Annotated in this window: 41 protein-coding genes and 1 pseudogene; 22 read left to right on the top strand and 20 right to left on the bottom strand. The window is 68.7% G+C overall.

Features of this window, described 5'->3' with window-relative positions; translation table 11 throughout:
* Window positions 1-25: 25 nt before the first annotated feature.
* Window positions 26-3,037 (bottom strand): alpha-mannosidase, encoded by a 3,012-nt coding sequence (locus VG502_RS02480; RefSeq protein ID WP_325548364.1) that lies wholly within the window; start codon window positions 3,035-3,037, stop codon window positions 26-28.
* 277 nt (window positions 3,038-3,314) lie between these two features.
* Between VG502_RS02480 and pyrH the strand changes: the two genes are divergently transcribed.
* From pyrH to VG502_RS02455, 5 genes are all read left to right on the top strand, one after another.
* Entirely contained in the window at window positions 3,315-4,046 is a 732-nt protein-coding gene (gene pyrH, locus VG502_RS02475; protein ID WP_325548362.1) for a UMP kinase, read from the top strand.
* A gap of 79 nt (window positions 4,047-4,125) precedes the next feature.
* Window positions 4,126-4,692, top strand: coding sequence for a ribosome recycling factor (gene frr / locus VG502_RS02470; protein ID WP_325548361.1), 567 nt, complete (start codon window positions 4,126-4,128; stop codon window positions 4,690-4,692).
* Window positions 4,693-4,714: 22 nt separating this feature from the next.
* A complete protein-coding gene (locus VG502_RS02465; protein ID WP_325548359.1) occupies window positions 4,715-5,611 on the top strand; it encodes a phosphatidate cytidylyltransferase in 897 nt (298 codons plus the stop codon).
* A gap of 1 nt (window position 5,612) precedes the next feature.
* Window positions 5,613-6,776, top strand: a complete 1,164-nt coding sequence (gene rlmN, locus VG502_RS02460; RefSeq protein WP_325548357.1) for a dual-specificity RNA methyltransferase RlmN — start codon at window positions 5,613-5,615, stop codon at window positions 6,774-6,776.
* A gap of 18 nt (window positions 6,777-6,794) precedes the next feature.
* The gene (locus VG502_RS02455; protein ID WP_325548355.1) at window positions 6,795-7,628 is read left to right on the top strand and encodes a phosphatase PAP2 family protein; all 834 of its coding nucleotides are present in this window, start codon (window positions 6,795-6,797) and stop codon (window positions 7,626-7,628) included.
* On the opposite strand, the gene VG502_RS02450 is transcribed toward VG502_RS02455, so the two are convergent.
* Complete coding sequence (locus tag VG502_RS02450) at window positions 7,615-8,622, bottom strand: helix-turn-helix transcriptional regulator (protein ID WP_325548353.1); 1,008 nt, start codon at window positions 8,620-8,622, stop codon at window positions 7,615-7,617. The genes VG502_RS02455 and VG502_RS02450 overlap by 14 nt on opposite strands.
* Window positions 8,619-9,764 carry an LOG family protein gene (locus tag VG502_RS02445; RefSeq protein ID WP_325548351.1) on the bottom strand — a complete coding sequence of 382 codons (1,146 nt, stop codon included), beginning with the start codon at window positions 9,762-9,764 and terminating at the stop codon, window positions 8,619-8,621. Before VG502_RS02445 ends, VG502_RS02450 begins: the two co-directional genes overlap by 4 nt.
* Window positions 9,765-9,932: 168 nt before the next feature.
* On the opposite strand from VG502_RS02445, the gene VG502_RS02440 reads away from it, so the two are divergent.
* The 4 genes from VG502_RS02440 (at window position 9,933) to VG502_RS02425 (ending at window position 14,428) form a co-directional block, all read left to right on the top strand.
* A complete protein-coding gene (locus VG502_RS02440; RefSeq protein WP_325548349.1) occupies window positions 9,933-10,379 on the top strand; it encodes a hypothetical protein in 447 nt (148 codons plus the stop codon).
* A gap of 558 nt (window positions 10,380-10,937) precedes the next feature.
* Window positions 10,938-12,275 (top strand): PIG-L family deacetylase, encoded by a 1,338-nt coding sequence (locus tag VG502_RS02435; protein ID WP_325548347.1) that lies wholly within the window; start codon window positions 10,938-10,940, stop codon window positions 12,273-12,275.
* Window positions 12,272-13,909 (top strand): aminotransferase class V-fold PLP-dependent enzyme, encoded by a 1,638-nt coding sequence (locus VG502_RS02430; protein ID WP_325548345.1) that lies wholly within the window; start codon window positions 12,272-12,274, stop codon window positions 13,907-13,909. The genes VG502_RS02435 and VG502_RS02430 overlap by 4 nt, the downstream gene beginning before the upstream one ends.
* Before the next feature lie 54 nt (window positions 13,910-13,963).
* Entirely contained in the window at window positions 13,964-14,428 is a 465-nt protein-coding gene (locus tag VG502_RS02425) for a carboxymuconolactone decarboxylase family protein (RefSeq protein ID WP_325548343.1), read from the top strand.
* Between the two features lie 28 nt (window positions 14,429-14,456).
* Here the strand turns inward: VG502_RS02425 and VG502_RS02420 are convergent, their stop codons facing one another.
* Window positions 14,457-16,199, bottom strand: a complete 1,743-nt coding sequence (locus VG502_RS02420; protein WP_325548341.1) for a sensor histidine kinase — start codon at window positions 16,197-16,199, stop codon at window positions 14,457-14,459.
* Window positions 16,200-16,443: 244 nt separating this feature from the next.
* On the opposite strand from VG502_RS02420, the gene VG502_RS02415 reads away from it, so the two are divergent.
* A complete protein-coding gene (locus VG502_RS02415; protein WP_325548339.1) occupies window positions 16,444-17,931 on the top strand; it encodes an FAD-binding oxidoreductase in 1,488 nt (495 codons plus the stop codon).
* Here the strand turns inward: VG502_RS02415 and VG502_RS02410 are convergent.
* Window positions 17,916-18,608, bottom strand: coding sequence for a response regulator transcription factor (locus tag VG502_RS02410; protein ID WP_325548337.1), 693 nt, complete (start codon window positions 18,606-18,608; stop codon window positions 17,916-17,918). The genes VG502_RS02415 and VG502_RS02410 overlap by 16 nt on opposite strands.
* Window positions 18,609-18,987: 379 nt before the next feature.
* Between VG502_RS02410 and VG502_RS02405 the strand changes: the two genes are divergently transcribed.
* Both VG502_RS02405 and VG502_RS02400 read left to right on the top strand, forming a co-directional pair.
* A complete protein-coding gene (locus tag VG502_RS02405; protein ID WP_325548335.1) occupies window positions 18,988-20,160 on the top strand; it encodes an AAA family ATPase in 1,173 nt (390 codons plus the stop codon).
* Between the two features lie 48 nt (window positions 20,161-20,208).
* Window positions 20,209-20,841 (top strand): SIMPL domain-containing protein, encoded by a 633-nt coding sequence (locus VG502_RS02400; protein ID WP_325548333.1) that lies wholly within the window; start codon window positions 20,209-20,211, stop codon window positions 20,839-20,841.
* Between the two features lie 13 nt (window positions 20,842-20,854).
* Here the strand turns inward: VG502_RS02400 and VG502_RS02395 are convergent, their stop codons facing one another.
* The 5 genes from VG502_RS02395 to VG502_RS02375 form a co-directional block, all read right to left on the bottom strand.
* Window positions 20,855-21,946, bottom strand: coding sequence for a winged helix DNA-binding domain-containing protein (locus tag VG502_RS02395; RefSeq protein WP_325548331.1), 1,092 nt, complete (start codon window positions 21,944-21,946; stop codon window positions 20,855-20,857).
* A gap of 39 nt (window positions 21,947-21,985) precedes the next feature.
* Window positions 21,986-23,224 carry a saccharopine dehydrogenase family protein gene (locus VG502_RS02390; protein ID WP_325548329.1) on the bottom strand — a complete coding sequence of 413 codons (1,239 nt, stop codon included), beginning with the start codon at window positions 23,222-23,224 and terminating at the stop codon, window positions 21,986-21,988.
* A gap of 30 nt (window positions 23,225-23,254) precedes the next feature.
* On the bottom strand, window positions 23,255-24,094 hold the full coding sequence (locus VG502_RS02385) for a hypothetical protein (protein ID WP_325548328.1): 840 nt from the start codon (window positions 24,092-24,094) through the stop codon (window positions 23,255-23,257).
* A gap of 132 nt (window positions 24,095-24,226) precedes the next feature.
* A complete protein-coding gene (locus VG502_RS02380; RefSeq protein WP_325548326.1) occupies window positions 24,227-25,651 on the bottom strand; it encodes an aspartate aminotransferase family protein in 1,425 nt (474 codons plus the stop codon).
* Complete coding sequence (locus VG502_RS02375) at window positions 25,648-26,124, bottom strand: Lrp/AsnC family transcriptional regulator (RefSeq protein ID WP_325548324.1); 477 nt, start codon at window positions 26,122-26,124, stop codon at window positions 25,648-25,650. Before VG502_RS02375 ends, VG502_RS02380 begins: the two co-directional genes overlap by 4 nt.
* 88 nt (window positions 26,125-26,212) lie before the next feature.
* Between VG502_RS02375 and VG502_RS02370 the strand changes: the two genes are divergently transcribed.
* Window positions 26,213-27,586: an L-serine ammonia-lyase gene (locus tag VG502_RS02370; protein ID WP_325548323.1), complete on the top strand. Its 1,374-nt coding sequence runs from the start codon at window positions 26,213-26,215 to the stop codon at window positions 27,584-27,586.
* Between the two features lie 111 nt (window positions 27,587-27,697).
* Window positions 27,698-29,146 carry a gamma-aminobutyraldehyde dehydrogenase gene (locus tag VG502_RS02365; protein ID WP_325548321.1) on the top strand — a complete coding sequence of 483 codons (1,449 nt, stop codon included), beginning with the start codon at window positions 27,698-27,700 and terminating at the stop codon, window positions 29,144-29,146.
* Between the two features lie 145 nt (window positions 29,147-29,291).
* Here the strand turns inward: VG502_RS02365 and crcB are convergent, their stop codons facing one another.
* From crcB to VG502_RS02350, 3 genes are read right to left on the bottom strand one after another with little or no spacing between them, the layout of a single operon-like run.
* Window positions 29,292-29,669: a fluoride efflux transporter CrcB gene (gene crcB, locus VG502_RS02360; protein WP_325548319.1), complete on the bottom strand. Its 378-nt coding sequence runs from the start codon at window positions 29,667-29,669 to the stop codon at window positions 29,292-29,294.
* A complete protein-coding gene (locus VG502_RS02355; RefSeq protein ID WP_325548318.1) occupies window positions 29,666-30,109 on the bottom strand; it encodes a FluC/FEX family fluoride channel in 444 nt (147 codons plus the stop codon). The genes crcB and VG502_RS02355 overlap by 4 nt, the downstream gene beginning before the upstream one ends.
* Window positions 30,100-30,636, bottom strand: a complete 537-nt coding sequence (locus tag VG502_RS02350; protein WP_325548316.1) for a universal stress protein — start codon at window positions 30,634-30,636, stop codon at window positions 30,100-30,102. The genes VG502_RS02355 and VG502_RS02350 overlap by 10 nt, the downstream gene beginning before the upstream one ends.
* Window positions 30,637-30,764: 128 nt before the next feature.
* Here VG502_RS02350 and lipB point away from each other — a divergent pair, with 128 nt between their 5' ends.
* Window positions 30,765-31,394 (top strand): lipoyl(octanoyl) transferase LipB, encoded by a 630-nt coding sequence (lipB, locus tag VG502_RS02345; protein WP_325548314.1) that lies wholly within the window; start codon window positions 30,765-30,767, stop codon window positions 31,392-31,394.
* A 47-nt stretch (window positions 31,395-31,441) separates the two neighbouring features.
* Here lipB and VG502_RS02340 read toward each other — a convergent pair whose 3' ends face one another.
* On the bottom strand, window positions 31,442-32,536 hold the full coding sequence (locus tag VG502_RS02340) for an NAD(P)/FAD-dependent oxidoreductase (protein ID WP_325548312.1): 1,095 nt from the start codon (window positions 32,534-32,536) through the stop codon (window positions 31,442-31,444).
* Window positions 32,537-32,706: 170 nt separating this feature from the next.
* Here VG502_RS02340 and VG502_RS02335 point away from each other — a divergent pair, with 170 nt between their 5' ends.
* On the top strand, window positions 32,707-35,076 hold the full coding sequence (locus tag VG502_RS02335; RefSeq protein WP_325548310.1) for a GNAT family N-acetyltransferase: 2,370 nt from the start codon (window positions 32,707-32,709) through the stop codon (window positions 35,074-35,076).
* Window positions 35,077-35,150: 74 nt separating this feature from the next.
* Here VG502_RS02335 and VG502_RS02330 read toward each other — a convergent pair whose 3' ends face one another.
* Entirely contained in the window at window positions 35,151-36,335 is a 1,185-nt protein-coding gene (locus VG502_RS02330; protein WP_325548309.1) for a DDE-type integrase/transposase/recombinase, read from the bottom strand.
* A 233-nt stretch (window positions 36,336-36,568) separates the two neighbouring features.
* Window positions 36,569-39,433, bottom strand: a complete 2,865-nt coding sequence (locus tag VG502_RS02325) for an FAD-binding and (Fe-S)-binding domain-containing protein (protein ID WP_325548307.1) — start codon at window positions 39,431-39,433, stop codon at window positions 36,569-36,571.
* Window positions 39,434-39,449: 16 nt separating this feature from the next.
* On the opposite strand from VG502_RS02325, the gene VG502_RS02320 reads away from it, so the two are divergent.
* Window positions 39,450-40,142 carry a GntR family transcriptional regulator gene (locus tag VG502_RS02320; protein WP_325548305.1) on the top strand — a complete coding sequence of 231 codons (693 nt, stop codon included), beginning with the start codon at window positions 39,450-39,452 and terminating at the stop codon, window positions 40,140-40,142.
* Between the two features lie 16 nt (window positions 40,143-40,158).
* Here the strand turns inward: VG502_RS02320 and VG502_RS02315 are convergent, their stop codons facing one another.
* The gene (locus tag VG502_RS02315; protein ID WP_325548304.1) at window positions 40,159-40,950 is read right to left on the bottom strand and encodes an IclR family transcriptional regulator; all 792 of its coding nucleotides are present in this window, start codon (window positions 40,948-40,950) and stop codon (window positions 40,159-40,161) included.
* 155 nt (window positions 40,951-41,105) lie between these two features.
* Between VG502_RS02315 and VG502_RS02310 the strand changes: the two genes are divergently transcribed.
* Together VG502_RS02310 and VG502_RS02305 are read left to right on the top strand one after the other, a co-directional pair.
* Window positions 41,106-42,371 carry a hydroxyacid-oxoacid transhydrogenase gene (locus tag VG502_RS02310; RefSeq protein ID WP_325548302.1) on the top strand — a complete coding sequence of 422 codons (1,266 nt, stop codon included), beginning with the start codon at window positions 41,106-41,108 and terminating at the stop codon, window positions 42,369-42,371.
* 31 nt (window positions 42,372-42,402) lie between these two features.
* A complete protein-coding gene (locus tag VG502_RS02305; RefSeq protein ID WP_325548300.1) occupies window positions 42,403-43,767 on the top strand; it encodes an MFS transporter in 1,365 nt (454 codons plus the stop codon).
* Between the two features lie 13 nt (window positions 43,768-43,780).
* Here the strand turns inward: VG502_RS02305 and pdxR are convergent, their stop codons facing one another.
* Complete coding sequence (gene pdxR, locus VG502_RS02300; RefSeq protein WP_325548299.1) at window positions 43,781-45,280, bottom strand: MocR-like pyridoxine biosynthesis transcription factor PdxR; 1,500 nt, start codon at window positions 45,278-45,280, stop codon at window positions 43,781-43,783.
* 157 nt (window positions 45,281-45,437) lie between these two features.
* Between pdxR and VG502_RS02295 the strand changes: the two genes are divergently transcribed.
* From VG502_RS02295 to VG502_RS02285, 3 genes are read left to right on the top strand one after another with little or no spacing between them, the layout of a single operon-like run.
* Window positions 45,438-46,802: an aspartate aminotransferase family protein gene (locus tag VG502_RS02295; RefSeq protein WP_325548298.1), complete on the top strand. Its 1,365-nt coding sequence runs from the start codon at window positions 45,438-45,440 to the stop codon at window positions 46,800-46,802.
* 25 nt (window positions 46,803-46,827) lie between these two features.
* Window positions 46,828-47,946 (top strand): alanine dehydrogenase, encoded by a 1,119-nt coding sequence (gene ald, locus VG502_RS02290; protein ID WP_325548296.1) that lies wholly within the window; start codon window positions 46,828-46,830, stop codon window positions 47,944-47,946.
* Complete coding sequence (locus VG502_RS02285) at window positions 47,943-48,929, top strand: phosphotransacetylase (RefSeq protein WP_325548294.1); 987 nt, start codon at window positions 47,943-47,945, stop codon at window positions 48,927-48,929. The genes ald and VG502_RS02285 overlap by 4 nt, the downstream gene beginning before the upstream one ends.
* Window positions 48,930-49,091: 162 nt before the next feature.
* On the opposite strand, the gene VG502_RS02280 is transcribed toward VG502_RS02285, so the two are convergent.
* Complete coding sequence (locus tag VG502_RS02280) at window positions 49,092-49,403, bottom strand: EthD family reductase (protein ID WP_325548292.1); 312 nt, start codon at window positions 49,401-49,403, stop codon at window positions 49,092-49,094.
* A 144-nt stretch (window positions 49,404-49,547) separates the two neighbouring features.
* Window positions 49,548-49,902: pseudogene (locus VG502_RS02275) on the bottom strand (HNH endonuclease signature motif containing protein); the annotation flags it as partial.

Here is a 49,902-nt window from a genome sequence, read left to right as displayed (position 1 = left end):
CGATATCGCCGGCCACCCGCTTCTCCTACCTGCGCAAGCGCAGGGTTGCCAGCTGGAAGGGCCTGAGCCGCAGGGTGATCGAGCCGTCCGCGGCCTCCAGTCCGTCCGGCTCCATCGGGTCCTCGAGGAGGTCCACCTGCGTCACCTCGCGGACCGGGAAGGTCGGCTCCAGTGTCACGCGGGTCCGCGCGCCGGCCGGCTCGTAGAGTCGCACGATCACGTCACCGGAGCCGTCCTCGGCGAGCTTGACGGCCTCGATCACAGCGCCACCGCCGCTGACCTGCAGCAGCGGCTCGATCGGCGCCCCGGTCAGCCGCCGGTGCGGCAGGTTGATCCGGTATCCGGCGCGCACCGCGTCCGTGACCTCGGGTGCGACGACCAGCGCATAACGCCGGTGATGCCGACCCTGGTCGGTCTCCGGGTCCGGGAAGCGCGGCGCTCGCAGCAGCGACAACCGCACCGTCGAGAACGTGCCGCCCCGGGACGCCTCGTGGCGTGTCACCTCATGCCCGTAGGTGGCCGAATTGGCCACGGCGACACCGAATCCCGGCTCCGCGACGTGCACGAACCGGTGCGCGCAGACCTCGAAGCGTGCGGCATCCCAGCTGGTGTTGGTGTGGGTCGGCCGGCGCAGGTGACCGAACTGGGTCTCGTATGCCGCGTCGGTCGCATGCACGTCGATCGGCAGCGCCACCTTCAGGACCGTCTCCCGCTCGTGCCAGTCGACGTCGACCGCGCAGTCCAGCTGCCGCGCACCCGGCCGTAGCGTCATCGTCTGTATGGCGCTCGACCCGCCGAAGCCGCGCGTGACGGTGACGACCGCGGCGCCGTCGTCACGGACGTCGACCTGCAGGTCCGCCACGTCGTCGAGGTCGCGAACCGTGTTGCGGTAGAACTCATCCAGGTCCCAGGCGTCCCACTTGTTCGGGAAGTCCTGGTGCAGTTGCAGCAGATTCGCCCGCTCACCGGTTGGTATGACGTCCCGACCGCTGGACAGGTCGACCATCGAGACGACCAGACCGTGCCCATCCAGCGTCACCTGCAACACCTCGCTCGTGAGCAGGACACCACCGTTGCGCCGCTCGACGACGACTGCCGGTCCAGCCGGAGCCACCGGCCCAGCACCCAGGGAAGGCAGCGAGTCGTCATCGAAAGGCGTTGCGTTCACGGCAATCTCGGCATCGCCCGACCCGGCCAGCAGACGCAGCCGCGCCGTGATCAGCTCCTCCAGCTCCGCTTCCACTGCCGCGTAGTTCTCGGCCGCCTCGCGGTGCACCCAGGCGATGGAGCTGCCGGGCAGGATGTCGTGGAACTGTTGCAGCAGAACGACTTTCCACAATCGGGTCAGTTGGTCCGCGGGGTAGTCCGCGAGCCCGCGAACCGCAGCTGTCGTCGCCCACAACTCGGCCTCGCGCAGCAGGTGCTCGCAGCGCCGGTTGCCCTCCTTGGTGCGCGCCTGGCTGGTGTAGGTGCCGCGATGCAGCTCCAGGTAGAGCTCACCGACCCAGACCGGCGCGTCGGGATAGTCGGCCTCGGCCGCGGCGAAGAACTGCGCCGGGGACTCGATCGTCACACGCGGCGAGCCGGCCAGGTCGGCGGTACGCGCCGCACGCTGAAGCATCTCGCGGGTGGGGCCGCCACCGCCGTCGCCATACCCGAACGGCACGAGCGAGCGATTGGTCGCGCCCTTGTCGCGGAAATTGCTTGCGGCGTGGGCAAGTTCGCGTCCGGTCAGCTCGGCGGTGTAGGTGTCGACCGGCGGGAAGTGGGTGAAGACCCGCGTGCCGTCGATGCCCTCCCATCGGAACGTGTGGTGCGGGAAGACGTTCTGCTGGTTCCAGCTGATCTTCTGGGTCAGGAAGTGCGTGCAGCCGGCCTGGCGGACGATCTGCGGCAGGGCGGCGGAGTAGCCGAACGAGTCGGGCAACCACACCTCCCGGCAGGTGACGCCGAACTTCTCGCGGAAGTAGCGCTGGCCGAGCAGGAACTGCCGCGCCATCGCCTCACCGCCGACCATGTTGGTGTCGGACTCGACCCACATGCCGCCGGTCGGGACGAAACGGCCGGTCGCCACGTGCTGCTTCAGGCGTTCGAAGACCTCCGGCCGGTGCTTCTCGAGCCATTCGTACTGCTGGGCACTCGACATGGCGTAGATCAGGCCGGGATGGTCGTCCAGCAACTGCGTCACGTTCGCCACCGTTCGCGCGACCTTGCGCACGGTCTCCCGCACCGGCCACAGCCACGCCGAGTCGATGTGCGCGTGCCCGACCGCACTGACCCGGTGCGCGGTGTCGGCGCCGCGGCGGGCGAGGAGCGCCGCCAGCTCCGCCCGGGCATCGGACGCGGTTGCGGACACATCACCGAGGTCGAGCCGATCCAGGGCACGCTCGATCCCCAGCAACAGCTCGGCGCGCCAGCCGTCGTCGGCGGGCAGCTCACGCATCAGGCCGTCGAGCACGTCGAGGTCGGCGGCCAGCTCCCAGACCTGCGTGTCCCGGACGCAGATCTCGGCGCGCGCGAGCCGGTAGAGCGGCCGGTCACCGGCGGTCGCCTTCTCGCCGAGACCGGTCGGCAGGAACGGATGCGGTTGCAGCACCAGGGGATTGGCGGCCGCCTCGACATACAGGTCGACCTCGGTGCCCGGCTCGACAGGGATCCAGCCGTTCATCGGGTTGAGGCCCTTCACGACGCTGCCGTCCGGCCGGTAGGCCAGGCCCTCGGCCTGGAAGCCGGGGGAGTGCGGCGACCAGCCGAGGTCGATGACGACCTCGTGCGGGCCGTCGTCGGCGGCGGGCGGCACCGCGCCGGTGAGGTGGAACCAGGTGGTGCCCCACGCCGGCCCCCACGGCTGACCCACCGCACCTGGTTCGTATGACGCGCCGATCGCCTCCACCGGCGGCACCGGCTCGCCCTGGCCGCCACCGACGTGCCGCACCTCGACCTGCAACGGAGCGACCGGGCGATGGACCGCCGGCCGGATCCGTTCGGTCAGCACCCGGGTGATGCGGTCCTCGATCAGCCGTCGACGGTCGTGCACGTTACGAAGCTCCTGACGACTGTGGGCAGACTGTGGGCAGACTGTGGGCCGACGGTGCGGCCGGACGGTGTGAACAGGGTCGTTGCCAACGTACTTCACGGCCGGTGATGCGTCGGCTGAGCGCGTCGAAGAACCCGGTGGATGCGTGCGGACGGCCCTGTGTGTGGCAGGATCTATCGACCGCCACAAATGCCCCGACCGGGTTCTTCTGCCCGCTGCGCATTTGCGTGTGTCGCCCGAAGAAGACTGATTCCAGCATCTAACGGAGGCTGCGCCGATGACCGACCTGTCCGTCCACTCCGAAGCCCCGCAGCGGGTCCTGCTCAAGCTTTCCGGGGAAGTCTTCGGCGGTGGCAAGATCGGCCTGGACCCCGACGTCGTCCGCGAGGTCGCCGAACAGATCGCCGCCGCGGCCAACAACGGTGTGCAGATCGCGATCGTCGTCGGTGGAGGGAATTTCTTCCGCGGTGCCGAGTTGCAGCAGCGCGGCATGGACCGCACCCGCGCCGACTACATGGGCATGCTCGGCACGGTCATGAACTGCCTTGCGCTGCAGGACTTCCTGGAGAAGGAAGACATCGACACCCGGGTCCAGACCGCCATCACGATGGGCCAGGTCGCCGAGCCCTACATCCCGCGTCGCGCCATGCGGCACCTGGAGAAGGGCCGTGTCGTCATCTTCGGCGCCGGCGCCGGTATGCCGTTCTTCTCCACCGACACGGTCAGCGCGCAGCGCGCCCTGGAGATCCGGTGCGACATGGTGCTGATCGCCAAGAACGGCGTCGACGGCGTCTACACGGCCGACCCCAAGGTCGACCCGACGGCCACCAAGCTCGACGCGGTCACCTTCTCCGAAGCCCTGGCCAAGAACCTGCGGATCGTCGACGCAGCGGCGTTCAGCCTCTGCATGGACAACGACCTGCCGATGCGTGTCTTCGGCATGCAGGGCGCGGGCAACATCACGCGGGCGCTGCAGGGTGAGAAGATCGGCACACTGGTGAGTGCCTGACACGGCACCCAGCGCCGTGTTCGCTCCCGCATAGACTCACCGTCATACCCCATTCCACCGCAGAAGAAGGTCAGCAACCATGGACGGCAGCATCGACGACACCCTGCTCGAGGCCGAGGAGAAGATGGAGAAGGCGATCGAGGTCGCCAAGGAGGACTTCTCCGCCATTCGCACCGGTCGCGCGAACGCTGCGATGTTCAACAAGCTGACCGTCGACTACTACGGCGCGCCGACCCCGCTGCAGCAGCTCGCCTCCTTCCAGACGCCCGAAGCGCGCACCGTGCTCATCCAGCCGTTCGACAAGGGCGCGATGACCGCGATCGAGAAGACGCTGCGGGAGAGCGACCTGGGCGTCAACCCCAGCAATGACGGCAACGTCATCCGCGTCATCCTGCCGGCGCTCACCGAGGAGCGCCGCCGCGACTACATCAAGCTCGCCCGGACCAAGGGTGAGGACGCGAAGGTGTCCATCCGCAACATCCGCCGCAAGGCCAAGGAGGACATCGACCGCGCGGTCAAGGGCGGCGACATCGGTGAGGACGAGGGCTCCCGGCACGAGAAGGAGCTGGAGTCGACCACCAAGAAGCACGTCGAGGCCGTCGACGAACTGCTCAAGGGCAAGGAGGCCGAGCTCCTCGAGGTCTGAGGTCCGCTCGCAACCAGCAGAGATGTCTGAGCCCCCTTCACGCCGGGCAGCCCGGGAAGCGCGCACGGAGCCCACCACGGACGCCGCCCCCGCTGCCCACAACCCGACCCCGCGCGCCGGCCGTAACCTCTACGCCGCGATCGGGGTCGGTGTGCTGCTCGGCGCCATCGTGGTGGTCAGCCTCTTCGTCCGCAAGGAACTCTTCGTCGCCGTCGCGATGGCCGCGGCGGTCATCGGCTGCATCGAGATGCTGCGTGCGATGGGGCACGGCGACCTGCACCCACCCGCCATCCCGACGCTCGCCTCGGCCGCGGCGCTGCCGCTCGTCGCCTACCTCTGGGGTGCGCCCGCGCTGGCTTTCGCGGCCGTCGTCGCGGTCCTGCTGATCGTCGTATGGCGCTCGTTCGGCCGCGCCCAGGGGATGCTCACGGACATCACCGGCGGTGCGCTGGCGACGCTCTACGTGCCCGCGCTCGTCGGTTTCGCCATGCTGCTGCTCGCGGCGGACGACGGCCCCCAGCGCATCGTCGTCTTCATCCTGGTGACCATCTGCAGCGACATCGGCGGCTACATCGTCGGCGTGATCGCCGGCAAGCACCCGATGGCGCCCAGCGTCTCGCCGAAGAAGTCCTGGGAGGGTTTCGCCGGCTCCGTCACGGCGTGTGTTCTCGGCGGCAGCATCAGCGTCGTGGTGTTCCTGGACGGCCGCTGGTGGGTCGGCGCACTGCTCGGGGCGCTCGCGGTGGTCGCGGCCACTGTCGGCGACCTGTGCGAGTCGATGATCAAGCGCGATCTCGGCATCAAGGACATGAGCAACCTGATCCCCGGACACGGCGGGCTGATGGACCGGCTGGACTCCCTGCTGGTCGTCGTCCCCGTCGCCTGGGCCATCCTGACCCCATTGGTGGCGGTGCACTGACATGACTGATCTGCCCACTCCTTCGACGAAGAAGCCGGTCCCCGGCCAGCTGACCTTCGCCGCCCCGCGCCGCGGCAAGCCCCCGCAGCACCTCGCCGACTTCGACGAGGCGGGCCGCAAGGCAGCGGTCGAAGCCTTGGGGCACAAGGGCTTTCGCGCGAAGCAGCTGTCGACCCACTACTTCGAGCACTTCGTGGACGATCCCGCTCAGATGACCGACCTGCCGGCCGCGGGCCGGGCCGAGCTGGTCGAGGCGATGCTGCCCCAGCTGCTCACGCCGGTGCGATCGCTCAACGCCGACGACGGGCGCACCGTCAAGCAGGTATGGCGCCTGTTCGACGGTGCCCTGGTGGAGTCGGTGCTGATGCGCTACCCCGGCCGCGTGACGATGTGCATCTCCAGCCAGGCCGGCTGCGGCATGAACTGCCCGTTCTGCGCCACCGGCCAGGAGGGCCTCACCCGCAACCTGACGACCGCCGAGATCGTCGGTCAGGTCGTCGCGGGCGCCCGGATGTTGCGCGAAGGTGCCGTCGCGGGTGGCGATGACGAGTCGCGGGAGACGCCGCTGCGCGTCTCCAACGTGGTCTTCATGGGCATGGGGGAGGCGCTGGCCAACTACCGGCAGGCCATCAACGCCATACATCGGCTCGTCGACCCGGCACCCGCCGGTCTCGGTATGTCGGCCCGACACCTGACGATGTCGACCGTCGGCCTCGTGCCGGCGATCGACAAGCTGGCCGCCGAAGGCATCCCCGTCACGCTGGCCTTGTCGCTGCACGCACCCGACGACGAGCTGCGCAACGAGCTGGTCCCGATCAACACGCGCTGGACCGTCGACGAGGCGCTCGATGCGGCATACCGCTACTACGAGACGACCGGGCGGCGCGTGTCCATCGAATACGCGCTGATCAAGGACATGAACGACCACGCGTGGCGCGCCGACCTGCTCGGCCAGAAGCTGCGCGCCCGCGGCAAGGGCTGGGTCCACGTCAACCCCATCCCGCTCAACCCGACGCCGGGCTCGAAGTGGACCGCCTCCCGCAAGGGCGTCGAGCAGCAGTTCGTCGAGCGGCTGCGTGCGCACGGCATACCCACCACCATCCGGGACACCCGCGGGTCGGACATCGACGGCGCGTGTGGCCAGCTTGCCGCCTCCACCGCCTGACCGAGGTCCGTGAGCCCGATGCCCAATCTGATGCTGAACTGGCGCCAGGCGCTGACCGTCGGGCTGGTGCTCGCGGTCCTGTGGCCGTTGCTGCGACGCCGTCGGCCGGGCCTGGCGACGTTCTGCCGGGAGGGCGCGATCATCGCGCTCCTCTTCGCCTTCTGGCAGATCCTGCAGCAGGTGACCTCCAGTGACGGCGGCGACGCGATCGGCCGCGCGCACTGGATCGAGCGCGTGCAGTCGGCGATGTTCTTCCCCAACGAACGCAGCGTGCAGAACCTCATCCTGGGCCACGAGACGATCGTGAAGCTGGCCAACCTGTTCTACGCCAGCATGCACTTCACCGGCATGGGGATTTTCCTGGTGTGGCTGTTCCTCCGGCACCGCGACAGCTATCCCGCGGTCCGCACCACGATCGCGCTGAGCACGCTCGGCTGCTTCTTCGTGCAGTTCCTGGCCGTCGCGCCGCCGCGGTTGCTGCCGGGGTATGTCGACACGGCCGAGTTCTACGGCCAGTCGGTCTACAACGCGGGGTTCTCGGTCGACAACTTCGGGGCGATGCCGTCGGTGCACGTGCTCTTCGCCGCCGTGGTCGGGTGGTATTCCTGGCGGGTGAGCACCTCGCACTGGCGATGGATCGGCCCAGCGCATTTCGTCGTGACGGTGTTCGTCGTCGTCGCGACGGCCAACCACTGGTGGCTCGACGGCGTGGTGGCGATCGCCATCCTGGTCGCCGCCGCCTGGCTGCGTCGTGGGGTGCTCGCGCTGGTCGCGCACTGGCGCGCGAGCCGCGGCACCCCGACCTCGGGCGCGACCGGTCTCGAGCCGAAGGTGCCGGCTACTGCCCCTTGAGCTGTGCCGGTGGGTGGATCTCGCCGAGGACGTAGGGGATCGCCGATCGCTGCGCGATGCCCAGCTTGCGCAGGACATTGCCGACGTGGACCTTCACGGTCTTCTCCGAGATGAACAACCGCGACGCCAGCTGCCGGTTCGACAGGCCGTCGACCGCGATGAGCATCGCGATCTCCAGCTCGCGGGTGGTGAGGCCCGCGGTGATGTCCTTGGGCGTGGTCTGCTCCATACGAACGGTCTGCAGCGCGTCTGCCAGCCGCAGGTGCAGCCGCTCACCGGAGGTACGCGCCTCGTCCAGGGCACGGCGTTGCTCGGTGAGCTCCCCGTTGTCCGGAAGCTCGATCGCGTGCAATGCCAGTCGCATTCGCTCCAGCTCGGCGGTCAGGGTGCGCAGCATCTCGGCTTCGTCGCGGGGCTGGGTGCTGTCCAGCTCCGGGTAGAGCTCGTAGAGCCCGAGGTCGTCGGCGAAGCTGCGGTCCTGGGTCATCTCCCACACCAGCGCCCGAGCGAGCCACTCCATCGCCCGGGCCGTCTCGTCGACGAAGGTGTTCGGCGCGGAGTTCTCCACGCACATCATGCCGATGACCTCCGCCGAGTCCGGATCCCGCAGCGGCACCACCAGAACGTCGAGGATCGGGCGCCCGGAGCTCCAGCCCATCCGGGCACGCCGGCCGTCGTCCTGCTGGTAGCGGTAGGGCTGACCGGTCGAGCGGATGTATTCGGACAAGCCGTTCGGGCCGAACTGCTGGACGTCGGCGCTCAGGAACTGCTTGTTGTCGACGCAATAGGGGATCGACAGCGTCGTCGGGCCGATGTAGTGGCCGACGTAGAACGTGTCGACCTGCGTCAGCGCGCACATCGCGGCGCGACAGGCGGCATACCGCGTCATCATGTCGCCGCGATCGCAGAAGCGCAGTCGCCGGTCGGCCGCGCGCAGGACCGAGACGGCGAACGGCGAGAAGCTGTCGGCCGATTGTGCGTTGGCGTCGGTCACCGGGCCCTGCCGCCTTCCGTCCGTCGAGTGGAGCGTTCCTGTGCGGATGCTATGTCTGCAATTGTGCGGCAAGCGGTCTCGACGTCACCCACCAGCCGTATGGCGCCCGCCATCGGCCGGCCGACGGCGAGCGACTGCAGCACATCCCAGACCGGAACCTCGTCGCGCCAGTACTGCTCGCCGACGAGGACGAGTGGCGGTATGCCGGAACGCTCCGGATCAGCGTAGTAGAGCGCGGTGGCCACCTGGAAGATCTCCTGCACGGTCCCGGCCGCCCCCGGCAACACGATGATGCCGCCGTTGCACACACGCAGCAGGACGTCCTCGCGCAACGCATTGGAGAAGAACTTCGCCATCCGATTGCCGAACGCGTTCGGTGGTTCGTGGCCGTAGAACCACGTCGGTATGCCGAGACTGCGCGGAGCCCCCGTGTCGGCCGTGACGCGTTCGCGCACTTCGAACGCGACACGCGCCCAGGCCGTGATGTCGGGGCGGAACGAAGGCACCGTCGCCAGCCGAGTGATCGCCGGCTCGAGCAACGCCGGATCCGTGCACAGCGCACCGAGATTCGCCGCCTCCATCGCGCCTGGTCCACCGCCGGTCGCAACGACGGCGCCCGTGGCTGCCAGTGAGTGCCCCAGCCGTGCGGCCGCGAGGTATTCGACGGACCCGCGCTGGACCGCGTGACCGCCCATCACGCCGACAAGTGTTCTGCCGTCGACGAATTCGCTCAGTGCGTCGCTGATGCTCTCATCGTGTATGGCGCGCAGCATCGAGGAATAGACATCCTGGTCCGGCGCGAGTGACCAGCGGTACGTGCGTGCGTCGCTGGTTGCGTCATACCCGTGGTCGTGCAGCCCGGCATACAGCTCGCGTGGGCGATAGAGGCGGGAGCGCCACGCGTCGAAGGGAACGTCGGGGTCGGCGGGGAACACCAGCGCGCCATGCAGGCTCAGGTGCCGGTGCAGGTCGTCGCCCATGCGGCCGCCGAGCACGACGACCCCGGTGAAGTCATCGATGCCGAGGAGGTCGGTCTCGACCTCGGTCAGATCCAGATCCTGCAACCGCAGGTCGCGCACCGAGGAGCCATCGGCAAGCAAACGCCGCAGTTTTGCAAGGGATTCGACCTCGGTGGTGGACACCTGACGATTCAACCTGATGGTTCGGCCGGAAAGGTCACGATCCGGTCACGGGCCTCGACTCGAGCCAACCAGGTGGGAGGATGGGGCGTCTTCCACACCGTCGGGCGCGGCTGCGTCCGTCACCACTCGGGGATCGCGACTCTTCGTCGCGGAAAGGAAGGAAGCCACATGAAGCGCACCACGGTCACCTTCACCATCGGAGCACTTCTCGTCGGCGGAGCGGCCGTCGTCGCACCGACCCAGGCGTCTGCACTCGAACTCGGCCATCACGCGCCGTCCGTGCAGGTCCCGGCCGTCCACCATGCGGCCGCAGCGTCCACGCATCGGACGACCGCCACCGACAGCCAGTTGGTCGTCACGGCGATCCGGCACAGCAACCTCCTCGGCGCGGTCACGCCGAGCAACCTCGACATCAGCCAGGTGAAGTTCACCGCCGACCACGCGTGGGCCTCCGCGCTCGCGACACCCAAGAACGGCCAGACCGACCCGGCACAGGTGCTGCTGAAGAAGTCCGGCGCCACCTGGACGGTCCGTGACCTCGGCACCGCGAGCATCGGCTGCGGCATCGCTCCGCAATCCGTACGCAACACCCTCGGCCTGCACGGTCCCTGCTGAACCTTTTGCTACTACTCCTCGCAAAACAGCGGGCGAGCTCACCCGAACAAGTTCGGTGAGCTCGCCCGCTGTTTTGGTCGTCGTCTCCGCGGCCCGTCCGCTTGTCGTCCGGTTGCGTTGTCGTGGGCTGTCACCTGCGCCGGCTTGTCGTTCGGTTGCCTGGTCGTGGGCTGTCACCATTTGCGGGTCGAGTGCCGGAGGAGCGAAGCGGGGGAGGTGTGTCGAGACCACCTGGGTCCGGCAGATGGTGCGCCGCAGGGCACCGCACTTTCTGCAGGCCCGGGAGTCCGAAGTCGTCGCGCTGACCGTTGAGTCCGGCACATGGTGCGCTCCACCGCACGTTCTGGCGGCCCGGGGCGTGGAAGGTGTCGCCATACCGGTTGTGCCCTGCTGAGAGTGCGCCGCACGGCACCGCACTTTGTGCCCGGCACGACCTCCGCCCGGGAGTAGACCTAGGTCTATGGGCGGCCACGTGGGCGCGAACTAGCCTGATTTGCAACGGTTCCGGGACATGTAGCCCGGCGCTGGGTGCAGAGAGGCAATGGGGCGGGCGACGACATGAGACGGCTGAGCGCTCCCGACAGGACTGGTGCCCGTGCGGACGACGCGTCGTCCGGTGGTGGCGGTCGCCGGCCGCGGATGCTCGCCGTCTTCGCGCACCCGGACGACGAGGTGTTCTGCGCCGGCGGCAGCATCGCGCAATGGGCCCGGGCGGGCGCGGAGGTGATGGTGGTGTCGGCCACGCGTGGGGAGGCGGGCCAGATCCGGGACGTCCGCGTCGCGACCCGGCGTACCCTCGGCGACATCCGCGAGGCGGAGCTGCGGCTCTCCTGCCACAGGCTGGGTGTGTCGCAGGTTCGGTGCTGGGACTACCTCGACGGGACACTCGCCGACGCCGACTTCGGTCGCCTGGTGGACCGAGTGGTCCAGGTGCTGCGGGAGTTCGCGCCGGACACGGTGATCAGCTTCGGTCCCGACGGCGGCTACGGGCATCCGGACCACGTGGCGATCGGGGCCGCGACCACAGCCGCCTGTCACCGCGTCGCCGATCCGCGGGCCTGGCTCGAGCCGCCCGAGCAGTTCATCGCCGCGCCCGCGCCATACACGCCCGTGCGACTGTTCCACGCCCATTTCCCGGCCCGCGAGACGCTCCTGATGGATCGGCTGGCCTCCTGGCTGACCAGCCGGGCCGACCGCTTCGCCGGATCCAGCGACTACGTGCACGCCCTGCTGCTGATCGCGAAGGAAGCGGGCACGATGCGCTATCTGTCGGATCACGAGCAGGTGCAGTGGTATCCGCCCGGTTCGTCTGTCGTCGAGCAGGGCGAGGCCTCCGGCGAGCTGTTCATCATCCTGTCCGGGACTGCCGAAGTGTGGCAGGAGGACGGGCGTGGCTGCCGTCGACGGCTGCGGGTCATCGGCCCGGGCGAGTTCTTCGGCGAGCTCGGAGTGGCGGCCAACCGCCCTCGGAGCGCCGACGTCGTGGCCGTCGACAGCCTGACCTGCCTGGTTCTCTCCCGTGGCGAGCCCACCAAGTTCGCCGGGCGCGGTCCGAGCGCCAGGCTGACCGGGCCGGCGCGACGGGCGCTGGACGGAACCCAGGAGCAGCCCGGGCGACCCGACACCACCGAGGCACACGCCGACGGACCCGATCCGCTGGAGTCGGACGTGTCCGACGTCATCGGTCAGAAGGTCAGCGCCCTGTGCGCCTACCGGACCCAGCTGCCATTGGAGCCCGACATGTTCCCGAGGCAGGTTCTCGTCGAGATCTTCGGCCGCGAGTGTTTCCTCGAAACGCCGCTGCCAGCCGACCCGAACGCTGCCGCGGCAACCCAATCGCCCGAGCGGGACCATGACCTCGTAGCACCGGGCCGCGCTCTGGAGGTCCAGCGATGACGGTCATCGGTGACATCGCCCGACGGGTCATGCCGAGCGCGCGGACTCATGGCATCGCCCGCGACGGCCGGGTCGATGCCGGTCAGGATGCCGGTCAGGACGCCGGTCAGGATGCCGGTGAGCGGCTGGCATTCGCCGACTTCCGGCATACCCACCCGGCATACGACGGCACTGCCCTGCTGGACGACCTGCGCCGGACGGAGTACGCGCGGCTGGATGCCTGCGGACTGACCTACCTGGACTACACGGGCGGGGGACTGTATGCCGAGTCCCAGGTGCGGCAGCACCACGCCCTGCTGACCAGCTCCGTCTTCGGCAACCCGCACTCGGAGAGCGTGCCCTCCCGCCGCATGACCGACCGGGTCGCCGCCGCGCGGACGCGGGTGCTCGACTTCTTCTCGGCATCGCCCGACGAATACGAGGTGATCTTCACTCCCAACGCCACCGGGGCGCTGCGACTTGTCGGCGAGTCCTACCCGTTCGGGCCCGGCGACCGCTACCTGCTGACCTTCGACAATCACAACTCCGTCAACGGGATTCGCGAGTTCGCGTGGGCGAAGCACGCCACCGTCACCTACATCGGCATCCGCCCGACGGACCTGCGCGTACCGCACGACGCGCTCGAGTGGGACTTCGCCGACCCCGGATTCGGCGACGCGCACGCGGGCGGAGTCGTCGGGCGGCTGGCCGACGGACTGCGAACAGCGGGACCCGGCGGGCACAACCTGTTCGCCTATCCCGCACAATCCAACTTCTCCGGCGTGCAGCACCCGCTGGGCTGGATCCCGGAAGCGCAGGAGGCCGGATGGGACGTGCTGCTCGATGCGGCCGCCTTCGTCCCGACCAACCGGCTGGATCTGTCCCGTGTCCACCCGGACTACGTCTCCCTCTCGTTCTACAAGATGTTCGGGTATCCCACCGGTGTCGGTGCGCTCCTCGCCCGGCGTCCGGCACTGGAGAAGCTGCACCGGCCCTGGTACGCCGGCGGGAACATCGTCTTCTCCTCGGTCCGGGCCGCCAGCGGGGAGGGCAACGGCTACTACCGCGCTCCGGGGCCGGCCGGTTTCGAGGACGGCACGCTCAACTACCTCGGCATCCTGGGCGTCGACATCGGCCTGCAGCACATCTCCTCCATCGGCATCGACACGATCCACACCCGCGTCATGTGCCTGACCGACTGGCTGCTGCAGGCACTCGGCCGGTTGCGGCACCGCAACGGTGCGCCGGCCGTGCGTGTCTACGGACCCGCGGACACGCAGGCACGCGGCGCCACCGTCGCGATGAACTTCCTCGATCCGGGCGGACAACTCATCGACTCCACCATCGTCGAACAGTTGGCGAACGAGGCCGGCATCGCATTGCGCAGCGGCTGCCACTGCAACCCGGGGACCCGTGAGGTGTCCATCGGGATGACCGAGGCCGAGATGGTGGAAGCGTTCCGCGACAAGGACCGGCTCAGCTTCGAGGAGTTCGTGCGGGTGATCGACGGGAAGACCACAGGTGCGGCACGAGCGTCGCTCGGAGTGGCCAGCACCTTTGCGGACGTCTACCGCTTCTGGCAGTTCGCCAACACGTTGGTCGACCGCCCACTGCCCGAGCTGTATGACGCCTCCGGTTGCCGCACCGGCGGATGACACGACGACCCGGACATCCTCAGGTGGCCGGAACACCCACCCAGGAGATGTGACATGACAGAACGCTTCGACTTCGGCGCCACAGCCGGGGATGCCTTCCGGGCCTGCCTGGCGTTGCCCAAGTACGTGAAGAGCTGCGACCTCGACTGGGGACTGCAGGAGCTGATCAAGATCCGAGCGTCGATGGTCAATGGGTGCGCCACGTGCATCGACGGCCACACGGCCGACGCCGCGGCGCACGGCGAGACCCTGCGCCGGATCGCCAGCCTTGCTGCCTGGAAGGAAGCAGCCTGCTACAGCGCCAAGGAACGTGCCGCGCTCGCGTTCACCGACGAGATGACGCTGATCAGCCAGGGCGGTGTCTCCGATGCCGTCTGGGACGAGATGACACAGCACTTCTCGGACCGGGAGATCGCGGATGTCATGGCGGCGGTCATCGCGATCAACGTCTTCAACCGGCTCACCATCACGACGCACCAGCTCCCGGAGGACCTCCGCGCACCGGCCCGGGCGTCGTGATCGGGCCTGCTGATGGTGCGCGGCCGGATCAGGTCTCGGAGGTCAGCGGACACGGCAACTCCGCGGTGATGTGGGTGCCCCGGTCGACCGGGCTGTCGATCCGCAATGTGCCGCCGAGGACCGCCACGCGGTCCTGCAATCCGGTCAGCCCGAACCCGCCGCTGGGATGAGCGTTACCGATCCCGTCATCATCGACCTCGAGCAGGAGCACGCCGTCCCGGTCCATGAGTCGTGTCCTGATGTGCCGGGCGTGAGCATGTCGTGCCGCGTTGTTGAGCGCCTCCGCGATCACGAAGTACGCAGTTGCCTGAACGGCTTCGGGCAGATTCCCGTTCACGGACATCTCCAGCTTCGTCGGCACCGGCATCCGGTCCACGAGATCCTCGATGGCAGGCCCCAGACCCTGCTCGATCAGCGGAGCCGGCATCACCGCGTAGACGAGATCACGCAGCCCTGCTGCCGCGTGGTCGATACGCCAGCGGAGGCGTTCGGCAGCCTGCGTCCGCTCCTCCGGCGTGGTGGTGTGCTCGGCAGCCGCGAGGCGCTGCGCCTCCACGGACAGCAGCACCAACTCCGCCTGCAGCCCGTCGTGCAGGTTCTGGGCGATGCGGCGTCGTTCCCGGTCACTCGCCTCGACGATCCGTGCCCGGGACTGCTGCAACGCACGCCGGCTCGCCCGCAGCTGAACGGTCAGCCGCTGTTGGTCGACGGCGATGGCGATCACCCGTCCTGCCGACCTGACCAGCTCCTGATCGGCGATCAGGTTCTCGTCGTAGAAGATCGCGCCCACCCGATGCCCGCCGACGCGGATCTCTGCCGGGCCGTGCGCGGTGTCCGTCCGGGCTGGGTCGAGGGCACGACCCTCGGCGTCGACATATCCACCACCATCGCCCAGCCAGTAGGACAGCTGCACCGAGTCGTCGCCGAGCGCCTTGGCGAGTGCCGCGTTCAGATCGGGTCGATCGCCGACCGGGCTGCCGAGCCACTCGCCGAGCTGTTCCAGTTCCGCGGTGCGGGCGAATCCGCCTCGCATCATTGCCAATGCGAACAATATCGGCGCCATGACCAGCAACCCGAGCTGAGTCGCATCGGACGCGACGTCGCCGAATTGTGTTGTGAAACGGGAGAGTTCAGGGACCAGTGGCACGACGAGGACGACCGCGACGCCATACAGGTAAAGCGGGCCGAGCACGCCGCGCCGCGCGGACGCGCGACGGAACCTCACGGACAGGATGACTGCCGTGATGACCATGACGCACATGCCGGTACCGATCTGGACCCATGACCCGATCGTCACCAGCCGGGGCCGGTCGGCGACCGCGAGCATGCCGTGGGGACTGGCGTCCGGTGACCACAGGTAGAGCGGGATCTGCAGCACGAGACAGACGGCATACCCGGCGATGACGGTCCACCGTGCCAGCGCGGACCGCAGCCAGCCGGACGGAAAGACGAGCAGCAGGTGCACGATCACCGCAAGAGGCAGGGTCGCGGTCACCACGCCGACGGCCGCCAGCACCGGACGAGCGGAGAACGCCAGCGCGTTGAGCAGCCAGATCACGGCGCCCATCACCATGATCAGGCCGAGTCGGTTGCTCGGTCGCCGCCACCAGGCGATGAGTCCGGAGGCCGCGTAGACCAGGCCCCCGGCGACGGTCGACACAGCCACACCCACGAGCGGACCATCGATTCCGGCGAAGGTCGCGATCTCGACGGCCGCAACCAGCAGAACGGTTGCGGAGAGTATGACGAGCGCCGAGTCGAGCGACCTCACGATCGATGGCTGATGCGCGGTCCGAGCACGCGGCATGGCCGAAGCTTCCCACAGGCGACATGCGTTCTCGGGCCGATCACGGGTATCTTGCAGCGCCCGCTTCCACGCGAAAAGCCACGTACCGGACCTAGGTCTATGGACCCGGGCGCGCAGCCCTGACGACGATGGGGGAATGGCGCCAATCGCCTGTGCCGACTGAGGTTTGGCGTGCGGCGCCGCTCAGCCGCACACCAAGGAGCGCCTCATGGCCGACGTGCAGACCCTGCCCCCAACGACCGTCACAGACTTGCGTCACCAGGTCAGCGGTCCGGTGTTCGTTCGCGGAGATGCCGAATTGGCGGACGAGGTCGCCTGCTTCAACACCAACGGTGGCGTGCACGACCCCGCCATCGTGGTCGGCGCTGCCAATCCCGACGACGTGTCCGCCGCGGTGCGATTCGCCGCCGAGCACGGGCTGCCGGTGCGGGTCCAGGCGACGGGACATGGTCCCGGCCCGCGTGCCAAGAACGGGATGATCGTGTCGACCGAGCGGCTGACCACGGTGCAGCTGGACCCGACAGCGCGACGGGTGACGCTCGGTGCCGGCTGCCAGTGGCATCGGATCGTCACCGCAGCAGCGCCGTTCGGCCTGGCTCCCATCACCGGTTCCTCGGTGACCGTCGGTGCGGTCGGGCACACCATGGGCGGCGGTATCGGCCCGCTGATCCGCAGCCACGGCTTCTCCTCCGACTGGGCCCGCGGCTTTCGGCTCGTCACCGCGAACGGCCAGATCCTCACCGTCGATGCGCGCACGCACCCCGACCTCTTCTGGGCGTTGCGCGGAGGCAAGGGCGGGTTCGGCATCGTCACCGAGATGACTCTCGAACTGCCGCACATCCCCGTCCTGTATGCCGGAAGACTGGTCTTCGAAGGTGCGGCCAACATCGAGGCGGCCCTGCGTGCCTGGGTGTCGTGGTTGCCGTCGGCGGCGGACGATGTCTCGACCTCCGTCGCACTGGCTCCGGCGCACGGTCCCGACGCGGCCGGCGGCCAGCGGCTGCACCTGCGATTCGTCTACCCGGGCCCGGCAGCTGATGGCGCCCGGCTGGTCGCCCCGTTGCGCGGCGCGGCGCCGACGGTGCAGGACACCGTCCGTGAGATGCCGCTGGCCGAGGTCCATTCGATCCATGGGGATCCGGTGGATCCGTTGCCACTGCAGTCGTTCTGCACGGAGTTGACCGGCATCGACCAGGATTTCGCGTCCGCGTTCCTCGCTCGCGTCGGACCCCGGACGGAGGCGCCGTTCGCCGAGTCGGAGATCCGTCACCTGGGCGGAGTCGCCGCGCAGGACGTCGTCGATCCCGGGGCGGTCGGCGGCCGCGGTGGTGCCCTGATGCTTCGGCTGGTCATCGAGGACCCGACTGTCGCGCCGCGGGCGAGTGAGATCGCCGCCGGACTCTTTGCCGACGCCGGTGCCCGAAAATTCAGCACCACCAACGTCAATTTCGCCGGCAGCATGTCGAAGCGGCCCGCGTTCGAGCGCTCGTGGCCGGAGCCGATGCGCCGGCAGCTGGCCGAGGTCCGTGCGGCATACGACCCGGACGGACTGTTCCCGTTCGGTCCGGCGCCGGTGCAGGACGCACCACCGCAGGCGGCCGTGCCGCCGGTGCCCGAGGCGCCGACCATCCGGCCGCGCCGGATCTTCGACGTGCGCCGGTGGTTCGGGCGCCATACCGGTCAGCCGTTGAGGTAGCGCACGACGGCCAGCACGCGCCGGTGATCGTCGGCGCAGTCGGGCAGGCCGAGCTGGTCGTAGATGTGGGACACATGGCCGACGACGGCCTTGTCGCTGATGAACAGGGCACGCGCTATCGCGGCGTTGCTGCGCCCCTCGGCCATGGCTGCGAGCACTTCCTGCTGCCGGGCGGTGAGCCGGCCGACCGCTTCCTTGTCGGTGCGTGCCCGGCTGAGCATCAGCGCGGCGACCTCCGGGTCGAGCGCCGTTCCGCCCGCGCACACGCGCTCCAGATCAGCGCAGAACGTGGGTATGTCGCCGATGCGTTGCTTGAGCAGGTAGCCGACACCGGCCGGATTGTCGCCGATCAGGTCCATCGCGTAACTCCGTTGCAGGTGTTGCGAGACCACGACGACGCCGACGCGCGGCATCATCGTCCGGATCCGCACGGCCACCCGTAGCCCGTCGTCGGTGCGGTGCGGGGGCATCCGGATGTCGGTCACCACCAGGTCGGGAACGTGCTCGAGGGTCAGCGCCAGCAGGCCGGGTGCGTCCACGGCGCTCCCCACGATGTCGAACCCGGCCTGCTGCAGCACCAGTGCCAGGCCCTCCCGAAGCAGCGTCTCATCCTCGGCGATCACGCAGCGCCGGCTGCCTCGAGGTTCGTCCCGTAGCGCTTCGACCTGGTCGGGCATCGGCTGATCTTCCTGTCCTCGGGGCGCGGCCCGGAGTCATGCGGGCGGCCCCACGGCGGACCGGCACCTCTGAGACCAATGTAGGCCGGAGACCCATTGCGAGTGAGCAGAACGGATTTCGCCGAATACGGGACCTAGGTCCATTCCCTCCTGCTCCCGGTTCGGCATACGTTCTTGGCTGAGGGACCGGTGAGGGAGCCGATCCCGGCCGACACCGTGGTGCCGCAATTCCAGGTCGTCAGCTCCGTGCCGCAGGAGCGGGCGGTGCGGCACTGCAGCGAAGCTCACGGCGAACTGCGCCGACGTCGACGACGGCGGGCAGTTCGCTGTGAGCGGCGGTTCCGTCGCCGGTGTCGTTGCCCGGCGCTAGCTTCGGTGCATGATCACCACGCTCGCCGTCAGTGGCTACCGCTCGCTGCGGGACGTCGTGGTGCCGCTCAGCCGGATCACGGCGGTCACCGGCGGCAACGGCAGCGGCAAGTCGTCGCTCTATCGCGCACTGCGGTTGCTGGCGCAGTGCGGGGAAGGACAGGTCGTCGGCACGCTCGCCAGAGAGGGCGGGTTGCAGTCTGCGCTGTGGGCCGGGCCGGAGTCGCTGTCCGGGGCACGCCGCGGCGCTCCGGTCGAAGGCACCGTCCGCAAGGGACCCATCAGCCTCCGAATGGGTTATGCCAGTGAGGAATTCGGCTATCTCGTCGACCTCGGTCTGCCGCAGCCGACCGGGTTGCCCACTGCGTTCCAGCGAGACCCGCACATCAAGCGCGAGCTGATCTTCGCCGGGCCGGTCATGCGTCCGGCGACGGTGTCGGTGCGTCGACGGCGCGGTTCGGTGCAGGTGCGCGACGGGCGCGCATGGGCGGACGTGAGCGACGGGCTCGCGCCATACCGGAGCGTGCTGGGGGAGTATGCCGACCGGCAGGTCGCGCCGGAGGTCTTCGCGGTGCGTTCGGCCATCCGTTCATGGCGCTTCTACGACGGCTTCCGCGTCGATGCCGACGCACCGGCGCGCCGCCCGCAGGTCGGCACCCGCACGCCTGTCCTGTCCGGTGACGGATCGGACCTCGCGGCGGCCGTGCAGACGATCCTGGAGAGTGGTTTCGGCGACCTGGAGCGGACCGTCGCCGACGCGTTCGACGGTGCCGTTCCGCAGGTGCTGATCGCGGACGGGATGTTCGACGTGGCGATCGCGCAACCGGACATGCTGCGCCCGTTGCGTGCCGCTGAACTCTCCGACGGCACGTTGCGCTACCTGCTGCTGGCGACGGCTCTGCTGACGGTCGAGCCGCCGCCCCTGATGGTGCTCAACGAGCCGGAGACCTCGTTGCACCCGTCGCTGATCCCGCCGCTGGCCAGGCTGATCCGGCAGGCGGCCCAACGGTCCCAGGTCGTGGTCGTGTCGCACTCCCGTGTCCTGATCGAGGCGCTGCGCGCCGGCGCTGACGAGGACGACGACCTGCTTGGCGAGGTGGTGCTCGCCAAGGATCTCGGCGAGACCGTGGTCGAGGACCAGGGCCTGTTGACCCGCCCGCCGTGGGAGTGGGGTTCGCGTTGAATCGCCGCCGGTAACCGCCGCGCACCGTGGTGATGCAGACTGACAGGTATGGCTGACGAACAGACCGGAGTGACGGTGACCGGAGTCGGATCCGTGCGCGTGCCGACGACCGAGGCCGCGGTGCGGCTGCGGATCGAGAGCCGGCAGCCGCAGCCGGGCGCGGCGCTCCGCGAAGCGGGTGCCGCCGTCACCAGGGCCGTCGACGTGCTGCGCGCCGTGGGCGTCCCCGACACCGACGTGCGCACCGAGACGGTGAGTGTGTCGCCCAACAAGGTCTGGTCCGAGGACACCGAGCAGATCCGTGGGTATGACGCACAGCAGACCGTCCGGGTCCGGGTCGCCGACCTGGCGTTGTTGGACCAGTTGCTGGGGGAGTTGGTCGAAGCGTGCGGCACGGCCCTGCAGGTCGACGACGTCTCGCTGTCCGGCGATGCAACCGAGAGCGCGCTCGCCGAAGCGCGCCAGGAGGCGGTGGAGCACGCCCACGCGAAGGCCACGGACTATGCCCGCCTGACCGGCCGATCGCTCGGTCGTGCCGAGTCCGTCGTCGAGCTCGGGGGAGTGTTCCGCCCGCCGCCACCGCGTGGCCGGCCGATGGCCGCCGGTCTGGCGCCGATGCCCGTTGCGCAGGGCGAGGACAACTCGACCGTGTCCGTTCAGATCCATTGGAGCTTCGAGTGATTCGCGCCGCTGGTCAGGCGAAGGGATAGCGCCGGACCAGAGCCGGAAGGGCGCGTTCGGCCCGCTTCGACACACCGCCATCAAGCGGCGAAACGTCCACTGCGGCAGCGCCTTTGGCAGGCTTGCGGCGCCAGGTGGCCACTGCCGCACCACCGTCCAGCAGCACCGCCTTGAACATGCCGTTGCCGCCGGGCACCACCTGCTCCATGTGCTGCCTGGCCAAGGTCGGTGTGCGGTCGGCATACCCGAGCAGGATCTCGTCGAAGGCCGGCGTGAGCAGTGGTCGGAGCGTCGCCGACTGGTGTTCCTCCCATGCGGCAACCGTCTCCGGAGCCGCGAAGTAGGACCTGTCGTCCACCACCAACTCGACCAGTTGCGCGCGCACCGCATCCCACACCGGTCCGAGGTCGCGCTGCAGCAGGCCGCTCCACCACCGGAAGTCGGCGATCGTCGCCGGGCCATGCGACCGGAAGTACCGCAGTGCCCAATCGGCAACATTCGCAGCGCGATCCACTGGCGCGGAGGCGGGGATCCACTCGTCGAACAGAACGAAGCGCTGTTGCTTCCCGACCACCGGGCCCAGGACCAGCCTCGCCTGCAGGCACAGTGCCGACAGCAGGTGCGCGCCCCGCTGCCCGTCGGTGGCGATGCCGCTGCCACGCCATACGTCGAAGATGCCGGCACGATCCAGTCCGGTGCCGTGCAGGTGCGGCTCGAGCGCGTCGAGCGCGCCGTCCACGTCCCGCTGCGTGATGCCGAGCTCCTCGTGGCGACGCCTGGCGGCGCGCAGGGTCGGCTCGCCGTTCAGCGCCAGCATCCAGCGCAGGTCCTCGGCAGCGACGAGGTGCAGCGTGCCGCGCATCGGCCAGGACCGCGCGATCTCGCCCGCATTGAGTGCGGCGTCCACGTCGTCGACCGCACATCCGGCGCGCAGTGCAACGGCGGATCGCCCGGACCGGAAGTCCTGTGCCTGCAGGCAGGTCAGCCGGCGGACAGCGCCGACCGGGCTCGAGCTCGTGGCCGGCACCAGCTGCTGGGCGAGGAGGCGGAGCCGACCGACGTACCGACGTGCGCCTGTGGCCTTCAGGACGGTGCGTTCGGTCATGCCATCAGACTAGGAGCGGCAGCGGACCCGAACAGTCCGTTACTGCACGGCTTCCGCGCTGATGGTGAAGTCCTGTGCGCGCAGTCGCTCGACGAGCACCGTGCCGAGCGCGGTGGCGGGGGTCAGCACCCCACCGTTCAGGCCCTCGGGCAGGGGGCACTCGTCCCGGGAGACCGCAAGGCACAGAGCGCTCTCGCCGAGCATCACTGCGGTCGCCTTGTAGCCCGGGTCGCCTTGTGCCGCAACGACACTCGTGTATGACGCTCCGGTGGTGGTCGTCGTCCGCAAGGTCGCCTTGAAGTATCCGGCGTCGCGGGACTTCTCGTCCGGGCCGTCGCCCGGCGAGGGAAGGACGCGGTCGACCACGGGACGCAGCAGCGGCACCGACATCGCGCCGAAGCCGAGACCGAGCCCGCCGGCCATGGCGTAGGCCATCAGCCGGCCGCGGATACCGCGGCCGGTGCGCTGGACCTCGCGGTAGCGGAACGACCTGCCGTAGCCGTGCCCCTGCAACGCGTTGCTCCGCCGGACGATGCGGGTGTTGAACGTCGCCATCACGAACGGCCCGGTCCAGGCGTCGATCTCCTCGGCATACCGGACGCTTGCGCTGTCCCGCCATTCGCCGCTCGGCTCGGCGGCGCGGTCGGGGCTGAGCGCGAACTTGTCGAGAGCGACCTTCCGCTTGTCCTTGTCGGCGCGGACCTCGTCGAGCTGGATCATCGCGGATGCCACCGTGCCGCCGCTGACGCCGCCCTTCATCGCCATGTAGAGAGTGGTGTCGCCGAGGTCCCCGGCGCCGTCCGCGTGGACCTTCTCGGACAGCACGAAGGCGCCCAGATCCGATGGCACCGAGTCGAATCCGCACGAGTGCACGATGCGTGCGCCGGTGCCGTTCGCGAGTTCCTGGAAGCGATCGATCGATTCGCGGACGAAGAGGACCTCTCCGGTCAGGTCGACGTAGTCGGTGCCCGCGGTGGCGCACGCCTCGACGAGCGGCAGCCCGTATTTCGCGTAGGGGCCGACGGTGCTGATCACGACGCGCGCGCTCTCGGCGAGCGTCTGCAGGGATGCCGTGTCCGACGAATCCGCAACCAGCACAGGCCAGTCCGCCGCTCGCCCGGGAAGCGCGTCGCGGACCGCCTCCAGCTTCGCGCGCGTGCGTCCTGCCAGTGCCACGCGCACGCCGTCGGGTGTATGGCGGGCGAGGTACTCGGCGGTCAGCGTGCCGACGAATCCGGTCGCGCCGAAGAGGACGATGTCGTGTTCGCGGTTACCCATGAGTACGACTGTAGGGGCGAGCCCGACAGGTCAGGCCAGCGGCAGGTCCGACTGTGTCACTCGCGTGGCCCGATCGTGCACGTTGATCAGTTGCGCCTCGAGCGCATCCGGTGGAACTCCGTACGTCCCTCGTAGCCGGCAGGTGGCGTATCCCGCTGTGGCTGCTTGATATTCGCTGAGCCACCGGGCGGCGGCAGCGCCTTCGTCCGCTGAGTCCGGCGGCCACACGTGCTTGGGGGCCCGCAGCCCGCACCGCCAGGGCTTCGGCGTGAGCCGCGCACGGCAGGTGTTGTACTTCCGGCACAGGTGGACGTAGATCTGGTCGGTGCCGAGTTGTTCGAAGAGAGCGACCGCCTCCGGCGACTTGGGCTCGAGGCGCGACCCGGTCACGATGACGCGGAACCCACCGAACGTCTCGTAGGCACGGACTCCCAGGGCCGGATGCGCTGCCGCGAAATCCTGTATGACGCGCAGCGCCTGCACCTTGGGGTCGTTGTCCTCGTCGCCGGTCTTCCTGCCGCCGAACAGTTTTCGCAGGGATCGATGGACCTTGTGGACGTTGGCCACGTCGACGTCAGCGATCAGCAGCCGGTCGGTGCCGAGCACGTCGGCGCCATACCGATTGCGCGACACGACGGCGGCCAGCGCGCCATCGGAGTCGACGATCTCGCGCAGCGTCTCCTCACGGGGTGGCGCCCAGCCGTACGATCCGCGCCTGTCCCGCGCGAGGCCGTGGTGAATCACCTTGAGGCTGTGGGCGAGTCGCTCGTTGGCGACCGCCAGCGCTTCGTCGGCCGACTGCGTCGACCAGCCCCACGCGGAGATCAGCCCCTTCTGCGCGCTGCGCCAGTACTTCGGGAGCGGCTCCATGGTGGTGCAGCCTATGACGCCATACGCACATAAATGCCGAGTGACGGCTTCTTCGGCGAGTGACGGTCGGATGGGACCGTCACTCGCTGAGGAAGCCGTCACTCGGCGGAGTGTGAGCGGCGGTGGGCCGGATCAGAGCAAGGACCAGGCCTCGGTGAGGACACCACGCAGCTTCTGCTCGATCTCGTCGAACTCGGTCTGCCCGATGATCAGCGGCGGCGCCAGCTGCACGACCGGGTCGCCACGGTCGTCCGCGCGGCAGTAGAGGCCGGCGTCATACAGGGCCTTGGACAGGAAGCCGTAAAGCACGCGCTCGGACTCCTCGTCGGAGAACGTCTCGCGGGTCTCCTTGTCCTTGACCAGCTCGATGCCGTAGAAGAACCCGTCCCCACGGACATCGCCGACGATCGGCAGATCGGTGAGCTTCTCCAGGGTGGTGCGGAACTTCGGGGCGTTCTCGTGCACGTGCTGGTTCAGGCCCTCCTTCTCGAAGACGTCGAGGTTGGCCATCGCCACCGCGGCCGACACCGGGTGACCGCCGAAGGTGTAGCCGTGCGGGAACATCGTGCTGCCGTGCTTGAACGGCTCGAACAGCCGGTCGCTGGCGATCATCGCGCCGATGGGGGAGTAGCCCGACGACATACCCTTCGCACAGGTGATGATGTCCGGCGTGTAGCCGTAGTCCTTGCACGCGAACATCTCGCCGATGCGACCGAAGGCGCAGATCGTCTCGTCCGAAACCAGCAGCACGTCGTACTCGTCGCAGATCTCGCGGACCCGCTCGAAGTATCCGGGCGGCGGGGGGAAGCAGCCGCCGGCGTTCTGCACCGGCTCGAGGAAGACGGCGGCAACGGTGTCGGGACCCTCGAACTCGATGGCCTCGGCGATCCGGTCGGCGGCCCAGCGGCCGAAGGCCTTCGGGTCGTCGCGCAGCTCCGGCTGGGCGCGGTAGAGGTTGGTGTTGGGCACCTTGAACGCACCGGGGACCAGCGGCTCGAACATCTCCTTGAGCGGCGGCAGGCCGGTGATCGACAGTGCGCCCTGCGGTGTGCCGTGGTAGGCGACGGCGCGGCTGATCACCTTGTGCTTGCCGGGCTTGCCGGTCAGCTTGAAGTAGTGCTTCGCGAGCTTCCAGGCCGACTCGACCGCCTCGCCACCACCGGTGGTGAAGAAGACGCGGTTGAGGTCACCGGGTGCGTATGACGCGAGCCGCTCGGCCAGGTCGATCGCGGGGCGGTGCGCGTAGGACCAGATCGGGAAGAACGCGAGTTCCTTGGCCTGTGCGGCAGCGGCCTCCGCGAGTTCCGTGCGGCCGTGGCCGACCTGCACGGTGAACAGGCCGGACAGGCCGTCAAGGTACTTGCGCCCCTGGTCGTCCCAGATGTACGCACCCTCACCCTTGACGATCGTCGGTATGGCGAGCCCGCGCCCACCCTGATCGGTGGGCTCGAAGTCCGACTGCCGGGTGAAGTGACCCCACAGGTGGTCACGGGCGGCCTCGCTGCGAGGCGTGCCCGCAGGAGTCAGGTTGTCGGATTGTGTTGTGGGAGTGGTCATCTCGTTCCCCAGTCGTATCGTTGTTTGGCGAGTTTCAGGTAGACGAAGGTTTCGGTCTCGGTGACACCGTCGATGGTGCGGATCTGGGCGGTGAGCAGGTCGAGCAGGTGCTCGTCATCGACGCAGACGACCTCGACGAGCAGGTCGAACCTGCCGGCCGTGAGGACGACGTAGGCGACCTCGGGCAGCTCGCTCAGTGCCTTCTGCACCGGCTTCATGTCGCCCCGGACGGTCACCCCGATCATCGCCTGGCGGTCGAAGCCGACCTGTGCCGGATCGGTCACCGCGACGATCTGCAGCACGTCGGAGTCGAGCAGTCGCTGCACGCGCTGGCGCACCGCAGCCTCTGACAGGCCGATCTCGCGGGCGATCGCGGAGTAGGCCACCCGGCCGTCGGTCTGCAGCCGAGCGATGATCGCCTTCGAGACGTCGTCGAGCGTGGCACCCGTCACACTGCGATTAGTCTCAAGCATGGCAGCATTTTGACACGATATTCGAAGGAGATCAAGTAATTATCCACGAATTCCATCGCAGGTTGCCCGGGAAGGCTATGCTTTACCCATGGCGTTGAGCGCATTTGACCTGTATTCCGTGGGGATCGGTCCGTCGTCGTCCCACACCGTCGGACCGATGCGCGCGGCGAAGACCTTCATAGACGGGCTGGTGGCCGGCGGGCAGTTGGATTCGGTATGCCGGGTGCGGTCCCAACTGTTCGGGTCGCTCGGTGCCACCGGACACGGCCACGGCTCCGACAAGGCCGTCGTGCTCGGCCTGCAGGGCGAGGACCCCGAGACCGTCGACACGGAAACCACCGACGCCCGTATCGGAGAGGCGCGCTCGCGTCATACCTTGCTGTTGAACGGCACCCGGTCGGTCGACTGGGACCCGGACGCCGACCTGGTCATGCACCGGCGCAAGTCGTTGCCGGCGCACCCCAACGGCATGCAGTTCGATGCGTATGACGCGCAGGGCGAGGTCGTCGCGTCACACATCTACTACTCCGTCGGCGGCGGCTTCGTGGTCAACGAGGAGGCCGCCGGCGCGGACCGGGTCGTCCTGGATGACACGAAGGTCGAGTTGCCCTTCACCACCGGCGCCGAGCTCCTCGCCACATGTGAGCGCGAGGGCTGCACCGTCGCCGAGCTGATGATGCGCAACGAGCTCGCCTGGCGATCCGCCGACGAGGTGCGCAGCGGGCTGCTGCATCTCTGGTCCGTCATGCGTGACTGCGTGCAGGCCGGTATCGGGCACGAGGGCACACTGCCCGGCGGGCTGCGGGTGCCGCGCCGCGCGCCGGAACTCTACCGCGAACTCACCAAGGGTGCGCTGCGCGACGATCCGCTGCGCGTCATGGACTGGGTCAACCTCTACGCGCTGGCCGTCAACGAGGAGAACGCCTCCGGCGGTCGCATCGTGACGGCGCCGACCAACGGCGCGGCCGGGATCATCCCGGCGGTCCTGCACTACTACGTCAACTTCGTGCCGGATGCGGATGACGACGGCATCGTCCGATTCCTGTTGACCGCAGCGGCGATCGGCATCCTGTTCAAGGAGAACGCCTCGATCTCCGGCGCGGAGGTCGGCTGCCAGGGCGAGGTCGGGTCCGCGTGCGCGATGGCCGCTGGCGGCCTGGCCGAAGTCATGGGCGGCACGCCGACCCGTGTCGAGAACGCCGCCGAGATCGGCATCGAGCACAATCTCGGACTGACCTGTGACCCGGTCGGCGGCCTCGTGCAGATCCCGTGCATCGAGCGCAACGCGATCGCGAGCGTGAAGGCGATCAACGCGGCGCGCCTCGCGGTCAACGGAACCGGCGTGCACACGGTGAGCCTGGACAAGGCGATCAAGACCATGCGCGACACCGGACGCGACATGTCGATCAAATACAAGGAAACCGCCCGTGGCGGCCTGGCCGTGAATGTGATCGAGTGCTAACAGGGCCAAGCGGATTGAGTAGCGGAGGAGCGAAGCGGGGGAGCGAAGCGAAACTCTGGATCGACGAAGAAGACCAAGAGCTGACAACCAAACACAAGGGAGTGTTCGTAAATGACTGACAGCCCGCGCGAGCTGCGCAACTTCATCGGTGGCGCGTATGTCGCGGCCGAGACCGACCGGACGATCGACATCGTCGACCCGTCGAGCGCGAAAGTCGTTGCCAAGTCACCTGTTTCGACGCAGGCGGATGTCGATGCGGCATACACCGCGGCGTCCAAGGGGTTCGCCGAGTGGGGTCAGGTGACGCCCGGTGAGCGGCAGCAGGCGCTGCTGAAGTTCGCCGACGCGATCGAGGCCCGTGCCGATGATTTCGTCAAGCTCGAGGCCGAGAACACCGGCAAGCCCTATGCGCTGACCGCGAGCGAGGAAGTGCCGGTCATGGTCGACCAGCTGCGCTTCTTCGCGGGTGCGGCGCGGATGCTCGAGGGCAAGGCGGCCGGCGAATACATGGCCGGGCACACGTCATTCATCCGTCGTGAGCCGATCGGCGTCGTCGGCCAGGTGACCCCCTGGAACTACCCGATGATGATGGCGATGTGGAAGATCGCCCCGGCGCTTGCCGCGGGCAACGCCGTGGTGCTCAAGCCGAGCGACACCACCCCGGAGACCACACTGCTGATGGCGGAGCTGGCCTCGGAGTTCCTGCCGGCCGGCACGTTCAACGTCATCACCGGTGACCGCGAGACCGGCCGGATGCTGGTGGAGCACCCGACTCCGCAGCTGGTCGCGATCACCGGGTCGATCCGCGCGGGCATCCAGGTCGCCGACTCGGCCGCCAAGGACCTCAAGCGCGTGCACCTGGAGCTGGGCGGCAAAGCTCCGGTCATCGTCTTCGACGACGCCGACATCGAGGCCGCGATCGAGGGCATCGGCACGGCCGGATACTTCAACGCCGGCCAGGACTGCACTGCTGCGACCCGGGTGCTCGCGGCCCCCGGCATACACGACGACTTCGTCGCCGCACTTGCCGAATTCGCAAAGAACAACGCCAAACTCGGTATGCCGGACAGCGAGGACGCGCTGCTCGGACCGGTCAACAACGCCAACCAGCTCAAGCACGTGACCGGGTTCCTCGACCGGCTGCCGGACAACGCGAACATCGCGGCGGGCGGTCATCGCGCGAGCGGTTTCGGCGACGGTTTCTTCATCGAGCCGACGGTCGTCTCCGGCCTGCAGCAGACCGACGAGGCGGTGCAGAACGAGATCTTCGGACCGGTCATCACCGTGCAGCGATTCACCGACGAGCAGGCCGCGATCGCCTGGGCCAACGACGTGCCCTACGGCCTGGCGTCCTCGGTGTGGACCAAGGACTTCGGCCGGGCGATGCGCGTGTCCAAGGCACTCGACTTCGGCTGCGTCTGGATCAACACGCACATCCCGCTGGTCGCCGAGATGCCGCACGGCGGCTTCAAGCACAGCGGCTACGGCAAGGACCTGTCCCTCTACGGCTTCGAGGACTACACGCGCGTGAAGCACGTGATGGCCAACATCGAGGTCTGAGCTGACCCAGCCCCTTTTGCCGAGAGGACACCATCGGCATCGAGAGGACACGAAATCCGGCGTGTGAATGCCCGGATTTCGTGTCCTCTCAGTATGTTTGGTGTCCTCTCGGCGAGAAGGCGGGTCGGGGTCAGGCGGGTCGGGGTCAGGAGAGGGCGGCGCCGAGCGCGAGACCGAGGAACGCCGCGAGCAGCGAAACCGCCACGGTGGCAACGGCATAGCGGCTGCTCTCGGTCCTGCCGGTCGTCAGCCACAGTCTGGTCGTCTCGACGGATGCGGTGCTGAACGTCGTGAAGCCGCCGCAGAAGCCGGTGCCGAGCGCAACCTTCGCGGTCGGCGACAGCCAGCCCGCATGATGGGTGAGCGCGCCGGTGAGGACACCGAGCAGGAACGAGCCGACCACGTTGATGAGGAACGTGCCGACGGGGAAGGACCCGCGCACCCGGCGCCGTACCTCGGCATCGACGACGAAGCGCGTGACGGCTCCCGCGCCGCCGCACAGCGCAATCAATAGTGTTGTCAAGCGATTTCACCGACTCGGACGAACGCCTTCGCGGCCCGTATGCCGAGCCAGGCGGCGACCGCACCGACCACGACGGTGGCGACGACATACCCGGCGGCCGGCAGCCAGGAGAGCTTGGTCGTCTCCACCATGAAGGTGCTGTATGTCGTGAAGCCGCCCATCACACCGGTGCCGACGCCGAGCCGCAGCAGCCGGCGTATGCCGCGGTCCTCGCCCGATCGGACCAGACCTTCGAGCAGCACACCGAGCAGGAATGCTCCGATCACGTTGATGCAGAACGTCGTCCACGGCCAAGCACCCGCGGCTGTCGGGAACGCATCACCGAGTAGGGCGCGTGCCGCGGTGCCGCAGGCACCACCGACGAAGACGACGCCGAGGAGCAGCGGGTCGCGATGGGCGTGAGCGGTTGCGGTGCGGCGGCGAGTGGACGTCAGTGCCACGGCAGTCCGTCCGACCAGTCGACGACCTGGAGGGGCACCACGATGACCGGGCGGTGCTGGTGATGGGAGAGCCGCACCGACACCGAGCCGCTGAGGAACTCCCGCATCGGATGCTTGCCCAAACGCGTGCCGACCACGAAGCACGCCGCATCGACGGCACGGGCGAGATGGGTGAGCGCTCGGTCCGGCCGGCCAGCGAGGTAGTGGAAATGCCACGGGACGCTGCTGTCCCCGAGCACCTCGCGGAGCTGCTCGTGGATCGTCTCCGCCGTGACCTGCCACTGCTCGTCGGCATCATCCGGGTCGATCGGTGCGTGCCGGACGTTCCCGTCGGGGTGTTCCTCCACGACATACCGCGACTGGTCGGCGAAGCCGAAGTGGATGGACGGTGCGCCGGCGGCGCGAGCCAGCGTCACTGCGGTGAGCGCAACGAGCGGTGGCTGGTTCGGCATGACACCCACGACGATCGGGTGGGCGTGGAAGTCCACCATGCGATCGGGACTGGGCTGGGGAGGCTGCGGCGGCATACGTCTGACTCTCCGTGTGGGCCGGTGGGCAGCACGACCTACCCACGTTCAGGATAAGGGGATTTCGACTACCCCGTGGTAACCCCTGCGGCGCAATCGTGCACGAGCGCCCGGCGTAGCGTGTCGGCATGCGCATCGAACATGTCGGGTTCGACCCGGACTTCGTCGACTACCAGGCCGCGTGGGACCTGCAGCGTGCGGTGCACGCTCGCGTGGTCGCCGGTGAGCAGGAGGACACCACGCTGCTGCTCGAGCACGCGCGGGTCTACACCGCCGGCAAGCGGACCGAGCCGCACGAGCGGCCGTTCGACGGCACCCCGGTCATCGACGTCGACCGCGGCGGCAAGATCACCTGGCACGGCCCGGGGCAGCTGACCGGTTATCCGATCGTCCGACTGCCGGATCCGGTCGACGTCGTCGGCCACGTGCGGCGCCTCGAGCAGCTGATGATGGACGTGTGTGGTGACCTCGGGCTGTCGACGATTCGCGTCGAGGGCCGCAGTGGCGTGTGGCTGCCGGCCGACGGGGCGAAGCCCGAGCGCAAGCTGGGCCAGATCGGCATCCGGGTGAGCCGGGACGTGACCATGCACGGCTTCGCGCTCAACTGTGATTGTGACCTGTCCTGGGCGAATGTCATTGTCCCGTGCGGCATTCCGGACGCCGGCATCACGTCGCTGACAGAAGAACTCGGCCGCGACGTGAGTGTTGCCGAGGTGCTGCCCTTCATCGAAAAGCGCCTGCCTTCGGTGGTTGAGTAGGCGGAGGAGCGGAGCGGGAGAGCCGTATCGAAACCCGTGGGCTGAGCTCACCGGAACGGGTCGTATGGCGCCAGGTCGACGCCCGGGTCACGGCCGACGGCGAGGGCCGCGGCGACCGACCCGACATACGGGCCCATCATCAGTCCGTTGGCGCCGAGCCCGTTCGCGATGATCAGGCCGGCCAGCTGCGGTGCGACTCCCAGCAACGGCTCGTTGTCGGGGCTGACCGGGCGGAAGCCGACTCGTGCCTCGAGGAACCCGGCGTCGCCCAGGCCGGGCGCCACCCGCAGGGCCTCCGAGAGCACCTCGTGGAGTCCCGCGGCGGTCAGCCGGTGATCGAAGCCGGCGCCCGCCTCGCGGGTCGCCCCGACGACGATGCGGTCATCGAAGCTGAGCAGGTAGTGGTCCGAGATCGGCAGGATCATCGGCCAGTCGCGGGTGTCCGCACCGGGCAGCTCCAGGTGCACGATCTGCCCGCGCATCGCGGACACCGGCGAATGCAGACCCAGCGGTTCGAGCAACTGCGGTGACCACACGCCGGATGCGTCGATGACGGCGTCCGCGCTGATGAACTCGCCGTCGAGCTCGATCCCCTCGACGGCGTCCCCGGCTCGGATGCGGGCCCGCCCGAGGGCGATCGTCGCTCCGCGCGAGCGTGCGGCGGACCAGAGCGCTTCCCGCAGCTGTCGGCCGTCCAGGCGCGCAGCGCCCGGAATGCGGATGGCGGGGCCGTCGTGCCGCACCAGCGGGTGCAGCGCCCGCACCGCCGGCCCGCCGATCACCTCGACGGCACCGGCGATCTCCGACCCGGCCGCACGTTGTCGCACCGTCGCGAACGCGGCGTCGACCTCCTCGTCCGTCGTCAGCTGCAGGGCACCGACCTGCCGGTAGCCGAAGTCCGTCTCGCCGTCCTCGGCCAGGTGCCGACGCAGTTGCGTGTAGTAATCGGCGCCGGCCGCCGCGAGCCGGTACCAGTCCTGATTGTGCTGCCGGGACGACCACGGGCAGATGATGCCCGCGCCGGCGGACGTGGCCCGCCCCTCGAGCTCGGCGTCGACGAGCGTGACCTCGACACCCTGGCGCGCGAGCTGGTAGGTGGCCGATGCTCCGACCACACCGCCGCCGATCACGACGACTGTCATCCGCATACTCCGTTCACTGGTCGGACACAGGGATTTCCGGTCCCGAACCATCCTCGCGCAGTGGGTGCGCAGCAGCCGGATTTCGCGGCGACGCCGCGCCGATCGGAATGCTCCGGGGCCTCCCTTTATGCTGATCCCGCCCCTCAGTCCACTCGACGAAAGCCAGATTTGTGACGCTGTCCGTTCGTGCCTGCACCGCATCCGAGTTCCTCGACACGGTCCACCAGGCCGGCAAGACCGTGCCCGTCGAGCAGTCGCCCGAGTGGGCGCAGTACGACTCCGTGCTGCCCGGCCGTGAGCACTGGCGCTACCTGGTCGTGGACGATGGTGCGACGCCGATGGCGGCGATCAGCCTGACCTCGTTCGCGGGCCGGTTCCTGGAGCAGCTGTGGGCCAAGCACGGGCCGATCTGGCTCGACGACGCGCGCACGCCGGAGCGCGAGCGTGCGTTGCGGGACGCCCTTGCGTCATACATCCGAGCGGAGCGGCCGAACGCCGCCGTGCTGCGGTTGCACACCGTGCATCCGGGCGATGACCTGACCGACCCGCTGATCGCGATCTTCTACGACCGCACGATCGTCCTCGACCTGACCAAGGACGAGGACCAGTTGCTCTCGGAGATGTCGCAGAGCGGGCGCCGCAACATCCGCAAGGCGATGAAGAACGACGAGCTCGTCTTCACCGATGACACTGCGATCAGTGAGCAGGAGTTCACCGACGTCATCTACCCGATCTTCGAGGAGACAGGCAGGAGAGGCGATTTCGTGCTGCGCCCGCCTGCCTTCTACTACGAGATGCTGCGGCAGCTCGGCCCGGAGGTCTGTCGCCTCTACACCGTGCGGCACCACGGCACGGTTGTCTCCTGGGCGCTCGTCACCGTGTATGACGGCGAGGTCGACTACTACTTCGCGGCGTCGTCGGCCGAGGCACGCAAGCTGCTCGCGGCATACCTGATGGCCTGGGGCACGATGCGTGCGACCAAGGCGGAGGGTGCGACCTTCTTCGACTTCCTCGGCTGTGGCTCGGACCGCTCGCCCTACCTGGACACGCTCAACGAGTTCAAGCTGGCCTTCGCCAAGAAGGGCATGATCGACGCGCCCGGCCCGTGGGACGTCGTGCTGCGCCCGAACGTGTTGCGCGCCTACCACGCTCAGCGCAAGGCGATCGCGGGCGTCGGCCGCGCCAAGCAGACCGCGCGGGCGATCGTCGGGGGAGTGCCGCGGTCGAAGTCGGACGCGGTCAACCTGGCCGACACCGCGGCCGGCAAGCTCGCCGGGGCGGTGACCCGTGCGCCGCAGCAGCCGACCGCGGCGCCGAAGGTGCTGCCGGTCGTGCTCGACTTCACGCTGTCGGGTTACGCCCTGGCCCGGGCCTTCCACGAGCGGTACGGGCTCACCAGCGTCGCGGTCGTGCCGTTCACCACGGGTGCCATCTCGGACTCGTCGATCATCCCTGAGGTGCGCGAGGTCGGCCTGGACGGTGTGCACAACTACGACCTCATCCTGCGCGAGATCCGCAGGCTGGCGACCGAAAACCCTGGGCTGACAATCATTCCGCTCACCAACCACGACGGCATCGTGCAGGCGCTGTCCGCCAAGCGGACCACGCTCGGCAAGAACGTCGTCGTCCCGCACGAGTCGCCGGAGATGTTGCAGCGCGTCTCGAACAAGCACGAGTTCAACCAGCTGTGTGCGGACGCCGGTGTGCCGACGCCGCGCACCGTAGTGCTCGACTTCGCCGACGGCCGCCCCAGCGCTGGCGAGCTCGACCTCCCGTGGCCGCTGATCGTGAAGCCGGCCGACTCCGGGCACTTCGCGGCACTGCGTATGCCGGGCAAGAAGAAGCTCTACCAGGTCGCCGACCAGAGCCAGCTCGACGAGTTGCTGGACCAACTGCAGACCGCGGGATATGACGGCAAGCTGCTCGCCCAGGAGTTCATCCCCGGCACCGACCTGCTGTCGGTCACGCTCTACCGTGCGAAGGACGGCCGGATCACGCTCGCGCGTGCCTCCGAGGTGCTGATGCAGGATCCGCGTCCGGCATACCTCGGTATTCCTGACGTGCAGGTCGTGGCGCCGCTGGAGGACGCCATCGAGCTGGGCTCGAAGATCCTGACCGAGGCCGATTACCACGGTTTCGCCAACCTCGACGCGATCCGTGACCCCCGCGACGGCAAGGTCGTCTTCTTCGAGATCAATCCGCGCTACGGCCGCAACTGCTACTACGCGACGGCGTCCGGCGCCAATGTCGCCGAGCAGCTCGTCGCGGATCTGATCGACGAAAAGCCAGTGACTGCAGGCGATCTCGAAGGCGAGCTGCTTTACACGACGCTGCCGGTGAAGTTCGTCGAGCAGACGCTCGGTGGCTCCGCGGCGCACCGGGTTCGCGCGGCCGCGGCGGCCGGTCGGGTCGCCGATCCGCTGAAGTATGCCGGGGAGCGCAACCCGAAGCACCGTGCCTACGCCACGCTCGCCGCGCTGCACCACCGCAAGGCGTACCAGGGGCAGTCGGTCACCCTGAACGTGGAGGACGTTCGGTAACTCGCCGATTGGGGCCAGCAGGAGGTGCGCCATACCACACTGTGATGTCTCAGGACATCGGTAACACTTATGTCTCAGGACTTCGGTAACGCTACTGGTGGGGCCTGGTTACGTGCTTGGTAGCGGCGGCGGGCGACGGTCAGGGTGAATTCGGCGATCAGCTGGTTGCGGTCGAAGACAGCGATCTGACGGTGCTGCCGGATCACGGTCGCGATGATTCCGCCGTGGCGTTTCCCGACGCCGAGCTGGCGGCTGGCGGTGCTGAGCAAGCCGTTGTCAGAGACCTTGGCGGTGTAAATATCTACGGGCCATGGCGTCGGTTGCGAGCCGGGGCCGTCCATCGGGCCGAGGGCATATCGCTCGGCTGGAGTCATCCCGCGCAGGTGAGTCTTGCGACGGCGCTGGTTGTAGTGCTCGCGGTAGCGATCCAGCAGAGTTTGCAGCTGCTGCAGGCTCGCGGCTGCTGGCCGCTTGCGCAGCCACTTCAACACGGTGCCGTGGGCTCTCTCGTTCTTCCCACACGTCTGTGGGTGACGTACTGAACTTGTCAGCGGTACGACGCCCAGGGCCCGCAGGTTGGCTTCCAACGCGCTGACCCAACCACGACGGGCTCCGCTGAACGCGGTGCCGTTGTCGGTCAGGAACCGGGCCGGCAGGCCGTAACGTTCGCTGGCCCATAACACTGCGGCCCACACGTCCTGGGCGTTTTCACTGGTCACCGCTCGTAGGGCAAGGTCGAATCGTGAGCAGTCGTCGGTGAGCTGAAGAACGACCACGTGTCGGCCACTGGCCAGGCTGTAATCAAAGCCGTCCATTTGCCACATCGTGTTCGGGTGATCGGCCTCGAACCGGTGACGAGAGCGCCGCGGTCGTCGCTGGGGTACTTTCACGATCTGCCCGCGCTGGTCCAGGACGCGGTTGATCGTGGACCGTGACGGTAACTCGATCCCGGCCGGCCATTCCTTCGGCCTGTCGCGCAACCAGAACAGGATCTGGTCAGCGCCAGCGTCCCAACCGTCGTCGTCCAACTTCTTGCGAGCACGCACGAGAGCGTCTTCAGCTGCTGCGCTGAGCTTGGTCGGTGACGATCGTGGCCGTCGTGAGCGCGGGTAGAACCCTTGCACGCCCTCAGCGTTGAACCGCGCCACGTACTTGTAAAAAGTCTTAGTCGACACGCCCAGCAACGCGCACTCCGCGCGCACGTTAACCCGCTCGCCCCGACTCACCCGCGCAACCAACACCGCGAATTCTGGACTCACCGGAACCCCATCTCTGACCATCGCTCATCATGAGCAATCGCCCATCAGGTGTTACCGATGTCCTGAGACATCCAGTGCTACCGATGTCCTGAGACTCGACAGTGCGGCCCACCGCACGTGTTGCTGGTCCTAAGTCCGGTGGCGGGCTTGCGGGTGTCGGAGTCCTGCAGAAGGTGCGCTGCGCTTCGCCGCACTTTCTGCAGGGCCACGTCGTATGGCGCCAGCGCCTCAACCTACTCACGGCGACGCTCAGGATGGCGCTTCGTCGATGCGCCCGCCAGCAGTTGTGCCAGGTGCAGCGCGTCCTTGTCGGCCAGGTCACGCAGTTGGGTGCGGCAGGAGAAACCGTCGGCCAGGATCACATCCTCCGGGGTCGCGGCGCGCACGGCAGGCAGCAGGTTCGTCTCCGCGACGGCGACCGACACCTCGTAATGCCCTTGCTCGACCCCGAAATTGCCTGCCAGGCCACAACATCCGCCGACCCTGACGACTTCGGCGCCGGCGGACTTCAGCAGCGCCTCGTCCGCCGACCAGGACATCACTGCGTGATGGTGGCAGTGCGGCTGGGCGACGACGCGGGTGCCAGTCAGGTTCGGCGGTGTCCAGCGGTCGGTGCGCGTCAGCAGCTCGGCCAACGTGACGGTGGCGTGGGCGACCGTCGTCGCGCGCTCGTCGTCCGGCAACAGCTCGAGCAGGTCATGGCGCAGCACAGCGGTGCAGGATGGTTCGACGCCGACGATCGGCACGCCGTCGGCGGCGGCTGGTGCAAGCGTCGAAACCAGCGTGGTGAGCGTGCTTTTCGCCGCATCGAGCTGGCCCGTTGAGATCAGTGTCAGGCCGCAGCAGGTCGACCGTGACGGCAGCACCGGCTGGTAGCCGGCAGCACGCAGGACGGCGACCATCGCCTCGCCGATCTCCGGGGTGAACTCGTCGGTGAACGTGTCGACCCACAGCAGCGCGGGATTCTCGACGGCGCCGGCCCGGTAGGGATGCAGCTCGTGCTCCGCGGCCCACTGCGCGAACGACCTGGGCGCGATGACCGGGATCGAGCGCCGGGAGTCCACCCCGCCGAGTCGCTTGGCCGGGCCGACCTTGTCGCCGAATCGCATTGCCATCCGGGCGATTCGAGGAGTCCGGCGAGCGAGCCGAAGCCACTGCGGGAGACGGCCGAGCGTGTAATGCGAGATGGGGCGACGCCTTCCGGCATATGCCTGGTGCAGCACCTCGGACTTCATCGACGCCATGTCGACACCGGTCGGGCAGTCGGACAGGCAGCCCTTGCAGGACAGGCACAGGTCGAGTGCCTCGTGCACCTCCGGCGCGCGCCAATCCGCTTGCACGACAGTGCCGTTGATCATCTCCTGCAGCGCGCGGGCCCGGCCGCGGGTGGAGTCCTTCTCCTCCTTCGTCGCCTGGTATGACGGGCACATGACCCCGCCGGAGCCGGTGTTGTCGGCGCGGCACTTGCCGACGCCGGTGCAGCGGTGGACCGACTGGGCGAAGTCGCCGTCGTCGGCAGCCCAGGCGAGGGCGAGGGAGCTCGACCGGCGGGGGCGCGGTGCCGGCGGAGCGGGGAATCGCAGGTCGTCGTCGATCGGCGCGGGATCGACGAGAACGCCTGGGCTGAGCAGGTTCTCGGGATCGCAGATGCGCTTGGCCCTACCGAAGAGCGCCAGAGACGTCTCGTCATACATGTGCGGGAGGAGCTCGCTGCGCGCGCGCCCGTCGCCGTGCTCGCCGGACAGCGAGCCGCCATACCGGCCGACGAGGACGGCGGCGTCGGTCATGAAGGACCGCAGCACGTTTCGCGCGTCCGGGCGTTGCAACGGCAGATCCAGCCGCACGTGCATGCAGCCGTCGCCGAAGTGCCCGAACGGCGCGCTGGTCAGGCCGTGCGAGGTGACCAGCTCGTCGAAGTCGCGCAGGTAGGCGCCCAACTGCTCGGGTGGGACCGCTGCGTCCTCCCAGCCCGGCCACGCGGGTTCGCCGGCGGGTGATCGGCCGGCCAGGCCCGCGCCGTCGGCGCGGATCCGCCACAACGCGGCGGTCTCCGCAGCTGACATCACGACCCGCGAATCCACCGCTCCGAGAGCGGGATCCGCCGCAACGGCCGCCGCCCGGGCATCCACCTCGGCGAGGTCGTCACCGCTCACTTCCACGAACAGCCACGCGCCACCGCGCGGCAACTCGGGCACCGCGGCATCGCCGCGTCGGCTCCGCAGCACGTCGATCAGCCGCGCATCGAGTCCCTCGCACGCGGTCGGCTGGTGTACGAGCACGGCCGGTGAGGCGACGCCCGCGGCGACGATGTCGGTGAAGCCGAGTGCGATCATCCGGCGGTGCTTCGGGTCGGGCACCAGTCGCACTGTGGCTTCGGTGACGACCCCGAGCGTGCCCTCTGAACCGACCAGGAAGCGCGTGACGTCGGCGCCACGCTCGGGGAGCAGGTGTTCCAGGGAGTAACCGGAGACCTGCCGGCCGAACCGGCCGAACTGGGTGCGGATGTGCGCGAGGTCGCCCTGGGCGAGGCCGCGGAGCGCGGCTGCTTCCTCGGTCGGTGTCGCGTCGTCATACCCGCTGCGGACGGCGAATTCGCTTGTGGTGCCGAAGAACCCGCGCAGGGCGAGCACGTTGTCGACCGTTCGGCCGTAGCCGAGACTGCGTGACCCGCAGGCGTTGTTGCCGATCATGCCGCCGATGGTGCAGCGGGTCGAGGTCGACGGGTCCGGCCCGAAGCGCAGCCCGTATGGCGCAGCCGCGCGCTGCAGCTGCTCCTGCACCACGCCGGGTTGCACGCGCGCGGTGCGGGCCTCGGGGTCGATCTCCAGGATCCGGTTCAGGTGTCGCGAGGTGTCGACGACCAGGCCGGGACCCACCGCGTTGCCGGCCACGGACGTGCCTGCGCCCCGGCTCGTCAGCGGGACTCCGGCGTCCCGCGCCACGCCATACGCCGTTGCCAGCTCCTCGGCGGAGCGCGGGAAGGCGACCGCCAGCGGCGGCACCCGATAGAGCGACGCGTCCGAGCTGTAGATCGCGCGGGTCGTGTCGTCGCCACGGGCCTCGAGTCCGGCGGCGCGGAGAGCGGAAGTCAGCGTCATGGGTAACATGTTACCCATGACAATGGCGGACGACGCAGCTGTACGCATCCGCGGCTGGCTGTATGACGGCACGATCCGCCGCGACGCGTTCCACTCGGTGCCGGAGATGGCCGAGCGGCTCGGTATGTCGCGCAGCCCCGTGCGCGAGGGCCTGCTGCGCCTCGCGGAGGCCGGTCTCATCGAGTTCGTCCCGCAGCGCGGCTTCCGGCCGGTGCGCCCGAGCGGTCAGGACATCGCGGAGATCTTCGCGCTCCGGCTGGCACTGGAGCCGCCGGCCGCGGCGCATGCGGCCCGCGAGGGCGCGGAGCGCACGCGTGTCGTGCGGGAGTTGCGCGCGCAGCTGGCACGAATGCGGACCGCGGCGACCGCCGGCCGTGAGGCGGATTTCGGGGCAGCGGACGAACGCCTGCATGCGCTGATCCTGGAGTGCTCGGGCAGTCGCCGGCTGGTGTCGCTGGTCGCCGAGCTACGCGACACGGCGCGGCTCATCGGGGCGAACACCGCCGGGCGATCCCGTTCGCATCTGGACGTTCTCGAGGAGCACGAGCCCTTTGTCGATGCGATCGCCGACGGTGATCCGGCGCGTGCCGCGATGTCGATGCGACGGCATCTGATCGACACAGGAAGGCTGCTCGTGGCCCAGGCCCACGACGACGGCGACACGCATGCGTGGCACGCGTGGTCGAGTCTGGTCGACGAGGACGAGTAAGGGACGAGCGCTCGGATCAGTCCTGCGAACGCAGCACGCTCGCATCGGGTATGACGCGGGAGACCTCCCGCGCCGTGGTGGCGACGGCGGGTCCGAGCTCGTCGATCCGGTCCTTGTGCATGCGCACGCTGGGCGCCTGCAGCACGACCGCGGCTCGCGCGATCCCGTCGCCATCGAGCACCGGTGCGCCGACGCATCGGACGCCCTCGACGTTCTCCTCGATGTCGATCGAGTAGCCGCGGTCGCGGATCTGCTCCAACTGGCGCTCCAACTGCGCGCGCGTGGCGAGAGTGCCCGGCCCGACCGGCGGCAACCGGGTCGGCAACTCGGCAAGGTAGGCGGCCGTCGCGTCCCCGAAGGCCAGCATCGCCTTGCCGGAAGCCGTGCTGTAGAGCGGGAATCGAGCCCCGACATGCTGGACGAAACGCAGGGGGAGGGTCGACTGCACGCGGGCCAGCACCACCGACTCGGCGCCGTCGCGCGCCGCGAGGTTCACCGACTCATGTGAGCTCTCCGCCAGTCCCTGCAACGGTTGCATCGCCTTGTCGAGACCCAGCACCCGCTCGGCGGAACGGCCGAGGACGACCGCGCGCGGTCCGAGGTGGTAGCGGTCGGTCTCCGGATCGCGCAGCAGCATGCCCTCGGCGACCAGCGCCTTCGCGATACGGCTGGCTGTCCCGGCCGTGAGACCGGTGCGCTGCGCCAGGTCGCCGGTCGACAACTCCCCGTTGTCGGCGAGGACGCCGAGCACGCTGAGGGCGCGCTCGATGGCCTGCGTGCCGGTTGGTGCATTCACGGATTTCGCCACGCGCCGACTCTACGGGCAGGCACTGCCGGCGTATGGCGACACCGGCCGCGGCGCGGGCCAGGGGGTCCGCAGAAAATCCGCGCGAACCTCTTGTGTCCTGCATCACATCTCCGTAATGTGGCGCAGCACACCACATTATGAGTCAAGGAGAATCGATGACCACTGTGAACGAGTCCGTCTTCACCTGGGCCGCACCGCCGCTGAAATTCGGCGTGGGTGCGCTGGCCGAGGTCGGTGCAGAGGTCGGCGCACGAGGCGCCCGCTCGGTGCTGGTGCTCACCGATCCGGGCGTCGCCGAGTCCGGGGTGCCCGCGCGGGTCGTCGAGTCCCTGCGCGCGGCAGGACTGGCCACCACGCTCTACGACCAGGTCGGCGTCGAGCCGACCGATGAGTCCATCGGCGAGGCCATCGACTTCGCGCGGCAGGGCGACTACGACGCGTATGTCGCCGTCGGTGGCGGTTCGGCGATCGACACGGCCAAGGCCGTCAACCTGCTGACCACGCACGACGGCGAGTTGCTCGACTTCGTCACGCCACCGATCGGCGGTGGCCGACGGCCGAGCAACCCGCTGAAGCCGTTGATCGCCATACCCACCACGGCCGGCACCGGTTCGGAGTCGACCACCATCTGCGTCATCGACATGCTGCGGCTGCACCTCAAGGCCGGCATCAGCCACCCGGCGCTGCGCCCGGACCTCGCGATCGTCGACCCGACGACGACGCTGACGCTCCCGCCCGAGGTCACCGCGGCCAGCGGCATGGACGTCCTGTCCCACGCGCTGGAGAGCTACACCAGCGTCCCGTTCGACTCCAAGCCCGCGCCGGACGACCCGATGGCGCGCCCCGCGTTCTGCGGTGCCAACCCGATCAGCGACGTCTGGTGCGAGATGGCGCTGAAGCTGGTCGGCGCCAACCTGCGCCGCGCCGTCATGAACGGTCGTGATGTGCAGGCCCGCACCCAGATGGCGCTCGCATCGACATACGCCGGAACGGGTTTCGGCAATGCCGGCACACACCTGCCGCACGCGAACGCCTACCCGATCGCCGGTGCGGTGAAGGCCTACAAGGCCTCGGGCTACCCGGAGATGCCGATGGTCCCGCACGGCCAGGCCGTCTCGGTCACCGCGCCGCACGTCTTCCGCTGGACCTACCCGGGCGACCCGCAGCGCCACCTGCGCGCCGCCGAACTGCTCAGTGGCCGCACCTTCACCGGGGTCGACGGCGCGGACGCGCTCGCCGGCGTGCTGCAGGAGCTGATGACCGACATCGGCATCCCGAGCACCCTCGGTGCTTTCGGGTATGACGAGAGCGATGTCGACACCCTGGTGGCCGGCGCGCTCAAGCAGACCCGCCAGTTGTCCGTGGTCCCGCGACCCGTCACCGCCGAAGCGCTCGGCGACATCTTCCGCGCGGCCCTCTGAGCCGGACCGCACCAGACCTAGGAGGTCACCGATGTCGAAGGACCAAGAGGCGATCGACGCACCGACGGTACGCCCGGGCACGAAGCAGATCCGGGCGGTCCTCGCGTCATGTGTGATGGGCACGACCGTGGAGTGGTACGACTTCTTCCTCTACGGAGTTGCCGCGGGGCTCATCTTCAACAAGCAGTTCTTCCCCTCCCACGACCCCGCGGTCAGCACGATGCTCGCGTTCGCGACGTTCGCGCTCGGCTTCGTGGCGCGGCCGATCGGTGGGCTGATCTTCGGGCACATCGGCGACCGGATGGGCCGCAAGCGCACGCTGGTGATGACCATGCTCATCATGGGCGTCGCGACGTTCCTGATCGGGTGCCTGCCGACATACGACCAAGTGGGACTGCTCGCGCCGACGCTGCTGATCGTGCTGCGACTGCTGCAGGGCGTCGCGGTCGGCGGTGAATGGGGTGGCGCGGTGCTCATGTCGGTGGAATACGCCCCGCCCGGCAGGAAGGCCCTCTACGGATCGACACCGCAGGCCGGCCTGGCGGTCGGACTGGTCCTGGGCACCGGCGTCTTCGCGCTCACCGGTGCGGTGATGAGTGACGCCGCCTTCGCCTCGTGGGGTTGGCGGATCACCTTCTGGCTGAGCCTGTTGCTGGTGATCATCGGTCTGATCGTGCGGCTCAAGGTGATGGAGACGCCCGCCTTCCGTGACCTGGAACAGAGTGAGGGCAAGGCGAAGGTGCCGGCCAAGGAGCTGTTGTCCGACCCGACCAGTCGCCGAAATCTGTTGCTGGGTATGGGAGCTCGTTGGGTGGAGGGTGTCGCCTTCAATGCATGGGCGGTCTTCTCGATCAGCTATGCGACCGACACCCTGGGCATGGAGCGCCAGCCGGCGCTACTCGGGGTGATGGCCGGCGCGCTCGTGCTGTTGGTCCTCATCCCGGTGAGCGGGATGATCGCCGACCGGGTCGGGATGCGCCAGACCTACGCGGCCGGAGCCGTCCTGGCGGCGATCGCGCCGATCCTGGTCTTCCCGATGCTGCACACCGGCAACGCGGTCGTCTTCGGCCTGGGCATCGTGCTCGCGCTCGGCGTGCTCTACCCGCTGATGTACGGCCCCGAGGGTGCGTTCTTCGCCGGGCTCTTCCCGGTGCACGTGCGCTACACCGGCATCTCGGCCGTCTATCAGGTGTCGGGCATCGTCGCGTCCGGCCTCACCCCGATGATCCTGACGTGGTTGCTGGATCGGGCGGATGGCGGGACGAGTCTGCTGATCGGCTACTTCGTGCTGACCGGCGCGGTGTCCGCCGTGTGCGCGCTGTGCATCCGGTCGACACCGGTGCGACGGCGGGCCGGCCGCCGGAAGCGGGCCACCGAGACCGCTTCGGCGGTATGACGGCCGGGCCGCCTCAGCGGATCAGGTCGTGGCACACGTCAGCGAGTGCACGCACGCCGGGAGTGATGGCACGGGTCGGTATGGCGCCGTAGCCCAGCCGGAAATGCCTACGCGCCAACGCATCCGAGTGCTGGAAGAAGATGTCGCCGCGCTCGACGAGCACTCCCGCTTCCCGCGCCAGCGTGGTGAGCTCCCGCGCATCGAACCCCTCCGGGCCGCGCAGCCAGAGGCTGACGCCGCCCGGAGGGAACGGACCGGTCTCGAAGGGCAGGTCGCGTTCGACGGCCCCGGTGATGGTGGTCCAGTGTTGCTGGAGTCGCTCACGGTGCCGCCGCAGCGCGCGGTGGTAGTCGCCGCTGGTGATGAAAATCGCCATCGCACGTTGCAATTGCCCTGGGGGATGGCGCAATTCGTAACGTCTCACCTGGGTCAGTTCTCGTACCAGATCGCGATGTGCGACGAGGTAGCCCAGGCGCAGTCCGGGGGAGAGGAACTTCGAGAACGTCCCGAGGTAAACGACGTCGCCGGTCGGGTCCAGCGCCTTCAGTGCGGGGCTGGGCTGGCCGCGATATCGGAACTCCGAGTCGTAATCGTCCTCGACCAGCACGCTGCGAGCCTGGCCGGCGCGCTGGACGAAACGCAGGCGTCGCTCCATCGACAGCGTGACGTTCGTGGGCGCCTGGTGGCTGGGCGTGACGTAGAGCAGGTCGATGTCGCCGAAGTCCTCCGGCGGGATCGCCCCGTCCGCGTCGACGGCCATCGGTCGCAACGTCGCACCGGTCCGGGTGAAGATGTGCCGGGCATCGAGATATCCCGGATCTTCCATAGCCACAACGCTTTTGCTGCCGAGCAGGGCGCGACCGAGCAGGTCGAGGCCGTGCTGAGAACCGACCGTGATCATGATCTCGTCGGGGTCCGCCTCGATACCGCGCGTCGGCAGCAACTGCCGGCGGATCGCGTCGACGAGCATCGGGTCGTCGACGCCGAGACTGTCCTGCAGCGACGGGAAGACGTGCGGGTGATAGAGCGACTCACGCAGTGCTCGTTGCCAGGCCCGGACCGGGAAGCTGCGCACGTCGGTCTGTCCGGCGAGGAAGGGATAGGGGTACGACGCCCAGTCCGCGACCTTCTCGATGTGCGGCAGCCCTGCGTCGGGGAAGGTCCGCGTCCGGCGGGACCAGTCGATGCCCGAGGTGCGCTGCACCCCGCCCGCCAGGGCCGACTGCACCTCGGGGTTGACGAACAGGCCCTTGCGCACGCGGCTGACGACGATGCCCGCAGCGATCAGTTCCTCGTAGGCAAGCTTGATGGTGTTGCGCGAGACGCCGAGTTCGATGGCGAGCGCGCGCGAGCTCGGCAACGCTTCCTGCGGGTCGAACATCCCTGTGGTTACTGCGTTTTCGAGGGCGCGGCGAACCTGTCGATAGAGCGGCTCGGCACTATCGCGATCCAGCTGGAGCAGGGTCAGCGCCAACGTCTCATCTCCTTCGGTGATCGCGGGGCGTTCGACCATCAAACCAACGCAGCGCACGCTCGTGGGTCGATTCGGTGTTCTTCATTGTCCTCGAGATCTGGGTCCATCAATCATCTCTCTACTGGACCTTCTAAGGCCCAGCGTGCTGCCCCAGTGTGGATCGTGCAACCACCTACCGCGTCCTTGGGAGGCACTCATGTCTGACACCCGCGCACTCGCCCAGCGCCACCTCTTCCCGCACTTCACCCGCGGGCAGGCCTGGAAGGACGAGGGCCTGCCGATCATCGAGCGCGGCGAGGGCTGTTACCTGTATGACGACACCGGTCGTCGCTTCCTGGACGGACTCGCCGGCTTGTTCTGCGTCAACATCGGCCACGGTCGTAGCGACATACCGGCGGCTGCTGCCAAGCAGATGGAGAAGCTCGCCTACTGGACCAACTGGTCCGCGGCGCACCCGATGGCCGCCGATGCGGCCGCGACGATCGCGCGGCGGGCACCCGGCGACCTCGACACCGTCTTCTTCGTCAACTCCGGCTCCGAGGCCGTCGAGTCCGCGGTGAAGTTCGCGCGGCAGTACTGGCGCAGCCAGGGCCAGCCGGAGCGCACCAAGATCCTCTCCCGCGACATGGCCTACCACGGGACCACGCTCGGCGCGCTCGCGGTGACGGCGATCCCGAAGTACAAGGAGCCGTTCGGGCCGCTGATGCCCGGCATCCGGCACTTCCCGAACACGCTCGGCGAGCAGGTACCCGAGGGCGGCACGGCCGCCGACCTGCCGTCGCTGAAGGCACTGGTCGACATCATCGAGGAGGAGGGCCCGCAGACGATCGCGGCCATCTTCGCCGAGCCGGTGCAGAACTCCCGCGGTGCGCTGGTGCCGCCGGAGGGCTACTGGCCGGAGCTGCGCGCCATCGCGGACCGCTACGGCATCCTGCTCGTCGCCGACGAGGTCATCTGTGCCTACGGCCGGCTCGGCGAGTGGTTCGGCTCCGCGAAGTATGACGTCGTGCCCGACCTGATCACCTTCGCCAAGGGCTCGACGTCCGGCTACGCACCACTCGGCGGCGTGCTCATCCGGCAGCCGCTCGCCGCCGCGCTGCTGGACTCGCCGAGTGCCGGCATGTTCACCCACGGCGCGACATGGGGCGGCCACCCGGTGTCCACAGCGGTCGCGCTGACCAACCTCGGTGCGCTCGCCGAGGAGCAGGTGCTGGAGAACGTCCGCGCCAACGAGCCCTACTTCCAGCAACAACTGGACCGCCTCGTCGACGCCCACCCGACGCTCGGCGAATGGCGCGGCACCGGCTACTTCTACGCGCTGGAACTGACCGGTGACAGTGCGAGCGGGCGGCAACTCACCGCCGAGGAGGGCGGCGCGCTGGTGCGCGAGGTCATGCCGAAGGCGATGCGTGACGTCGGGCTGATCACCCGTCCGGACGACCGCGGCGCGACCATGCTCATGCTCTCGCCGCCGCTGATCGCCGACCGCGAGGTCCTCGACGACCTCTTCCACTGTGTCGACGCGGTGCTCACCGCCACCGACCACTACATCCGTCCCTGACCCGCCATACGAAAGCGAGACACCCATGCGCATCAGCGTTCCTGCAGAGGTCAAGAACCACGAATACCGCGTCGCGGCAACACCGTCCGGCGTGCATGAGCTGGTCCAGCACGGCCATGAAGTCCTCGTCGAGACGGGCGCCGGCCTTGGTTCCTCCATCACCGACGCGGAGTATGTCGCCGCCGGCGCTCGGATCGCGCCGTCTGCCGAGGAGACCTGGGCAGCCGCGGAGATGGTGCTGAAGGTCAAGGAGCCCATCGAGTCCGAATACGGCTTTCTCCGCAAGGACCTGACACTCTTCACCTACCTGCACCTTGCCGCGTCCGCGCCCTGCACTGACGCGCTTCTGTCGTCGGGTGCCACCGGAATCGCTTACGAGACAGTCCAATTGCCGAATGGCGCACTCCCGTTGCTCTACCCGATGAGTGAGGTCGCGGGGTGCCTCGCGCCGCAGGAGGGCGCCCATCACCTGATGAAGGCGCAGGGCGGCCGCGGCGTCCTGCTCGGCGGCGTCTCCGGCGTCCGGCCGGCCAAGGTCGTGGTCCTCGGTGCCGGCGTCTCCGGCATGAACGCGATCGCCATGGCCGTGGGCATGTGGGCGGACGTGACCGTCTTCGACACCAATGTCGACAAGTTGCGTGCCCTCGACCGCCGGTATGACGGACGGGTCAAGACAGTGGTCGCCAATGCCTTCGAGATCGAGAAGGCGGTCACCGACGCGGACCTCGTCATCGGTGCGGTGCTGGTCGCCGGGGCGAAGGCGCCGAAGCTGGTCACCAACGAGATGGTCAGCCGGATGCAGCCCGGCAGCGTGCTGGTCGACATCGCGATCGACCAGGGCGGTTGCTTCGAGGACTCGCGTCCGACAACCCATGCCGAGCCGACGTTCACGGTGCACAACTCGATCTTCTACTGCGTTGCGAACATGCCTGGGGCTGTTGCCAATACGTCCACCTACGCGCTGACCAACGTGACGCTGCCGTATGCCGTCGCGCTGGCGGACAAGGGCTGGCAGCAGGCGCTGCGGGACGACGCGACCCTTGCGGGCGGCCTCAACACCTTCGAGGGGCACGTCACCAGTGAGCCGGTCGCCACTGCGCATGGGCTCGAGTGGACCTCGATCGAGGAGGTTCTCGGCCGATGACCGAGCCGCTCTCGAGCGGATGGGTGCAGCGCCTGAGCGATCAGTGCGCTGCACCCGTGGCGGTCGTGCTCGCCGAAGGCGAGGACCGGAGGGTCCGGGAAGCGGCGTCCGAACTCGCCGCACTCGGCGTGCGACCGATCCTCGTCGGCCGGTGGCGCGCGGATCTGTCCCGCGAGGTGGAGTGCCGCTCGGTGCACGAGCTGCACACTGCCACGGTTGCTGCACGGCTGGACGAACTCGCAGCGCGCAAGGGCTGGTCGGCCTCGCGTCGGCGGGAGGCTGCCGCGGATCCGCTTCTCGTGTCGGCCTTTTCGGTGGGCGCGGGCGAGGCCGATGCGGCGGTCGCCGGCGCGGTGACACCGTCGGGGGACGTCATACGTGCGGCGCTGCGCGGGATCGGTCTGGCGCCGGGCACGGCATTGCTGTCCAGTTGCTTCCTGCTCGAGCTCGGCACTGGCGCACCGGTCGCCTTCGCCGACTGTGCCGTGGTGCCGGAGCCGGACTCGGCAGGTCTCACGGACATCGCGCTGAGCACCGCGCACACCTTCGGTGCCCTCACCGGCCGTGAACCGGTGGTCGCGATGCTTTCCTTCAGCACCGGGGGTAGCGCCGATCACCCGAGCGTGCGGCTGGTGCGGGAGGCGACCGCCCTTGCGCTGCAACGGGATCCGTCGTTGCGCATTGATGGCGAGTTGCAGTTCGACGCAGCCTTCATCCCGTCGGTTGCCGCGAGCAAGGCACCGGACTCGTCGGTCGCCGGCGCGGCGAACGTTTTCGTCTTCCCCAACCTCGCTGCGGGCAACATCGGTTACAAGATCGCCGAGCGGATCGGCAACGCATCGGCATACGGCCCGATCCTGCAGGGGCTCCGGGCGCCGATGAACGACCTGTCGCGTGGTTGCTCCGCCCAGGATGTCGTCAACGTGTCGCTCATCAGTGCACTGCAGGCGGTCAGTGCGGACCGTTCCGCTGTCGCCGGCTGAGTCGTCGGCCGCTGGCATGGCCGAGGTGGCCGAGGAGCCCGTGAGGCACGAGCGGGCGTCTCGAGGTCCCGCCTCGTGGGGCATTGCTGAGGTGGCCGAGGAGCCGGTGAGGTACGAGCGGGCGTCTCGAGGTCCCGCCTCGTGGGCCGTACACCGGAGGCTTCAGCCGGCGCCACCCTGCACCGGATAGTCGACGACGACCGCGCCGCCGGTCGCGTAGTTGGCGACATCGGCGGCCACCTGTCGACCGAGCGGTGATGCCCGCCCTGCGGCCATGGAGGCAGCATCGGCGAAATCGCCCTCGAAGACTGCGAAGTACGGCGGTTCACCCGTAGCCGCGGCCACGTCGAAGCTGTAGCGCCACGCAAGTAGGCCGGGCAGCCTGCTGACCATCGGAAGATGAGTGGTCACGTAGTAGTCGCGGAAGTGATCGGGGTCGAGTGGCTTGGGATACAGGACTAGCAACTTGTGCATGAGTACCTCCGTCTGAGAGGTCGGACGATAGCAGCGCTCGACGGCCCGGTTCACTGGCAAAGCCGCGGTGGCCGAGGGGCCGGAGGAGCGCAGCGGGGGGCGTCTTGAGCTCCCGCGTTTCGAGGTCCCGCCCGTGGATCGTGCTCAGGCGGCGGTGTTGTGGTGGCCAGGCATGCGGCCCGGTGTCAGGTCCCATTCGACCCGGTCGGGGAGAACTTGGGCGGTGTAGCCCTGCCGGTGCACGGTGTGATGGTGGCGGCCGCACAGGAGTGCGGAATCGGCGAGGGAGGTGTCGCCGCCGGCCCACCAGGGTGTGACGTGGTGGACTTCGCAGAATCCTGGTGGTCGGTCGCAGCCGGGGAAGGTGCAGCCGCCGTCGCGCAGGATCACCGCGGCCCTAATGGCTTTGGTGGCGAGGCGTTCTCGCCGGCCGACGTCGAGTGGTTGGCTGGGTCCGCCGAGGACGGCGGGGATGAGGTCGGCGGTGCAGGCGAACCGG

Origin of the sequence: Flexivirga sp. (genome assembly GCF_035551235.1) — a bacterium.
Classification (GTDB): domain Bacteria; phylum Actinomycetota; class Actinomycetes; order Actinomycetales; family Dermatophilaceae; genus Flexivirga.
The sequence above is the reverse complement of the archived record's forward strand: the minus strand, read 5'-3'. Positions and strand labels throughout refer to the sequence as shown.

Coding starts and splice junctions, on each gene's coding strand:
- VG502_RS02400 (WP_325548333.1), top strand. CDS start 20,209: ATGGCTGACGAACAGACCGGAGTGACGGTGACCGGAGTCGGATCCGTG.
- VG502_RS02390 (WP_325548329.1), bottom strand. CDS start 23,224: ATGGGTAACCGCGAACACGACATCGTCCTCTTCGGCGCGACCGGATTC.
- VG502_RS02380 (WP_325548326.1), bottom strand. CDS start 25,651: ATGACCACTCCCACAACACAATCCGACAACCTGACTCCTGCGGGCACG.
- VG502_RS02395 (WP_325548331.1), bottom strand. CDS start 21,946: ATGACCGAACGCACCGTCCTGAAGGCCACAGGCGCACGTCGGTACGTC.
- VG502_RS02430 (WP_325548345.1), top strand. CDS start 12,272: ATGACGGTCATCGGTGACATCGCCCGACGGGTCATGCCGAGCGCGCGG.
- lipB (WP_325548314.1), top strand. CDS start 30,765: ATGCGCATCGAACATGTCGGGTTCGACCCGGACTTCGTCGACTACCAG.
- VG502_RS02325 (WP_325548307.1), bottom strand. CDS start 39,433: ATGACGCTGACTTCCGCTCTCCGCGCCGCCGGACTCGAGGCCCGTGGC.
- frr (WP_325548361.1), top strand. CDS start 4,126: ATGGACGGCAGCATCGACGACACCCTGCTCGAGGCCGAGGAGAAGATG.
- rlmN (WP_325548357.1), top strand. CDS start 5,613: ATGACTGATCTGCCCACTCCTTCGACGAAGAAGCCGGTCCCCGGCCAG.
- VG502_RS02410 (WP_325548337.1), bottom strand. CDS start 18,608: ATGCCCGACCAGGTCGAAGCGCTACGGGACGAACCTCGAGGCAGCCGG.
- VG502_RS02440 (WP_325548349.1), top strand. CDS start 9,933: ATGAAGCGCACCACGGTCACCTTCACCATCGGAGCACTTCTCGTCGGC.
- VG502_RS02340 (WP_325548312.1), bottom strand. CDS start 32,536: ATGACAGTCGTCGTGATCGGCGGCGGTGTGGTCGGAGCATCGGCCACC.
- VG502_RS02385 (WP_325548328.1), bottom strand. CDS start 24,094: ATGGAGCCGCTCCCGAAGTACTGGCGCAGCGCGCAGAAGGGGCTGATC.
- VG502_RS02320 (WP_325548305.1), top strand. CDS start 39,450: ATGACAATGGCGGACGACGCAGCTGTACGCATCCGCGGCTGGCTGTAT.
- pyrH (WP_325548362.1), top strand. CDS start 3,315: ATGACCGACCTGTCCGTCCACTCCGAAGCCCCGCAGCGGGTCCTGCTC.
- VG502_RS02280 (WP_325548292.1), bottom strand. CDS start 49,403: ATGCACAAGTTGCTAGTCCTGTATCCCAAGCCACTCGACCCCGATCAC.
- ald (WP_325548296.1), top strand. CDS start 46,828: ATGCGCATCAGCGTTCCTGCAGAGGTCAAGAACCACGAATACCGCGTC.
- VG502_RS02285 (WP_325548294.1), top strand. CDS start 47,943: ATGACCGAGCCGCTCTCGAGCGGATGGGTGCAGCGCCTGAGCGATCAG.
- VG502_RS02370 (WP_325548323.1), top strand. CDS start 26,213: ATGGCGTTGAGCGCATTTGACCTGTATTCCGTGGGGATCGGTCCGTCG.
- VG502_RS02435 (WP_325548347.1), top strand. CDS start 10,938: ATGAGACGGCTGAGCGCTCCCGACAGGACTGGTGCCCGTGCGGACGAC.
- VG502_RS02425 (WP_325548343.1), top strand. CDS start 13,964: ATGACAGAACGCTTCGACTTCGGCGCCACAGCCGGGGATGCCTTCCGG.
- pdxR (WP_325548299.1), bottom strand. CDS start 45,280: ATGGTCGAACGCCCCGCGATCACCGAAGGAGATGAGACGTTGGCGCTG.
- VG502_RS02305 (WP_325548300.1), top strand. CDS start 42,403: ATGTCGAAGGACCAAGAGGCGATCGACGCACCGACGGTACGCCCGGGC.
- VG502_RS02405 (WP_325548335.1), top strand. CDS start 18,988: ATGATCACCACGCTCGCCGTCAGTGGCTACCGCTCGCTGCGGGACGTC.
- VG502_RS02415 (WP_325548339.1), top strand. CDS start 16,444: ATGGCCGACGTGCAGACCCTGCCCCCAACGACCGTCACAGACTTGCGT.
- VG502_RS02465 (WP_325548359.1), top strand. CDS start 4,715: ATGTCTGAGCCCCCTTCACGCCGGGCAGCCCGGGAAGCGCGCACGGAG.
- VG502_RS02365 (WP_325548321.1), top strand. CDS start 27,698: ATGACTGACAGCCCGCGCGAGCTGCGCAACTTCATCGGTGGCGCGTAT.
- VG502_RS02375 (WP_325548324.1), bottom strand. CDS start 26,124: ATGCTTGAGACTAATCGCAGTGTGACGGGTGCCACGCTCGACGACGTC.
- VG502_RS02350 (WP_325548316.1), bottom strand. CDS start 30,636: ATGCCGCCGCAGCCTCCCCAGCCCAGTCCCGATCGCATGGTGGACTTC.
- VG502_RS02455 (WP_325548355.1), top strand. CDS start 6,795: ATGCCCAATCTGATGCTGAACTGGCGCCAGGCGCTGACCGTCGGGCTG.
- VG502_RS02310 (WP_325548302.1), top strand. CDS start 41,106: ATGACCACTGTGAACGAGTCCGTCTTCACCTGGGCCGCACCGCCGCTG.
- VG502_RS02295 (WP_325548298.1), top strand. CDS start 45,438: ATGTCTGACACCCGCGCACTCGCCCAGCGCCACCTCTTCCCGCACTTC.